Origin of the sequence: Calidifontimicrobium sp. SYSU G02091 (assembly GCF_022631395.1) — a bacterium.
Lineage (GTDB): Bacteria > Pseudomonadota > Gammaproteobacteria > Burkholderiales > Burkholderiaceae_C > Calidifontimicrobium > Calidifontimicrobium sediminis.
This window is the reverse complement of the sequence record NZ_JALBGB010000004.1, coordinates 1-56,003: the sequence shown is the minus strand read 5'-3', so window position 1 is coordinate 56,003 and position 56,003 is coordinate 1. Positions and strand designations below refer to the sequence as shown.

The following is a 56,003-nucleotide window of genomic DNA, read 5'->3' as shown; positions in this document are numbered from 1 at the left end:
CGCAGCGCCTCCTCGATCGCGCCCTTGACGGCGTGGTTCGCTTCCGGCGCCGGCACGATGCCCTCGGCGCGCGCGAATGCGACGCCGGCGGCGAAGCACTCGGTCTGCGTGTACGCAGTGGCCTCGAGCAGGCCGAGCTCCTTGAGGTGCGACACCAGCGGCGCCATGCCGTGGTAGCGCAGTCCGCCGGCGTGGAACGGCGGCGGCGTGAACGTGCTGCCGAGCGTGTGCATCTTCGTCAGCGGCGTCATGTGGCCGGTGTCGCCGAAGTCGTACGCGTACTTGCCGCGCGTCAGCGACGGGCACGCCGCCGGCTCGACGGCGACGATGCGCGGCTTGGCGCCGCCCCTGAGGCCATGGCCGATGAACGGGAACGCGATGCCGGCGAAGTTGCTGCCGCCGCCGGTGGCGCCGACGATCACGTCGGGCCACGCGTCGGCCATGCGCATCTGCTCCATCGCCTCGAGCCCGATGACGGTCTGGTGCATCAGCACGTGGTTGAGCACCGAGCCGAGCGCGTACTTGGTGTCGTCGCGCTGCGCGGCCACCTCCACCGCCTCGCTGATCGCGATGCCGAGGCTGCCCGGGTGGTCGGGCTGCTTGGCGAGCACCGCGCGGCCGTAGGCCGTCTCGGTCGACGGCGACGGCAGGCAGCGCGCGCCGTAGGTCTGCATCACGGCGCGGCGGTACGGCTTCTGGTCGTAGCTCACGCGCACCTGGAACACGAGCACCTCGAGCCCGAACACGCTGCCAGCGAACGCCAGCGACGTGCCCCACTGCCCGGCGCCGGTCTCGGTGGTGAGCTTCTTGACGCCGGCTTGCTGGTTGTAGAACGCCTGCGGCACCGCGGTGTTGGGCTTGTGGCTGCCCGCGGGGCTGACGCCCTCGTACTTGTAGAAGATGCGCGCCGGCGTGCCGAGCGCCTTCTCGAGGCGGTGCGCGCGGTACAGCGGGCTCGGGCGCCACAGGCGGAACACGTCGCGCACCGGCTCGGGAATCTCGATCTCGCGCTCGGTCGAGACCTCCTGCGCGATCAGCGCCATCGGGAACAGCGGCGCGAGGTCGTCGGGGCCGATCGGCTTGAGCGTACCCGGGTGCAGCACCGGCGGCAGCGGCTTGGGCAGGTCGGCCTGGATGTTGTACCAGTACTTCGGCATCTGGTGCTCTTCGAGCAGGAACTTGGTCTGCATGCGCGTCTCCTCGCTGGTGGAACCGCCGCAGTGTCGCCGCTGCCGTCGCTGCACAACAGCGGGCTGACCCGGGGCCGGCGCCACGACAATCGCCCGATGGCCCGCGACTCTGCCCCGGCCCTGGCGGCTGCCCTCGCGCGCGAACTCGGCGGCGGCTGGACGCTGCGCACGCTGGGCGCGAGCGGCTTCTGCGCGACGTGGCAGGCGCAGTGCGGCGACGTGCGGCTGTTCGTCAAGTCGATGCCCGCCGACGCGGCCGCGCCGCTGCACGCCGAGGCCGATGGGCTGCGCTCGCTCGCCGCGACGCGCACGGTTCGCGTGCCGGCGGTGGCCACCCTCGCCGACGCCGGCGACGCGACGCTGCTCGCGCTCGAGTGGCTCGACCTGCGTGCCCCCGACGCCGGGTTCGGTGCGCGCTTCGGCCGTGCGCTGGCGGCGCTGCACGCGCAGCCGGTGCACCCGCCGCGCTACGGCTGGCCGCACGACAACGTGATCGGCGCGACGCCGCAGCGCAACCGCCCGACGGCCGGTGACGGCGTCGACGACTGGATCGGCTTCTTCGCGCGCGAACGGCTCGGCGCGATGCGCGAGAGGCTCGACACCCGCCGCGACGGCACGCTGATCGGCGCGGTCGACGACGTGATCGCCGCGCTGCCGGCCTTCTTCGCCGACGGCCACGTGCCGCGGCCGAGCCTGATCCACGGCGACCTGTGGAGCGGCAACTGGGGCATGCTCGCCGACGGCACGCCGGTGATCTTCGACCCCGCCGTGTCGTGGTCCGACGCCGAAGCCGAGCTCGCGATGATGGAACTGTTCGGCAGCCCGCCACCCGGCTTCTGGGCCGCGTACCGCGAGGCCATCGGCGTCCACGCGGGCTACGCACGCCGGCGTGCGCTGTACCAGCTGTACCACCTGCTGAACCACGTCGTGCTGTTCGGCGGTGCGTACCGGCAGCAGGCGCTCGGTGCTGCGCGGGCCTGCGTGCGTGGCTGACGCCGAGTCGGACCCGATCGGAAGCGGCGCCGCCCATCGGGCCGGACGATGACCGGCGGCGAGCCGGTCGGACGACGCGCCGCGGCCGCACGCCGTGGCGGGGCACCGCACTCACATCGGGCCGCGCGAGGGCCGCGACCGCCCGGGAATTGACGGACGCCGGGGGTGGACATGCGCTCCCGTCATGCGCATACCGGCCTTGGTACGGCATCATCCAACGGCGTCCAGCCCGACGGCGCACGGTGGCGGACGTCGCAGCAGCCGCGGCGACGTCAGCGGCTGCCGTCCTGCCTGACCTGCGAGCCCCATGATCGCCATGACGACTGCCGCCCGCCTGCACGTCGAATCGCTGTTCGACGACGCCACGTCGACGTTCAGCCACATCGTGCTCGACCGCGCGACGATGCAGTGCGCGATCGTCGACAGCGTGCTCGACTACGACCCCGCGTCGGGCCGCACCTCGACCGCCAGCGCCGAGCGCCTGATCGCGCGCGTGCGCGAGCTCGGCGCGAGCGTGCAATGGCTGCTCGAAACGCACGCCCACGCCGACCACCTGTCGGCCGCCCCGGTGCTGCAGCGCGCGCTCGGCGGCCAGCTGGCGATCGGCCGCCACATCACGATAGTGCAGGAGACCTTCGGCAGGCTGTTCAACGCCGGCACCGAGTTCGCGCGCGACGGAAGCCAGTTCGACCGCCTGTTCGACGACGGCGACGCGTTCGCGATCGGCAGCCTGCAGGCCACCGCGCTGCACACGCCGGGCCACACGCCGGCGTGCATGACCTACGTCGTGCGCGACGGCGGCGAGACGGTCGCCTTCGTCGGCGACACGCTGTTCAGGCCCGACTACGGCACCGCGCGCTGCGACTTCCCCGGCGGCGACGCCGCGACGCTGTACCGCTCGATCCGCAGGGTGCTCGCGCTGCCGCCGCAGACGCGGCTGTACCTGTGCCACGACTACCCGCGCGAAGGCCACGCGCCGCAGCCGGTGACGACGGTGGCCGAGCAGCGCGCGGCCAACGTGCACGTGCACGACGGCGTCGCCGAAGCCGACTTCGTCGCGATGCGCCGCGCGCGCGACGCGACGCTGAAGATGCCGACGCTGATGCTGCCGTCGGTGCAGGTCAACATGCGCGCCGGCCACCTGCCGCCCGCAGAGGACAACGGCGTGCGCTACCTGAAGATCCCGCTCGACGTGCTCTGAGCCGGGCGCGCCGCCGTCGCCGCGCTGCACGGATGGCGGCCGTTGACGTCGGTCGCGGCGTGCGACCTCGCGCTGACGGCCTGCGGCTCAACCCTGCAGCTGCGCCCAGGCCTTCTCGAGCCGCTTGACGCTCACCGGCTGCGGCGTGCGCAGCTCCTGCGCGAACAGGCTCACGCGCAGCTCCTCGAGCAGCCAGCGGAATTCGTCGAGACGCGCGTCGCGACGGCCCTTCAGCTCGGCGACGCGCTTGAGCCAGCGCTGCTCGAGCGGGCGCAGCTCGGCGAGCCGCTGCGCGTCGCGCGCCGGGTCGGCGCGCCACTTGTCCAGCCGCAGCACGATCGCCTTCAGGTAGCGCGGCAGGTGCTGCAGCTGCGCCCACGGCGTCTCGACGAGGAAGCGCTTGGGCACCAGCCGCTGCAGCTGCGCGGCGATGTCGTCGGCCACTTCCTTCGGCACGCGGCTGTCCTTGAGCTTGCGGCTCGCGGCCGCGTACTCGGCGAGGATCGCACCGGCCTGCCGCGCGACTTCGTGCGCGATCAGGTTCAGCCGCGCGCGGCCTTCGTCGATGCGCGCCCTGAAGCTGCGCTCGTCGGCGGGCAGCGGCTCGGCGAGGAAGGCGCGGTCGAGCGCGACGTCGACGATCTGCGCGCGCAGCTCCTCGAGCGTGCCCAGGCTCATGTACTGCGCCGCCATCGCCTGCAGGTCGGGGATGTGCTTCTCGAGGACCTTCAGCGGCTCGCGGATCTGCAGAGCGACGAGCCGGCGCAGCCCGACGCGATGCTTCGCCGCCGCGACCTCGGGTTCGTCGAAGACCTCGATCTCGACGTGCGTGCCGCAGTCGACGAGCGCCGGGAAGCCGACCAGCGTCTGGGCGCCCTTGCGGATCTCCATCAGCTCGGGCAGCTCGCCGAAGGTCCACGCGGTGTAGCGCGTGGCCGGGACCTCGGCCGGCGGTGCGCGGCGCTCGACGGTGGCCACCACGCCCCGCGACGGCGCGGCCGCGGCTGCCGGTGCCGGAGGCGGTGACACGGCGGCACCGAGCTTCAGCGCCGCGAGCGCCTGGAACGCGCTGCGCGCCTGGCCGCCGAGCTCGGCCTTCAGCGTCGGCAGGTGGCGGCCCATGCCGAGCTGGCGGCCATGCTCGTCGACGACGCGCAGGTTCATCAGCAGGTGCGGGCTGAGCTGCTCGAGCTTGAAGTCGGCGCGCTGCACCGGCAGCTGCGTGCGCTCGCGCACCGCGGCGAGCAGCCGCTCCAGCAGCGAGCCGTCGCCGAACGGCATCGCGTCGACGAAGGCCTGCGCGAACTCGGGCAGCGGCAGCAGGCGCGAGCGCGGCTTGCCGGGCAGCGTCTTCAGCAGCGCGACGACTTTTTCCTTCAGCATGCCGGGCACGAGCCACTCGCAGCGCTCGTCGCTGACCTGGTTCAGCGCATAGATCGGCACCGTCACCGTCAGGCCGTCCTTCGCGTCGCCGGGCGCGTGCAGGTAGCTCGCCGCGCAGTCGACGCCGCCCAGGCGCACGACTTTCGGGAACGCCGCCGTCGTGACGCCGGCGGCCTCGTGGCGCATCAGCTCGTCGCGCGTGAGCTGCAGCAGGTCCGGGCGGCGCTTGACCTCGTCGCGGTACCACTTCTCGAGCGCCGCGCCGCCGGTGACGTCGGCCGGGATCTGCGCGTCGTAGAAGGCGTAGATCAGCTCGTCGTCGACGAGCACGTCCTGCCGCCGCGACTTGTGCTCGAGCTCCTGCACCTGGCGGATCAGCTTGCGGTTGTGCGCGAAGAACGGCAGCCTGGTGTCCCAGGTGTCGTCGGTGAGTCCCGCGACGAGCGCCTCGCGGATGAAGATCTCGCGCGCCCCGGCCGGGTCGAGCTTCGCATAGCTGACGCGGCGGTCGTTGTAGAGCACGAGGCCGTACAGCGTCGCGCGCTCGAGCGCGACCACTTCGCCGGCCTTCTTCTCCCAGTGCGGCTCGAGCAGCTGCTTCTTCAGCAGGTGGCCGGCCAGCGCCTCGATCCACTTCGGCTCGATCGTCGCGATGCCGCGCGCGTACAGCCGCGTCGTCTCGACCAGCTCGGCGGCGACGATCCAGCGCCCGGGCTTCTTCGACAGGTGCGCGCCGGGGTGGCGCCAGAACCGGATGCCGCGCGCGCCGAGGTAGTGCTCGTCGTCCTCGCGACCCTGCCGGCCCCCCACCCCCCGAGGGGGCGGGCCGACTTGGGGCGGCCCGGCGTCGGCCCTAACGCCGACGTTGCCGAGCAGCCCGGCGAGCAGCGAGCAGTGGATCTGCTCGTAGGTGGCCGGCGCCGTGTTCAGCCGCCAGCCGTGCTCGGCGACCACGGTGTGCAGTTGCGCGTGGATGTCGCGCCACTCGCGCACGCGCCGCGGGCTGATGAAGTGTTCGCGCAGGCGCTGTTCCTGCTGGCGGTGGCTGAGCTTGTGCGTGTCGGTGCTCGCGCCGGCGTGGCCGTGCACGCCGCGCCCGGCCTCGATCCACCGCCACAGCTTCAGCGTGCCGATGAACTCCGACTTCTCGTCGTCGAAGGCCTTGTGCTTCTCGTCGGCGGCCTGCTGCTGGTCGAGCGGGCGGTCGCGCACGTCCTGGCCGCTGAGCGCGCTGGCGATCACGAGCACCTCGGCGAGCGCCTGGCGCTGCCGCGCTTCGAGGATCATGCGGCCCACGCGCGGGTCCAGCGGCAGCCGCGCGAGCTCGCGGCCGATCGCGGTCAGTTCGTTGGCGTCGTCGACCGCGCCGAGTTCCGCGAGCAGTGCGTAGCCGTCGGCGATCGCCTTGCCCGGCGGGCGCTCGAGGAACGGGAAGTCCTCGACGGCGCCGAGACCCAGCGACTTCATCCGCAGGATCACGCCGGCCAACGACGAGCGCAGGATCTCGGGGTCGGTGAAGCGCGGCCGCGCGGCGAACGACGCCTCGTCGTACAGCCGGATGCAGATGCCGTCGGCCACCCGCCCGCAGCGCCCGGCGCGCTGGTTCGCCGCGGCCTGGCTGATCGGCTCGACCTGCAGCTGCTCGACCTTGTGGCGGTAGCTGTAGCGCTTGACGCGCGCCAGGCCCGAATCGATCACGTAGCGGATGCCGGGCACGGTCAGCGACGTCTCGGCGACGTTGGTCGCGAGCACGATGCGCCGGCCGTTGCCGGGCGTGAACACGCGGTCCTGCTCGGCCTGCGACAGCCGCGCGAACAGCGGCAGGATCTCCGCGGGCGGCCCGCCGCGGTGCTGGCTGGCCAGGTGCTTGCGCAGGTGGTCGGCCGCGTCGCGGATCTCGCGCTCGCCGGGCAGGAACACGAGGATGTCGCCCGGCCCCTCGCGCCACAGCTCGTCGACGGCGTCGGCGATCGCATCGTCGAGGCCGTAATCCTTCCTGTCGTCGAAGGGCCGCCAGCGCTGCTCGACCGGGTACAGCCGGCCGCTGACCTGCACCACCGGCGCCGGGCCGCGGGCGCTCGCGAAGTGGTTCGCGAAGCGCTCGGCGTCGATCGTCGCCGAGGTCACGATGACTTTCAGGTCGGGGCGGCGCGGCAGGATGTGCAGCAGGTGCCCGAGCAGGAAGTCGATGTTCAGGCTGCGCTCGTGCGCCTCATCGACGATGATCGTGTCGTACTGGCGCAGCAGCGGGTCGCTCTGCGTCTCGGCGAGCAGGATGCCGTCGGTCATCAGCTTGACGCTGGCGCCGGGCTGCAGGCGGTCGTGGAAGCGCACCTTGTAGCCGACGACTTCGCCGAGCGGCGTGTTCAGCTCCTCGGCGATGCGCTTGGCCACGCTCGACGCGGCGATGCGCCGCGGCTGCGTGTGGCCGATCAGCCCGCTCCCTCCCGCGCCGAGGCCGCGGCCGAGCTCGAGCGCGATCTTCGGCAGCTGCGTCGTCTTGCCCGAGCCCGTCTCGCCGCAGACGATGACCACCGGATGCTCGCGCAGCGCGCGCGCGATCTCGTCGCGCCGCGCCGAGACCGGCAGCGCTTCGGGGTACGTGATCGGCGGGACGGGGTTCGCGCGCGGCGGCGGCATCGGGGCGCGGATTATCCGGGGGCATGAAGCCGTGCGTCGCAGGGGGCTGCGGCACAATGCGCGCCGTCATGAGCCTGGTCTTTCCGCACACCTTCGTGCCGTGGTTCCGCGCCGTCGCGCCGTACATCCACGCCTACCGCGGCAAGACCTTCGTCGTCGGCCTGACCGGCGAGGGCATCGCCGCCGGCAAGCTCAACAACGTCGTGCAGGACCTCGCAATCCTGCACGCGATCGGCATCAAGCTCGTGCTCGTGCACGGCTTTCGGCCGCAGGTCGACGAGCAGCTGCGGGCCAAGGGGCACGAGTCGCGCTTCGTGCACGGCCTGCGGGTGACCGATGCGGTGGCGCTCGACGCCGCGCAGGAGGCCGCCGGGCAGCTGCGCTTCGAGATCGAGGCCGCGTTCTCGCAGGGGCTGCCGAACACGCCGATGGCCAACGCCACCGTGCGTGTCGTCTCGGGCAACTTCCTGATCGCGCGCCCGGTGGGCATCGTCGACGGCGTCGACTACATGCACAGCGGTGTCGTGCGCCGCGTCGACGGCGCGGCGATCCGCCGCGCGATCGACATCGGCGCGCTCGTGCTGCTGTCGCCGTTCGGCTTCTCGCCCACTGGCGAAGCGTTCAACCTGACGATGGAAGACGTCGCGACGAAGACGGCGATCGCGCTGAAAGCCGACAAGCTGCTGTTCCTGACCGAGCTGCCCGGCATCCGCGAGCGGCTCGACGACCCCGACAGCGACATCGACACCGAGATGGCGCTCGCCGACGCGAAGCGGCTGCTCGCGAGCCTGCCGCCGCCTGCCAAGCCGACCGACGCCGCGTTCTACCTGCGCCACTGCGTCGCCGCGTGCGAGGGCGGCGTCGAACGCTCGCACATCCTGCCGTTCGCCGTCGACGGCGCGATCCTGCAGGAGGTGTTCACGCACGACGGCATCGGCACGATGGTCGTCGACGAGAAGCTCGAAAGCCTGCGCGAAGCCACGCCCGACGACGTCGGCGGCATCCTGCAGCTGATCGAGCCGTTCGAGCGCGACGGCACGCTGGTGCGCCGCGAGCGGCACGAGATCGAGCGCGACATCGCGAACTACACCGTCATCGAGCACGACGGCATCATCTTCGGCTGCGCGGCGCTGTACCCCTACCCCGAGGCCAAAACCGGCGAGATGGCCGCGCTGACCGTCGCACCCGACTCGCAGGGCCAGGGCGACGGCGAGCGCATGCTCAAGCGCATCGAGCAGCGCGCGCGTGCACTCGGCCTCGAGAGCATCTTCGTGCTGACGACGCGCACGATGCACTGGTTCCTCAAGCGCGGCTTCCACCCGGTCGACCCGGACTGGCTGCCCGAGGCGCGCAAGCGCAAGTACAACTGGGACCGGCGCTCGCAGGTGCTGGTCAAGAAACTGGTCTGAGCAAGGAGATCCCGATGGCCCGCATGGTGCAGTGCGTCTACCTGAAGAAGGAAGCCGAGGGGCTGGACTTCCCGCCCTACCCCGGCGAGCTCGGCAAGCGCATCTACGACAACGTCAGCAAGGAGGCGTTCGAGATGTGGAAGCGCCACCAGACGATGCTCGTCAACGAGAACCGCCTGAACCTCGCCGACGCGCGCGCGCGCCAGTACTTGGCGCGGCAGATGGAGCAGTTCTTCTTCGGCGCCGGCGCCGACAAGCCGGCCGGCTACGTGCCGCCGTCGAACTGACGTCACGCGCCGCGACGCGCGCCGCCCGACGGCGGCGCGCCGCCGTCGTCATTTGAAGCCGACGCGGTCCAGCATCATCTGGACTTGGGGCGTGTTGGCACCGACCTTGGCGATCGGCACCGTCTCCGACTTGAATCGGCCGAGCGCGGCCAGTGCCGGATTCTCGGTCTGCACGCCCGGCACCGTCGGATATTCGTTGTTGCCGTCGGCGAGGTAACGCTGCGCGCTGTCGCTGGCGAGGTATTCGAGGAACTTGACCGCCGCGTCGCGGTTCTTGGCGTGGCGCGCCACCGCGCCGCCCGAGATATTGACGTGCGTGCCCCAGCTCGACTGGTTCGGGAACATCACGCGCGTACGGTCGACGACGGCCTTGTCGGCCGGATTCGTCGAGCGCATCAGCCGGGCGTAGTAATAGCTGTTGGTGATCGCGACGCCGCATTCGCCGGCGGCCACCGCGCGAATCTGGTCGGTATCGCCGCCCTTCGGGTCGCGCGCGAGGTTGGCCGCGACGCCCTTCAGCCAGGCCTCGGCCTGTTCGGCACCGAGGTGCTCGATCACCGACGCGAACAGGCTCAGGTTGTACGGGTGCGAGCCCGAGCGGCTGCAGATCAGCCCCTTCATCGCCGGCGCTGCGAGCTTTTCGTAGCTGTCGATGTCGGTGGGCTTCACGCGGGTCGGGTCGTAGACGAGCACGCGCGCGCGCGTCGAGAAGCCGAACCACTGCGACCCCTGGCCGGTGTCGGCGCCGCGGAACTGCGCCGGGATGCGCTGTTCGAGCACTGCCGAGCGCACCGGCTGGAACAGGCCGTCCTGTTCGGCCCGCCACAGCCGCGCGGCGTCGACGAGCAGGATCACGTCGGCCGGGCTCGCGCTGCCCTCGGCCTTCAGCCGCGCGAGGATGCCGGCGTCGTCGGCATCGACGCGGTTGATGCGGATGCCGGTGGTCTTCGTGAAATCGGCGTACAGCCGCTCGTCGGTCTGGTAGTGGCGCGCCGAGTACAGGTTCAGCACCTGCTGCTGCGCCAGCGCAGGCACCGTGGCGGCGACGCTGGCGGCGGTCAGCGCGAGCGTGGCGAGGGTGCGGCGCAGACGCCGAAACGAAACGTGTGGCATCGGGAAGGGCTCCGGGTGGGTTCTCTGTCGGAAGCTCAATGTAAACGCAAACGGTTTGCATTTGCAACCAATCCCGAGTCCGGCATGTGGGTGCGGGCGGCCGACGGATCGGCGGCGCGGATGGGCGCCGCGCGATCGCCGCGGCCAAGCCCCGACCGCTGCGTGCACCGCGCCCGGCGCGCGCGACCGATTCGGGCGGGTCGATTCCTCGCCAAAACCCGCCGGACCGTTGGTGAACCGCACGCCTGAAACCCTGTCGCCCCCGAGCGCGCGAGTTTCGGGGAGGGATGTCACAGGCCAACCCTGCCCGCACGGGGCATTTCTCAGCGACGGCACCACCGCCGCGCTGAAACCCGCGCGGCAAACGCCCTGGCAAATCCGCCCGCTGCGGCGATCCCCGAGTCGCCATGTCGCGCGTTCTGCGCTACGATTGCCCCGCATCAAATCGACGGAGATTCCGACATGCCCACCCTGCAGGAATTGCTGGCCCAGAAGGCGGAAATCGAAAAACAGATCATCGAAACCCAGCGTGCCGAGCGCGCCGAAGCGATCGCGAAAGTCAAGGCGCTGATGGCCGAATACGGATTGACGCTGGCCGACCTGTCGGCGCGCGCGCCCGCCGCGCCGAAAGCCGCGAAGACCGCGGCCGGCCGCAAGGCGCCGGTCAAGTACCGCAACCCAGCCACCGGCGACACCTGGAGCGGCCGCGGCCTGCAGCCGAAGTGGCTGCGCGCCGAGCTGGCCGCCGGCCGTCAGCTGTCGGATTTCGCCGTCTGACCGCGCGCGAAGCGACCGCCCGCGGCGCCCCGGCCACAGCCGGCGCCGCCCTGCGAACGAAGGCCGCCCGCGGGCGGCCTTCGCCGTTGTGGCAGCCCGCGGCCGGCGTGCCGTGAGCGACGACCCCGCCCGCTAGACTGGCTGCATGATCCCCGCCGGGTTCGTCCAGGAACTGCTCGCACGCGTCGACATCGTCGACGTCATCGGCCGCCACGTGCAGCTGCGCAAGACGGGCGCCAACCTCGTCGGGCTGTGCCCGTTCCACGCCGAGAAGTCGCCGAGCTTCACCGTCAGCCCAACGAAGCAGTTCTATCACTGCTTCGGCTGTGGCGCGAGCGGCGACGCGATCCGCTTCCTGACCGAGCACCTCGGCCTGGGCTTCGTCGAGGCGGTGCACGAGCTCGCACAGCAGGTCGGGCTGCAGGTGCCGCAGGACGACGCGAGCCCGCAGCAGCGCGAACAGGCGCAGCGCCGGCGCGAGCACGACGCCACGCTCGCCAGCGTGCTCAAGACCGCCGCCGACCACTACCGCCAGCAGCTCAAGGCCAGCCCGCGTGCGATCGAGTACCTCAAGCGCCGCGGCCTGACCGGCGAGATCGCGCGCGCCTTCGCGCTCGGCTACGCCCCCGACAGCTGGCGCGGGCTGGCCAGCGTGTTCCCGCGCTACGACGACCCGCTGCTGGCCGAGGCCGGCCTCGTCGTCGTGCACGACGACGGCGGCGAGACGAAGCGCTACGACCGCTTCCGCGACCGCATCATGTTCCCGATCCGCAACGTCAAGGGCGACGTGATCGGCTTCGGCGCGCGCGTGATCGACCGCGGCGAGCCCAAGTACCTCAACTCGCCCGAGACGCCGCTGTTCCACAAGGGCCGCGAGCTGTACGGCCTGTTCGAGGCGCGCACCGCGCTGCGCGAGCGCGGCGTCGCACTCGTCGTCGAGGGCTACATGGACGTCGTCGCGCTCGCGCAGCTCGGCCTGCCGAACGCGGTGGCCACGCTGGGCACCGCGTGCACGCCCGAGCACGTGGCCAAGCTGCTGCGCTTCACCGACCGCGTCGTCTTCAGCTTCGACGGCGACGCCGCCGGCCGCCGCGCCGCGGTGCGCGCGCTCGAGGCCGCGCTGCCGCACGCGAGCGACACGCGCAGCTTCCGCTTCCTGTTCCTGCCGCCCGAGCACGACCCCGACAGCTACGTGCGCGCGCACGGCCGCGAGGCCTTCGAGCGCCTGATGGCGCAGGCCACGCCGCTGTCGCGCCTGCTCGTCGACGTCGCGCAGGCCGACTGCGACCTCGCGACCGCCGAGGGCCGCGCGCGCATGCTCGCGCAGGCGCAGCCGCTGTGGTCGCAGCTGCCCGACGGCGCGCTGCGCCGCCAGCTGCTCGGCGAACTGGCACGCCTGGGGGGGCTCGGTGTCGACGAGCTGGCGAGCCTGTGGCGCGTCGGCGCGTCGCCAACCCCCGCCACGCGCATCGTCGACGCGCGGCCGGCGCCCGCCGCGCCGCGCCGCGGCGGCGTACTGACGCGCCAGCCGCCGCGCCGGCCCGAGGACCGCGCGCTGCAGCTGCTGCTCGCGCACGCCGACTGGTGGGACCGGCTCAGCGCCGAGGCGCACGAGCTGCTGCACGCGCTGCCGCCGCCGCACGGCGCGCTGGTGGCCTGGCTCGAGCGCGAGCTGGCCGAGCACGGTGCGCGCCCGTGGGCCGTGCTGCGCCGCGCGCTCGCCGACGACGCGGCGCTCGCCGACGCCGGCGTCGACACCGCGGCCTGGCTCGACGATGTCGACGCCGCCGACGCCCAGCCCGACGACCTGCAGCGCGCCGTCGACCACCTGCTCGAGCGGCAGCTCAAGACGCAGCTCGACGCCGCGGCACTCGACGCCCAGCGCGACCCGCAGCTGCTGCCGCGCTACCGCGACCTGCTCGCCCGCATGGCGCAGGTCAAGAAGCGGCTGGCCGGGCAGCCGGCCTGATCCCCCGCGTCGGCGCTCGGGCACCGGTGGCACCGCCACAATGGCCGCGCGCCCGCCGTGGGTGCGTTGCCGCCGCCGTCATGCACCCCACCCTGCCGCTGCTCGCCGCCACCGACTTCCCGCCGCTCGCGCGCGAGCGCCTCGACACCCTGCAGGTCAATCTGGGCTACCGCTGCAACCAGAGCTGCGTGCACTGCCACGTCGGCGCGAGCCCGCAGCGCACCGAACAGATGGACGGCGACACCGCCGACCTCGTGCTGCAGGTGCTCGCCAAGCGGCGCATCGGCACGCTGGACCTCACTGGCGGCGCCCCCGAGCTCAACGCGCACTTCCGCCGCCTCGTCGCTGGCGCTCGCGCGCTCGGCGTGCGCGTGATCGACCGCTGCAACCTGACGATCCTGTTCGAGCCCGGGCAGGAAGACCTCGCCGAGTTCCTCGCTGTGCAAGGCGTCGAGGTCACGGCATCGCTGCCGTGCTATTCGCCGGCCAACGTCGACCGCCAGCGCGGCGACGGCGTCTTCGACAAGAGCATCGCCGCGCTGCAGCGGCTCAACGCGCTCGGCTACGGCCGCGGCAGCGGCCTCGTGCTCAACCTCGTCTACAACCCGCAGGGCCCGAGCCTGCCGCCGCCGCAGACGGCGCTCGAGGCCGACTACAAGCGCGAGCTGAAGGCGCATTTCGGCATCGAGTTCGACCACCTGTTCGCGCTCACGAACATGCCGATCCAGCGCTTCGGCAGCACGCTCGTCAGCAAGGGCCAGTTCGCCGGCTACATGGCGCTGCTGAAGCGCTCGTTTCGCGCCGACAACCTCGCCACCGTGATGTGCCGCTCGCTCGTCAGCGTCGACCACGAGGGCTGGCTGTACGACTGCGACTTCAACCAGATGCTCGGCCTGCCGGCGCAGATCGACGGCGCAGCGCGCCTGCACCTGCGCGACCTGCTGGCCGGCGCGTGGCCGCGCGCGATCCGCGTGGCCGACCACTGCTACGGCTGCACCGCCGGCCAGGGCAGCAGCTGCGGCGGCGCGCTGGCCGACGGCGCCAGGGCTGCGGCGAAGGCGGCGTGACGCGGCGCGTGTCGATCGTCGTGCCGGCGCTGAACGAGGCCGCCGGCATCGCCGCCACGCTCGGCGTGCTCGCCCCTTGGCGTGCCGCCGGGCACGAGGTGATCGTCGTCGACGGCGGCAGCACCGACGCGACGGCGCGACTCGCCACCGCCTGGGCCGACCGCGTGCTCGCCGCCCCGCGCGGGCGCGCGCGGCAGATGAACGCGGGCGCCGCGGCAGCGCGCCACGGCGTGCTGCTGTTCCTGCACGCCGACACGCGCTTGCCGCCCGGTGCGCTCGCCGCCGTCGAGCGCGCGCTGCAGCGTGGCGCCGCGTGGGGCCGCTTCGACGTGCGCATCGACGGGCGCTCGCGCGGGCTCGCCGTCGTCGCCGCGCTGATGAACCTGCGCTCGCGCGCCACCGGCATCGCCACCGGCGACCAGGCGATCTTCGTGCGCCGCGACGCGTTCGACGCCGTCGGCGGTTTTCCCGACCAGCCGCTGATGGAAGACGTCGAGCTGTCGCGCCGACTCAAGCGCAGCGCCGGCCGCCCGGCGTGCCTGCGCGAGCGCGTCGTGACGTCGGGCCGGCGCTGGGACGAGCATGGCGTGTGGCGCACCGTCTGGCTGATGTGGACGCTGCGCTGGCGCTACTGGCGCGGCACGCCGGCCGAGGTGCTCGCGCAGGCTTACCACTGACACCGCGCCGATGCCTGCACCCTGCCGTGTGATCGTGATGGCCAAGGCCCCGCGCGCCGGCTTCGCGAAGACGCGGCTCACGCCGGCGCTGGGCGCCGAAGGCGCCGCGCGCCTCGCGCACCGGCTGCTCGACCACGCGCTGGCCCAGGCGCTGGCTGCCGGACTCGGGCCGGTCGAGCTGTGCGCCGCACCCACCGCCGCCGACGTGACGTTCGACGCCTGGCGCCACCTGCCGCTGCAATGGAGCGACCAGGGCGACGGCGACCTCGGCGCGCGCATGGCGCGCGCGCTCGGCCGCGCCGTCGCCACCGATGGCTGCGCGCTGCTGATCGGCACCGACGCGCCGGCGCTCGACGCCGCGATGCTGCGCGCTGCCGCCGAGGCGCTCGCGACCCACGACGCCGTCTTCGTGCCGGCGTTCGACGGCGGCTACGCGCTCGTCGGCGTCAGGCGCGCCGCCGGCGCGCTGTTCGACGGCATCGCCTGGAGCACACCGCACGTGATGGCCGCCACCCGCGCGCGGCTGCGCGCGCTCGGCTGGACGCACGCCGAACTGCCGCCGGTGGCCGACGTCGACGAGCCCACCGACCTCGCGCACCTGCCGCCGGCGTGGCTCGCCGAAGGTGCCGACGTCGCGGGTGCGACGCGGCCATGGAGCGACGGTGAGGCCACGGCGAGGCAGCGATGAGGCACCTGCTGCTGGTGGGCGCCGGCCACGCGCACGCGCAGGTGCTGCTCGAATGGGCACGCGCACCGCTGGCGGGCGTCGAGGTCACCGTCGTCAGCCCCGGCGCGTTCGCGCCGTACTCGGGCATGGTGCCAGGCTGGCTTGCCGGCGTGTACCGCTTCGACGAGATCGGCATCGACTTCGCCGCGCTTGCGCGTGCGGCCGGTGCGCGCTTCGTTGCCGGCGAGGTCGTGGCGCTCGACGCCGCGCGCCGCGAAGTGACGCTGGCCGACGGCGCCCGCCTCGGCTACGACGTGCTGTCGCTGAACATCGGCTCGACGCTGCAACCGCCGCCGATCGACGGCGCCATCGTGCTGCCGCTGCGGCCGCTGGCGAGGCTGCGCGAGGGCTACGACGCCGTGCTCGCCGAGCTTGCCACCGCCGACTGGCCGCTGGCGGTCACGGCGGTCGGTGGCGGCGCCGCCGGCGTCGAATCGGTGCTGGCCGTCGTCGCACGGCTGCGTGCCCTGCGGCCGCACCGGCCGATCAAGGCGCGCCTCGTCACGCGCAGCACCGACCTGTTGCCCGGCATGGCCCCGGGCGCCGCGCGGCGCGTGCGCGCCGCGCTAGAGCATGCCGGTGTGCGCATCAAGTGCGGCACGGCCTTCGACCCGGCCACCGTCGTGCCCGGCGAGCTGGTGCTGTGGGCCACCGGCGCACTGGCGCATGCCTGGCCCGCGGCCAGCGCGCTGGCCTGCGATGCCGCCGGGTTCGTGCGCATCGACCACCACCTGCGTTCGGTATCGCACCCGGAGGTGCATGCGGTCGGTGACTGCGCCGCCTGGGTGCCTGCACTGCCCAAGGCCGGGGTCTACGCGGTGCGGATGGGCCCCATCCTGGTGCACAACCTGCGGGCGGCCCTGGGCGCCGGCGGGCCGCGCAGCTACGTGCCGCAGCGCCGCCACCTCGCGCTGCTGGCCACCGCCGACGGCCGCGCGGTGGCCGCCTGGGGCCGCTGGAGTGCCGAAGGCGCTTGGGCTTGGCGCTGGAAAGACCGCATCGACCGCCGCTTCGTGCGCCGCTTCGCTCACGCTGCCGGCACGTGATCAGGGGCACACCTCTGGCGGCATGTCCCTTGCTTGAGCGAACGCCGCCATCACGGCCGTTGTCGTTGCATCCGCGCAACGAATTGGAACTGGGGGGTCACGAATGACGAAACCGTGACGGTAGACTCGCCCCCCGTCTTTAACCCTGATCGGAGTATCCCGAATGAAGAAAACCCTGATTTCGGCCGCCGCGCTGATGGCGATGGCCGGTGCCGCGCAAGCGCAAGTGTCGCTGTACGGCCTGATCGACCTGAGCTACGGCAAGAGCCTCGCTGCAGACCTCGATGACCAAGACGCCGACTTCCACTCGGGCGGCGACAACGGTTCGAGCGAAGGCAACTCGACCAGCCGTGTCGGCCTCAAGGGCTCGATGGACGTCGGCGGCGGCACGAAGGTCAACTTCCGCCTCGAGACCTCGGGCATCCAGAGCGACGGCGACCTGAACGGCGCATTCTTCGGCCGTCAGATGTGGGCCGGCTTCTCGGGCAGCTGGGGTGAGGTCCGCCTGGGCCGCCAGGACTCGGTGCCGTTCCAGACGATGATCGACTTCGACTTCAACGGTGCGTCGAACGGCGTGTCGTCGGGCGCGTATTCGGCCATCGGCGCATTCAACCGCGGCCGCGTTGACCGCTCGCTGCAGTACATCACGCCGAACATGGGCGGCTTCACCGCGCAAATCGGCTTCACTCCGGAGAACGGCGGTTCGGTCGGTTCTGGCTTTAACAATGACCAGGCCTTCTTCGGCCTGGGTCTGAAGTATGTGGCCGGTCCGCTGGCCGTGGCCGCCGCCTACGAACAGTCGCGCGTCGATGGCGGCGAAAACTTCTGGTCGGTGGCCGGGAGCTGGGACTTTGGGGTCGCCAAGGCGATGGTGAGCTACGCCAACGCAGGCGATGTTGATAACGACGGTGCCGGAAAGGGCTGGGGCATCGGTGCCGTCGCACCGATCGGCAAAGTCAACGTTGGCGCGATCTTCCACAAGAACCAGGATCTGCTTGGCGGCATCACGTCGTGGGAAGTGTTCGCGAACACGGAGATCTTCAAGGGCACGTACCTGTACGCCGAGTACGGCAAGTGGAACTCGGATCAGCCGATCCCCTTGACCACGAAAGACAGTGCGACGGGCTTCGCCGCCGGCGTGATCTTCACGTTCTGACCCTTATGAACACGGCAGCGGCCTTGGGTCGCTGTCTGTGTGATCTATGTGATAACAAAGAGCCACGCGACATTTGTCGCGTGGCTTTTTTTGAGTCCGCCGGTAGCGTCCAAGAAGGCTATCCAGAGGGTCACGTGCCCAGCGCGTCGTCGAATAGCCTCGCGCGCCCGCCCGGTGCGGGTGCGCTGTACTTCACCGATCCCCGTCCGGCAGTCCTGATGGAAGACCTCCCGCTCGACAGCGCGAAGCCGGACGCACCGGCGTCGCGCAAGCTGATCCGTGTCCAGCAGCGCGACCTGCAACTCGTGATCTTCCCGAGCTGGCTCGAGCACGGCGTCGACGAGTGCGAGTGCGACGAACGCATCAGCATCGCGTCCAACGTGCAACCCGTGATGGCCAGGCCGTGACGGCGTCCTGAACCGCCCCACGCGCGGCCAGAATCGGGGCATGCGCACCCCCGGCGTGCATCTGCAGTACAGCTTCGAGTCGCGCGGCCAGCGCGGCGCCGAGATCGAGAACCCGCTGTTCGACCTGCTCGGCGCGGTGCACGCGCACGGCTCGATCCGGCACGCGGCCACCGCGCTCGGCGCGTCGTACCGCCACGTGTGGGGTGCGCTCAAGCACTGGGAGGACGTGCTCGGCCAGCCGCTCGTCCACTGGGCCAAGGGACAGCCGGCGCGGCTGACGCCGTTCGCGCTGCGGCTGCTGGCGGCCGAGCGCGCCGCGCGCGTGCGCATGACGCCGCACATCGAGGCGCTGCGCGCCGAGCTCGAGCGCGTGCGCGCGCTCGCGCTCGACGAGCGCCAGCTCGTGCTCGAGGTGTTCGCGAGCCACGACCTCGCGCTGCCGGTGCTGCGCGAGCTGTGTGCGGCGTGCGGCCTGCACCTGGGGCTGCGCTTCGCCGGCAGCGTCGATGCGCTGCGCGCGCTCGCACATGGGCGCTGCACGGTCGCGGGCTTCCACGTGCCGGCGCTGCCCGGCGGCTCGCCGGTGTTCGCCGCCGCGCTGAAACCGCTGCTCCAGCCCGGGCGGCACAAGCTGATCGGCGCGCTGCGCCGCACGCAGGGGCTGATGATGCGCCCGGGCCTGACTCCCAAGCCCGCATCGCTGGCCGACGTCGCGGCGCAGCGCTGGCGCTTCGTCAACCGCCAGCCCGGCTCGGGCACGCGGCTGCTGATGGACCACCTGCTGCACGACGCCGGCCTCGACGCGGCGACGATCACCGGCTACGGCGGCCGCTGCGAAGACACGCACGTCGCGGTGGCCGCCGCGATCGCGCACGGCGAGGCCGACGTCGGCCCCGGCGTCGAGGCGGCCGCGCGCGCCGCCGGGCTCGACTTCGTGCCGCTCGCCGACGAGGACTACCACCTCGTGTGTCTGGCCGACGCGCTCGACTCGCCTGCGGTGCGCGCGCTGCGCGACGTGCTCGCCTCCCCCGGCTGGGCGCAGGCGCTGGCGGCGCTGCCCGGCTACGCACCGTCGCCGCAGGCCGGGCAGGTGCTGTCGCTGACGCAGGCGCTGCCGTGGTGGCGCTACCGCACGTCGCGGCGCAGTGCGGCGGGCGGCACCGGCTGAGCGCGGCCGACGCTCACGGGCTGGCGTTCGGGAAGAACACGGGCTCGCCGCCGATGCGGTAGCTCGCGATCGCGGCCTGTCCGGCCGGCGACACCAGCCAGTCGGCGAAGGCCTGCGCGAGGTCCTTTCTGACGTGCGGGTGCTTCGCCGGGTTGACGACGATGACGCCGTACGGGTTCAGCAGCCGCCGGTCGCCTTCGACGAGGATCGCGAGGTCGGCACGGTTGCGGAAGTTCAGCCAGGTGCCGCGGTCGGCCAGCACGTAGGCGCTGCTCGACGCGGCGATGTTCAGCGCCGGTCCCATCCCGCAGCCGCATTCCCGGTAGCCGGCGGGCTTCCTCGCGTCGAGGTCGACGCCGGCGGCCTGCCAGTAGCGCCGCTCGGCCGCGTGCGTGCCGCTGCGGTCACCCCGCGAGACGAACGGCGCGCCCGCTGCCGCAACGCGCGCCAGCGCCGCCGCGACGTCGCCGCCGCGCGCGCCGGCCGGATCGGCCTTCGGGCCGACGAGCATGAAGTCGTTGAACATCACCGCCCGACGCGGCAGGCCGTGGCCTTCGGCGACGAAGCGCTCCTCGGCCTCGACGTCGTGCACGAGCACCGCGTCGGCGTCGCCGCGGCGTGCAACGTCGAGTGCCTGTCCGGTGCCGAGTGCGACGACGCGCACGCCGATGCCGGTGGCGCGCGTGAACTGCGGCAGCAGGTGCGCGAACAGCCCCGACTGCTCGGTCGACGTCGTCGACGCGAGCACGATGAAGCGCGGCTGGGCACCGGCGTGCAGCGCCATGGCTGCGAGTGCGGCGAGCAGCGCGCGTCGAACCCCACGACTGCAACTCACGGCAACTCGCCCTGCAGGAACAGCGCCGCCTCGTCGGGCAGCGGGTCGTCGAAGAAACCGGCGGTGGGCCGGTCGACGACGAGCCGCCCCTGCTCGAGGTAGATCACGCGGCTGGCCAGCCGCCGGACCTGGCCGAGGTGGTGGCTGCTCATCACCACCGTCATGCCTTCGGCGGCGAACTCGGCCACCAGCGCCTCGATGTCGCGCCGGGCGTGCGGGTCCAGGCTCGCGGTGGGTTCGTCGAGGAACAGCACCTGCGGGCGCACCGCCCACGCGCGCGCGAGCGCGACGCGCTGCTGCTGGCCGCCCGAGAGCACGCGCGCCGGGCGGTCGGCCTCGGCGCGCAGCCCGACGCGCGCGAGCGCCGCCAGCGCGCGCTCGCGCCGCTCGCCGCCGCGCACGCCGACCAGCCACAGCGCGAGCTCGACGTTGCGGCGTACCGACAGGCGCAGCAGGAACGGGCGCTGGAACAGCATCGCCTGCCGAGGCTCGTGGCCGTCGGCGCCGCGCGCGGTGCGGCGCACGCCGCTGGCCAGGTGCGGCTGCAGCTGGCCGTGCAGCAGCCGCAGCAGCGTCGTCTTGCCGCTGCCGTTGGCGCCCACCAGCGCGATGCGCTCGCCGGCACGCACCGCCAGCGTCACGTCGTGCAGCGCGACGCGCGTGCCGAAGCGCACCGTCGCGTGCTCGAGCTCAATCAGCGGTGCGCCCGTCATGCGGCCCGCCCTTCCTGCGCGAGCTGCACGCGCCGCACGCCGGCGATGCCGAGGTTGACGAGTGCGACGACCCCCAGCAGCACCAGCCCGAGCGCCAGCGCCAGCGGCAAGTCACCCTTGCTCGTCTCGAGCGCGATCGTCGTCGTCATCACGCGCGTGACGCCGGCGATGTTGCCGCCGACGATCATCACCGCGCCGACCTCGCTGATCGCGCGCCCGAACGCGGTGAGCACGATCGTCAGCAGCGCCGCGCGCTCGTGCACCAGCAGCAGCGCCGCGCTCGCGAACGGTCCGGCGCCCATCGAGCGCAGCTGCTCGCCGTTGCCGCGCATCGCGTCGGCCACCAGCTGGCGCGCCAGCGCCGCCACCAGCGGCAGCACGAGGATCGTCTGCGCGATGACCATCGCGGTCGGTGTGAACAGAAGCCCGAGCGAACCGAGTGGCCCCGCACGCGACAGCAGCAGGTACACCGTCAGCCCCACCACCACCGGCGGCAGCGCGAGCAGCGTATTCAGCGCGAGCACGACCGCGCGCTGGCCGGGGAAGCGCGCCACCGCGAGCCACGCGCCGGCGACCAGCCCGATCGCCGCACCAAGCAGGCTGGCCGCACCGCTGACCTGCAGCGACAGCACGACGATCTCGCGCAGCGACTCGTCGGCGCCGGCGATCAGCGCCGCTGCGGTGCGCAGGCTGTCGGTGAAGGCACTCAAGAACCGGGACGCGAGTCGTGGCGCAAGGCGCGCATTCTGGCCACGGCGCGCGCGCGCCGCGATATGTCGGCCGCTGCATAGGGGCCGCACCGCAGGCGCGACGCGCTACAGCGCGCAGGAGCGGAAGCCGCAGAAGCCCTGGTCGCGCGCCGGGTCGGCGAAGCGGCGCGCCTTCGGATGGCGCAGCGCCGGCGCGGTGAGCCACGACGCGCCGCGCAGCACGGCCTGCGCGGCCGCCGGTTGCGGCCGCGCCAGCGCGCCCGGCGCGTAGCCGGGGTACGGCTGCGCGCGGTCGGCGACCCACTCCCACACGTCGCCCCACGCAAAGCCGCGCGACGCGGCCGCGCACGCCGCATGCTCCCACTCGGCCTCGGTCGGCAGCCGGCGCCCGGCCCAGCGGCACCAGGCCTGCGCCTCGTGGAAGGTCACGTGGCGCACCGGCTGCGTGGCCGCGGCGTGCACGACGCGCCCGCGGTCGCGCAGCAGCACGCCGCGGCGTATCTGCTCGACGTAGCGCGGCAGGCGCGGGCCGTGCTCGTGCACGTGCGCGTGCAGCCAGGCCCAGCCGGCGTCGCTCCACCAGCGCCGCTCGTCGTAGCCGCCGTCGTCGACGAACTCGGCGTACTGCGCCCAGCTCACCGGCTGCGCGTCGATCTCGGTGGCGGGCAGCGCCACATCGTGCGCCCACTTCTCGAGCTCGGGCACGAAGCCGCCGCGGCCGCTGCCCAGCGTCCAGCGCCGCGCCGGCAGCGCGACCGCTGCGCGCGCCGCGCGCTGTGGCGGCTCGGGCCACAGCTCGCCGAGCACGGCAGGCGTCAGGTCGAGCGCCTGCGCGAGCTCGGCAAAGGCTTCGTCCAGCGTGTGCTCGTGCCACAGCGCGGCGCGGAACACGAACAGCGCGTCGTCGCCGTCGGGGGTCTGCGCGAGCAGGTCGAGCGTCGTCTCGAAGGTGGCCATCAGCCACGCGCGCAGCGCCTCGTCGAGCGGCAGGTCCATCGCCCAGCGCTCGGCGCGGGTGCTGGCCTGCGGGTGCCACCAGCGGTCGGCGTCGGGCTCGATCGACGCCAGCCGCAGCGACTGCGCGTCGGCAGCGTCACCGCGACCGCGCTGCACGTGGCGCGCGATCCACCACTCCTGGAACCAGCCGGCGTGGCCGGCCAGCCACGCCGGCGGACTGAAGCGGTCGACCTCGACGAGGCGCAACGCGCCGGCGTCCTCGAACGCCGCGAGCCACTGCAGCGTGCGGTTGCGCGCGCGCATCAGCGCGAGCGACAGCGCCTCCGCGCTGCCGTGGCGCAGCACGGTGACGGGGTCGTCGGCACCCGGGGCGGCCATCGGCGCAGCATAGCGACAACGCGCCCGGCGCCGGGCACTGTCGCGACGCCGACAGCCGCCGGCGAACGGGCGTGCTAAAACGCCGGCTGCCATCGCCGCGAGGAGACCGCATGGACCTGAACTTCACCGCCGAAGAGCAGGCCTTCCGCCAGGAAGTCCGGCAGTGGGTGCGCGAGAACCTGCCGCCCGACATCAGCCACAAGGTGCACCACGCGCTGCGCCTGACGCGCGACGACATGCAGCGCTGGGCCAAGATCCTCGGCAAGAAGGGCTGGCTCGGCTGGGGCTGGCCGAAGGAGTTCGGCGGCCCGGGGTGGAACGCGGTGCAGCGCCACCTGTTCGAGGAGGAATGCGCGCTCGCAGGGGCGCCGCGCGTCGTGCCGTTCGGGCCGGTGATGGTCGCGCCGGTCATCATGGCGTTCGGCACTCCCGAGCAGCAGAAGCGCTTCCTGCCCGGCATCGCCAGCGGCGAGGTCTGGTGGAGCCAGGGCTACAGCGAGCCGGGCGCGGGCAGCGACCTCGCGAGCCTGAAGACGCGCGCCGAGCGGCGCGGCGACAAGTACATCGTCAACGGCCAGAAGACGTGGACCACGCTCGGCCAGTACGGCGAGTGGATCTTCTGCCTCGTGCGCACGTCGACCGAGGGCAAGCCGCAGACGGGCATCAGCTTCCTGCTGATCGACATGAAGAGCCCGGGCATCACGGTCAAGCCGATCGTGCTGCTCGACGGCGAGCCCGAGGTCAACGAGGTGTTCTTCGACAACGTCGAGGTCCCGGTCGAGAACCTCGTCGGCGAGGAGAACAAGGGCTGGACCTACGCCAAGTACCTGCTCGCGCACGAGCGCACCAACATCGCCGACGTCAACCGTGCCAAGCGCGAACTCGAGCGCCTCAAGCGCATCGCGAAGGCCGAGGGGCTGTGGGACGACGTGCGCTTTCGCGACCAGGTCGCGCTGCTCGAAGTCGACATCGTCGCCCTCGAGATGCTGGTGCTGCGCGTGCTCAGCGCCGAGAAGAGCGGCAAGCAGAGCCTGGACATCGCCGGGCTGCTGAAGATCCGCGGCAGCGAGATCCAGCAGCGCTACACCGAGCTGATGATGCTCGCTGGCGGGCCGTACGCGGTGCCCTTCATCCGCGAGGCGATGGACGCCGGCTGGCAGGGCGACCACGCGCTCGGCGGCCTGTGGCCGGGCGGTGCGGCGCACTGCGCGCCATTGACGGCGATGTACTTCAACTACCGCAAGACGACGATCTACGGCGGCAGCAACGAGGTGCAGCGCAACATCGTCGCCCAGACCGTGCTCGGGAGCTGACCATGGACTTCGACTTCACCGACGAGCAGAACTCGCTGCGCGACGCGGTCGCGCGCTGGGTGCAGCGCGACTTCACGTTCGAGCGCCGCCACGCGCTGGCCAAGGCCGGCGGCTTCGCGCGCGACGTCTGGGCCGAGCTCGCCGGGCTCGGCCTGACGGGTCTCGCGGTCGACGAGGGCCACGGCGGCATGGGCTTCGGCCCGGTCGAAGCGATGGTCGTGATGGAGGAGCTCGGCCGCGGCCTCGTGCATGCACCGTACGCACAGGGCGCGCTGATGGCGCCGGCGCTGCTCGCGCACGCGCACGCCGACGTGAAGGCCCAGTGGCTGCCCAGGATCGCCGACGGCTCGGCGCTCGTCGTGCTCGCGCACCAGGAGCGCGGCGCGCGCTACCGGCTCGACCAGATCGGCACGCGCGCCGTCGCGGTCGGCGGCGGGTGGACGGTGTCGGGCACCAAGAGCGTCGTGCCCGCCGGCGACGAGGCCGACGCCTTCGTCGTGCCGGCGCACAGCGCCAGCGGCATCCACCTGTTCCTCGTGCCGAAGGACGCGCCGGGCGTGACGCTGCGCGGCTACCCGACGCAAGACGGCGCACGCGCCGCCGAGCTGACGCTGGCCGACACGCCGGCCGCGCTCGTGGCACACGACGGCGCCGCGATGCTCGAGCGCGCGGTCGACGTCGGCATCGCGGCGGCGTGCGCCGAAGGCGTCGGGCTGATGGACCGGCTGGTGGCCGTCACCGTCGAGTACATGAACACGCGCAGGCAGTTCGGCGTGCCGATCGCGAGCTTCCAGGCGCTGCGCCACCGCATCGCCGACGTCAAGATGCAGCTCGAGCTCGCGCGCTCGATGAGTTACTACGCGACGCTCAAGCTCGGCGAGGAGCCCCCCGCGCGCCGCCGCGCGCTGTCGCAGGCCAAGGTGCAGCTCGGGCAGAGCATGCGCTTCGTCGGCCAGCAGTGCATCCAGCTGCACGGCGGCATCGGCGTGACCGACGAGTACGTCGCGAGCCACTACTTCAAGCGGCTGACGGTGCTCGAGATGACGTTCGGCGACACGCTGCACCACCTCGGCGAGGTCAGTGCGCGCATGACCGACACCGCCGGCGTCTTCGCCTGAGCGCCGCGGCCCCCGGGCCGACCCCCGGTGTGCGGCGCTGCGCGGCGCCGCACAATCGGTGCCCAGGCCGTGGCCTCGCGCGAGGCCGCCGCGCATCCCGATGACGTCGTCCGACCCCGCCCACGAACGCGTGCCGATCGACCAGCTGCGCGACCTGATCCAGCTCGGCGCGGTGCTGCCGTTTCGCCTGCTCGACGCCCAGGGGCGCCTGCTGCTCGGCGAGGGCCAGGTGGTGGCGACCGAGCGCCAGTTCGAGCAGCTGCACGAGCGCGGCGCGTGGGCCGAGCGTGAGCGCGTCGAGGCCGTGCGCGCGGCAAACGCGGCGCCGGCAGCCGCGCCGCCGACGCTGTTCCACCGCTGGGAGCGGCTGGTGTGGGACCTCGACGCGACGCTGCAGCGGCTGGCCGGCCAGCTGGCGGCGCCGCACGACGTCGTCGACCTGTGGCGCCGCGCGCAGGCGCTGCTCGACCGCGACCCCGACGTCGCGCTGTTCATGGCGGTGCGCCAGGACGACCGCCGCTTCGCGCTGTACGCACTGACGCACTCGCTGCACACGGCGTCGCTCGCGGCGCTGGCCGCGCGGCAGCTTGGCTGGGACGACGCGCGCGTGCAGTCGCTCGCGTGTGCGGCGCTGACGATGAACGTGGCCATCGTGCGCCTGCAGGCGCAGCTGGCCGAGCAGCGCGACCCGCCCAACCTGCGCCAGCGCGAGGCGATCGAGCGGCACCCGCTGGCCGGCGCCCAGCTGCTGCGCACGATCGGCGTGGCCGACGACGAGTGGCTCGCCGCCGTCGAGCAGCACCACGAGGAGCTCGGCGGCGGCGGATACCCGCGCAAGGTCGCGGCGCCGTGCGAGGCCGCGCAGCTGCTGCGGCTGGCCGACATGCTGATGGCCAAGCTCACGCCGCGCGCGCACCGGCCAGCGATGGCGCCGAGGCTGGCCACGCGCGACGTCTTCCTCGCCGACCCCGACAAGCGGCTGTCGACCGCGATCGTGCGCGTGCTCGGTGTCTACCCGCCGGGCAGCGTCGTGCAGCTCAAGACCGGCGAGACCGGCGTCGTGACGCGCCGCGCCAGCGGCGGCCAGGGGCCGTGGGTGCGCGTGCTGGCCGGCGGCAGCGTCGGCCGCACTGTCGACACCTCGGCAGCGGCCGACGCGATCGTGCAGGGGGTGCCGATGCCCGCCGGCGTCGCGCGCGTGTACCCGGAGCAGGTCTACGGCCTGATCCTCGTCGAGTGAACGCCATGCGCGACGCGATCACCGACGTCGCCGGCATCCGGGTCGGCCACTTCACGCACCCGCAGCGCCCCACCGGCTGCACCGTCGTGCTGTGCGAGGCCGGCGCGACCTGCGGGGTCGACGTGCGCGGCGCCGCGCCCGGCACGCGCGAGACCGACCTGCTGCGCCCCGAGAACCTCGTCGAGCAGGTGCACGCCGTGCTGCTGGCCGGCGGCAGCGCGTACGGTCTGGACGCCGCCAGCGGCGTGATGCGCTGGCTCGACGAGCGCGGCCACGGCTTCGTGCTCGGCACGGCGCGGGTGCCGATCGTGCCGGCGGCGGTGCTGTTCGACCTGTGGATCGGCGACGCGCGCATCCGCCCCGACGCGCAGGCCGGCTACGACGCGTGCCAGGCGGCCAGCACGCAGCCGCCGGCGCAGGGCAACGTCGGCGCGGGCGCCGGCGCCAGCGTCGGCAAGCTCTGGGGCATGGCGCGTGCGATGAAGGGCGGCATCGGCACGGCATCGGTCGCGGCCGGCGGCTTCACGGTCGGCGCGCTGGTGGCGGTCAACGCGATCGGCGACGTCGTCGACCCCGCCACCGGCGAGCCGGTGGCCGGCGCGCGCACCGCCGACGGCCGCCACCTGCTGCGCAGTGCCGACGCGCTGCGCCGCGGCGACTGGCCCGCGCCACCGCAGCCGGGGCTCGCGACGACGATCGGCGTCGTCGCCACCGACGCGGTGCTGACGAAGGCGCAGGCGCAGCGGCTGGCGACGATGGCGCACGACGGGCTGGCGCGCTGCATCCAGCCGTGCCACACGACGACCGACGGCGACACGCTGTTCGCGCTGGCCACCGGCGCCGCGGGCCGCAGCGCGCCGGTCGCGCTGCTCGGCGCGCTGGCCGCCGACGCCGTCGCGCAGGCCGTGCTCAACGCGGTGCGCCACGCCGTCGGGCTGCCGGGGCTGCCGGCCGAGCGCGACCTCGGCGGGCCGCTGTAGCGGCACCCGAAACGACGAAGGGCCCCGCAGGGCCCTTCACACGCAGGCGACCTGCGCTCAGTTCGTCTGCGACAGCTGCTCGAGGATCGCGGGGTTCTCGAGCGTCGAGGTGTCCTGCGTGATCGCCTCGCCGCGCGCGATGCTGCGCAGCAGCCGGCGCATGATCTTGCCCGAGCGGGTCTTCGGCAGGTTGTCGCCGAAGCGGATGTCCTTCGGCTTGGCGATCGGGCCGATCTCCTTGGCCACCCAGTTGCGCAGCTCGTTGGCGATCTTCTTCGCTTCCTCGCCGGTCGGGCGCGGGCGCTTGAGCACGACGAAGGCGCAGATCGCTTCGCCGGTGGTCTCGTCGGGGCGGCCGACGACGGCCGCTTCGGCGACCAGATCGGTGCAGCTGACCAGCGCCGACTCGATCTCCATCGTGCCCATGCGGTGGCCGGACACGTTCAGCACGTCGTCGATGCGGCCGGTGATCGTGAAGTAGCCGGTGTCCTTGTCGCGGATCGCGCCGTCGCCGGCCAGGTAGTACTGGCCCTTGAAGTCGTCGGGGTAGTAGCTCTTCTTGAAGCGCTCGGGGTCGCCCCAGATCGTGCGGATCATGCTCGGCCACGGCTTGCGGATCACGAGGATGCCGCCCTGCCCGTTGGGCACCTCCTTGCCGGTCTCGTCGACCACCGCGGCGTCGATGCCCGGGAACGGCAGCGTGCACGAGCCCGGCACCAGCGGCGTGGCGCCCGGCAGCGGCGTGATCATGTGGCCGCCGGTCTCGGTCTGCCAGAACGTGTCGACGATCGGGCAGCGCCCGCCGCCGACGTTGGCGTGGTACCACTCCCACGCCGCCGGGTTGATCGGCTCGCCGACCGAGCCGAGGATGCGCAGGCTCGACAGGTCGTAGCGCTTCGGGTGCACGGCCTCGTTGGCCTCGGCGGCCTTGATCAGCGAGCGGATCGCCGTGGGCGCGGTGTAGAAGATCGTGACCTTGTGGTCCTGGATCATCTTCCAGAAGCGGCCGGCGTCCGGGTACGTCGGCACGCCTTCGAAGACGATCTCGGTGCCGCCGAGCGCCAGCGGCCCGTAGGTGATGTAGGTGTGGCCGGTCACCCAGCCGATGTCGGCGGTGCACCAGAAGATGTCGTGGGGCTTGAGGTCGAAGGTCCACTTCGTCGTCAGCGCCGCGTGCACGAGGTAGCCGCCGGTCGAGTGCTGCACGCCCTTGGGCTTGCCGGTCGACCCCGACGTGTAGAGCAGGAACAACGGGTGCTCGGCCTCGACCCACTCGGGCTCGCACTGGTCGCTCGCGTTGGCCAGCTCGTCGTGCAGCCACAGGTCGCGGCCGTCCTTCCACGCGATCGCGCCGCCGGTGCGCCTGTAGACGATCACGTGGCGGATCGTCTCGCAGCCGCCCATGCCCAGCGCCTCGTCGACGATGGCCTTCAGCGGCAGCGCCTTGCCGCCGCGCTTCTGCTCGTCGGCGGTGATCACCATCACCGCGCCGGCGTCCTGGATGCGGTCGCGCAGGCTCTGCGCCGAGAAGCCGCCGAAGACGACCGAGTGCGTCGCGCCGATGCGCGCGCAGGCCTGCATCGCGGCCACACCCTCGACCGACATCGGCATGTAGATCACGACGCGGTCGCCCTTCTTGACACCGCGCGCCTTCAGCGCGTTGGCGAAGCGGCTGACCAGCGCGAGCAGCTCGCGGTACGTGACCTTCGTGACCTCGCCGCCGTCGGCCTCGAAGATGATCGCGACCTTGTCGCCGAGGCCGCGCTCGACGTTGCGGTCGAGGCAGTTGTACGACGCGTTGAGCGTGCCGTCGGCGAACCACTTGAAGAACGGGCGGTTGCTCTCGTCGAGCACCTGCGTGAACGGCTTCTTCCAGCTGATCAGTTCACGGGCCAGACCCGCCCAGTAGCCCTCGTAGTCGGCCTCAGCCTGCTGGACCAGCTTTCGGTAGCCGTCCATGCCGCTGACATAGGCGGCCTTCACGAGGTCCGCAGGCGGTTCGTAGAGCTTGGTGGTGCTGTCGCTCATCGTTGTCTCCCGGGTTGCCGAATCCGTGTCCGAATGCGTGTCGCGTTGGCGACGACTGGCGCGAAATGTCACCGCCAGCGCTGACGAAGTCCTTACTCTAAGGCCCGCCGCGGGGCCTGCGCATCGGGGAAGGACCGCGGCGCGCCAGCCGGTTCCCCCGGCTGCCGCGGCCGCGGCGCCGCGCCGGCACAATCGCGCCGCGTCACCGCCCCTGCATCCCCCTACCACCCTGCCTGCCGTGGACACCGCCGCCCCGCCCCCGCTGCGCCACCGCGTCGCCGCGTTCCTCGACCGCCGCGCGGTGCAGCACACGATCCTCGCGCTGATCATCGCGAATGCCGTCGTGCTCGGCCTGGAGACCTCGGCGACGGTGACGGTGGCCTGGGGCGACGTGCTGTCGGCGCTCGACCGCGCGATGCTCGCCGTCTTCGTCGCCGAGATCGCCGCGCGCGTGTATGCGCACCGGGCGGCCTTCTTCCGCGACCCGTGGAGCGTGTTCGACTTCGCCGTCGTCGCGATCGCGCTGGTGCCGGCCAGCGGCCCGTTCGCGGTGCTGCGCGCGCTGCGCGTGCTGCGCGTGCTGCGTGTGCTGACGATCGTGCCGTCGATGCGCCGCGTCGTCGGCGGGCTGCTGGCGGCCATCCCCGGACTCGGCTCGATCGCCGCGGTGCTCGGGCTGATCTTCTACGTGTTCGGTGTCATCGCGACCAAGCTCTTCGGCGCGTCGTTCCCCGACTGGTTCGGCACGCTCGGGCGCTCGCTGTACACGCTGTTCCAGGTGATGACGCTCGAGAGCTGGTCGATGGGCATCTCGCGCCCGGTGATGGAGACCTACCCGTACGCGTGGCTGTTCTTCATCCCGTTCATCCTGGTGGCGACGTTCACGATGCTGAACCTGTTCATCGGCATCATCGTCAGCGCGATGCAGAACTTCACCGAGGACGAGAAGGCGACGACCGTCGCGGCGGTCGACCGGGCACGCGAGCACATCGAGGCCGACCTGCATGCCGAAGTGCGTGCGCTGCGCGCCGAGATCGCGGAACTCCGGACCCTACTGCAGGATCAAGCGACGTCGGGTTCGGGGAGGTCCGGTTGATCCACATCCTGATGTTCGTCGGTGGCCTGGTCGCGCTCGTCGCGGGCGCGCAGGCGCTCGTGCACGGCGCGTCCCGGCTCGCGCTCGCGCTCGGCATCTCGCCGCTCGTCGTCGGGCTGACGATCGTCGCGTTCGGCACCAGCGCGCCCGAGATGGCCGTCTCGGTCGGCGCCGTGCTCGGCGGCACGACGGACCTCGCGCTCGGCAACGCGGTGGGCAGCAACACGTTCAACGTGCTGTTCATCCTCGGGCTGGCGGCGCTGATCACGCCGCTGGCGGTGCACGTGCAGGTGATCCGCCAGGAGGCGCCGATCATGATCGGCGGTGCGGTGCTGCTGCTCGTGCTCGCGCTCGACGGCACCCTCGGTCTGTTCGACAGCGCCTTGCTGTTCGCGCTGCTGATGGCCTACACCGTGTTCCTGATCCGCCAGTCGCGCGCCGAGGGCGCGACGCGCACCGACGACTACGCCGCCGAGCTGAAGCCGGCCGCCGCCGGCTGGGACGCCCGGCCATCGGTGCAGGTGGCGCTGGTCGTCGTCGGGCTGGCGCTGCTGGTCGGCGGCTCGCAGGCGCTCGTCTCGGCCGCCGTCGTGTTCGCCAAGGCGCTGGGCGTCAGCGACACCGTCGTCGGGCTGACGATCGTCGCCGCCGGCACCTCGCTGCCCGAGGTCGCCGCGTCGACGCTGGCGGCGATCAAGGGCGAACGCGACATCGCGGTGGGCAACGTCGTCGGCAGCTGCGTGTTCAACATCTTCGGCGTCATCGGGCTGGCCGGGCTGGCGGCCGGGTTTGCCGGCTTCGGCGGCCTCGCCGTGCCCGACGCGGTGCGCCACTTCGACCTGTGGGTCATGCTCGCGGCGCTCGTCGCGTGCCTGCCGGTGTTCCTGTCGGGGCGCGAGATCGCGCGCTGGGAGGGCGCGCTGTTCCTCGGCTACTACGCCGCCTACACCGCCTACCTCGTGCTCGCGGCGCAGCACCACGCGGCGCTGGGCGCGTTCTCGAACGTGATGCTCGGCTTCGCGATCCCGCTGACGATCGTCACGCTGGTGGTCGCGATGTTCCGCCCGGCGAAGGCCGCCTGAGCGATGGCCGGCACCGCGACCCTCGCCCTGCCCGGTACCGCGATGAGCGTGCCGGCGCGGCTCGCCTTCGCGCTCGTGCCGGCGTCGGCGCTCGCGCTGCTGCTGTGGCTGCTCGCCACGTTCGACCTGCCGATCGTGTGGCAGGCGGCGTGGGTGCCGGCACTGGGCATCGCCTTCGCGCTGCACGTCGACGGGCTGGCGGTGCTGATGCTGCTGATGATCACCGGCGTCGGCACCGCGGTGTTCGTCTACGCCGGCGGCTACCTCGCCGGCCACCCGCAGCAGCGGCGGCTGTACGTGCTGCTGACGCTGTTCATGGTCGCGATGATCGGCTGCGTCACGGCCGACCACCTGATCGTGCTGTTCCTGTTCTGGGAAGCCACCAGCCTGATCTCGTTCCTGCTCGTCGGCTTCGACCACGAGAAGCCCGACAGCCGCAAGTCGGCGCAGCAGGCGCTGATGGTCACCGGCACCGGCGGGCTCGCGCTGCTGGCCGGCTTCATCGTGCTCGCGCAGGCCGCGGGCACGGCGTCGATCCGCGAGATCGTCGCGTGGCTGCCCACGGCGCAGGCGACGCCGGCGCTGACCGCCGCGCTGCTGCTGATCCTGGTCGGCGCGTTCACGAAGAGCGCGCAGTTCCCGTTCCACTTCTGGCTGCCCAACGCGATGTCGGCGCCGACGCCGGTGTCGGCCTACCTGCACTCGGCGACGATGGTCAAGCTGGGCGTGTACCTGCTCGCGCGTCTGGACCCCGGCTTCGGCGACTGGGACCTGTGGGAACTGCTGCTCAAGGCCGCCGGCTCGATCACCGCGGCGTGGGGCATGGTGCTCGCGCTGCGCGAGCGCGACTTGAAGCGCATCCTCGCGTGGTCGACGGTCGCCACGCTCGGCACGCTCGTCATGCTGGTCGGCCTGAAGGGCGACGGCGCGACGGTCGCGGTGGGCGCGCTGCTGCTGGCGCATGCGCTGTACAAGGCGCCGCTGTTCTTCGTCGCCGGCAACGTCGACCACGGCACCGGCACGCGCGTGATCGACCGCCTGGGCAACCTGCGCCACGCGATGCCGTTCACCGCCGCCGCCGCGCTGCTGGCCGGTGCGTCGATGGCCGGCATGCCACTGTCGTTCGGCTACGTCGCGAAGGACATCATCCTCGAGGCCAAGAGCGCCGGCGACGTGTTCGCGTTCGCAAAGGCCGCCAACACCGTGTTCGGCGCGATCGCGGTCGCAGTGGCCGGCGTCGCGGCGATCCGCGTGTTCTGGCGCCACCCCGGCACCAACGAGACGCCCGACGCGCACGAGGGCGGCCCGGCGCTCGTGATCCCGCCGCTGGCGCTGGCGCTGGTGGGCATCGTGCTGGGGATCTTCCCGTTCGTCGTGCAGGACCTGATCGCGCAGGCGTCGCTGTCGATGACGCCGTCGACCGAGGCGCTGGCCGTGAGCCTGTCGCTGCAGATCGGTCCGGCTCTAACGTCACTGGCGGTGACGCTGGCGATCGGCGCCGCCGTCTACGCGTTCTGGGACCCGCTGCACCGCCTGTTCGAGGCTGCGGCGCAGCGCATCGGCCGCATCGGCATGGCCTCGCTGTACGAGCGCTCGCTGCTGTGGATCCCGCGCGTGGCCGCGGCCGCCACGCGCGCACTGCAGGACGGGCGCCTGCCCACCTACACGGGCCTCGTCGTCGCCAGCGTCACGCTGGCGATGGCGGCGGCGCTGGTGGCCGGCGCGGGCGCGCTCGCGTGGCCCGCGTTCGAGGCGCCGAGCCTCGGCGTCGGCGCCGCGGTCGTGCTGATCGTGCTCGGCGCGCTGTTCGCCGCCGTGCTGCGCGACCGGCTCACGCTGCTGCTGGCCACCGGGCTCGTGGGCTACGGCAGCGCGGTGCTGTTCCTCTACACCGGCGCGCCCGACGTCGCGTTCACGCAGTTCACCGTCGAAACCGTGTTCGTGATCGTCGTCGCGGCGGTGCTGCTCAAGCTGAAAAGGCTCGGCCGCGCGGCGAGCCTGGCCGAACCGCGCGTGCGACCGCTGGCGCTGGCGGTGGCCGCCGGTTTCGCGAGCGTCGTCACCGCGCTGCTGCTGGTGGCCGCCGCCGGCCCGTTCGACGCGACGCTGTCGCGCTTCTTCGCCCAGGCCAGCGTGCCCGAGGCCTTCGGGCGCAACGTCGTCAACGTGATCCTCGTCGACTTCCGCGCGCTCGACACGCTGGGCGAAATCACCGTCGTGATGCTGTCGCTGCTGGCCGCGCTGCCGCTGCTGCAGGCGCTGCGCCGGCGCACGCAGGGAGACACGCCGTGAACCGCCGGCTCGTGATCCTCGAGGCCGCCGCCGGGCCGCTGTACGGGCTGATCCTGGCTGCGTCGGTGTGGGTGCTGCTGCGCGGCCACAACGAGCCCGGTGGCGGCTTCATCGGCGGGCTGGTCGCCGCCAGCGCGTCGATCCTGTGGGCCGTGGCGCACGGCAGCGAGGCCGCGGCGAAGCGGCTGCCCTCGGGCTCGCCGGTGACGCTGGCGGCGGTCGGCGTCGGGCTGGCCGCGCTGTCGGGGCTGCCGGCGCTCGTCGTCGGCGACGCCTTCCTGACCCACTGGTGGGGCACGCTGCCGCTGGTGGGCGTCAAGGTGTCGACGGTGCTGGTGTTCGACCTCGGCGTGTACCTGTGCGTGTGGGGTGCGCTCGCCGGCTACGCGCTGGCGCTGCTGGCGATCGACGACGACGAACTGGCGGCGGACGAGCCGGAGGCGCCGCGATGATCTGGGCCTTCGCGCTCGTCGTGTGGGTCACCGTGACGGCGGGCCTGTACCTCGCGATGTCGCGCGACGTGCTGCGCGTCGTGCTCGGGCTGGCGGTGCTGGGCAGCGGCGTCAACCTGCTGCTGTTCGCGTCGGGCCGCGTCGGCTCGGCGCTGCCGGCCGTCGTGCCGCTGGGCGGCGAGGTGCTGTCCCTTGAGGCCGCCAACCCGCTGCCGCAGGCGCTGGTGCTCACCGCGATCGTGATCGGCTTCGCGCTGGTGTGCTTCAGCCTCGTGCTGGTGCTGCGCCTGATCCGCGACGCCGGCACCGACGACGCGCTCGAACTGCGCCACGCCGAGCCGCACCCGACCGACCCGGTCAAGCCGCCGCTGCCGGCGCCGGGCACCGAGCCCGAGGTCGAGCCCGCCACGGCCGAGGCGATGGGGGCGGACCGGCCATGAGCGCACTCGTGGTGACCCCGGTGCTGGTGCCACTCGCGACCGTCGTCGCGACGACGCTCGCGAGCCGCCGGCCCGCCGCGCAGCAGGCGCTGAGCTTCACCGGCGTCGTGGTGTTCCTCGCCTGCGCGATCGCGCTCGTCGCGCTGGCCGGCGCCGACCGCCCGGCCGACGCCGCGTTCGGCGGCTGGGCCGCGCCGTACGGCATCCAGTTCCACGTCGACCGCACCGGTGCCGCGCTGGTGCTGATCACCGCGCTGATGGGCGCGGCGTCGCTGCTGTTCCTGGCCAGCGACGCCGACACGCAGCCGCGCCACCCGCTGCTGCTGCCGTTGGTGCACGGCGTGCTGGCCGGGGTCGGCGGCGCGTTCGCGACGGCGGATCTGTTCAACCTCTACGTGTGGTTCGAGGTGATGCTGATCTGCGCGCTGGGCCTGTTCGCGATCGGCGCGCGGCTCGACCAGCTCGACGCCACCTTCAAGTACCTGGCGCTGAACCTGTTCGGCACGATGCTGCTGCTCGCCGCGGTGGGCGCCGTGTATGCCGCCACCGGGCACCTGAACTACGGCGCGCTCGCGCAGGCCGCCGACACGCTGACGCCGGCACTGGCCACCGCGGTGCTGGCGACGCTGACGCTGGCCTTCCTCGTCAAGGCCGGCGCGTTCCCGCTCTTTGCGTGGCTGCCGGCGAGCTACCACACGCTGCCGGCGCCGGTGCTGGCGCTGTTCGCCGGGCTGCTGACCAAGGTCGGCGTCTACGCGGTGCTGCGCACGCTGGGCGACGTGTTCGCGCCGGCGCCGGCGCTGCTGTACGAAGTGCTCGGCTGGATCGCCGCTGCGACGATGCTGTTCGGCGTGCTCGGCGCGGCCTACCACTGGGACATGCGGCGCATCCTGGCCTTCCACATCGTCAGCCAGATCGGCTACATCCTGCTCGGCATCGCGCTGGCCAGCGAGGCCGGCAACGCGGCGACGCTGTTCTACACGGTGCACCACATCGTCGTGAAGGCCAACCTGTTCCTGATCGCCGCCATCGTCTGGCGCCTGACAGGCAGCTACGACCTGCGCCGCGTCGGCGGCCTGTACGCGCTGCGCCCCGGGCTCGCGGTGCTGTTCCTGATCCCGGCGCTGTCGCTGGTGGGCATCCCGCCGCTGTCGGGCTTCTGGGCCAAGCTGCTCGTGCTGCAGGAGGCCATCGCACAGGGCCGCGTCGTGTGGACCGTCATCGCGCTGCTGGTCAGCGTGCTGACGCTGTACTCGATGATGAAGATCTGGATGGAGGCGTTCTGGAAGCCGCACCCCGACAAGACCTGGCGCGCGCCGCGCCACGTGCGCCTGGCGCCCGCGTGGGCTGCGACGGTGGGCCTGGCCGCCGTCACGGTGTCGATCAGCCTGAACCCGCAGCCGCTGGTGGCCTACGCGCAGGCCGCCGCGGCCACGCTGGGAGCACGCTGAGATGAAAAAGCCCATCGCCGCCCTCGTGCTGCTGCTGCGCTTCCTGCGCGCCGTCGTCGTCTCGGGCCTGCAGACGGTGCGCGTGATCCTGGCCAGCGGCCGGCCCGGCGGCACGCCGCCGCCGGTGGCGCTGCTGCGCGTGGGCTTCGCGCCGATGAGCGCGCAAGGCGCCGCGCTGCTGGGCTGCATGGTGTCGCTGACGCCGGGCACGACGACGATCGACATCGACATGGACCGGCGCGAGCTGCTGCTGCACGTGCTCGACGCGTCGGACACCGACGCGCTGGTGCAGGGCATCCGCCGCGAATTCGAGCCCGGGCTGGTGGCGCTGTTCGGCACGCCGGCGGCGGAGGCACGGCGATAATGGCGGTGGCCGTGGGCCTGCTCGTCGTGCTGGCGCTCGCCGCGTCGGTGCTGGCCACCGTGCGCATCGTCGCCGGGCCGACGAACGCCGACCGCGTCGTGGCGCTCGACATCTTCCTGGCCGCCGGCATCGCGCTGGCGATCGCCGCGTCGCTGGCCACCGGGCGCACCGTGTTCCTCGACGTCGCGATCGGGCTGGCGCTGGTCGGCTTCGTCGCGACGATCGGCTGGGCGCGCCTCGTCGAGCGCGCGCCGCGGCGCGACGCACCCACGACGCACGAGGAGGCCCCGCGATGAGCGTGCTCGCCGCCGTGCTGATCGCCGCTGGCGCGCTGCTGCTCGTGATCGCCGCCTGGGGCGTGATCACGCTGCCCGACGCGCTGGCGCGTCAGCACGCCGCCACCAAGGCCGGCACGCTGGCGCTGGCCCTGGTCTGCGCGGGCGCCGCCGCCGCCGTGCCGCAGGCCGACTGGGCCTGGCGCCTGGCGCTGATCGTCGGCTTCCTGCTCGCGACGCTGCCGGTGGCGTCGCACCTGCTCGCACGCGCAGCGGTGCGCGAGGCGGCGCTGGAAGAGCAGGTGGCGCGCGCACCGCGCGTGGGCGATGCAGCCGACGTCACGCGCGCCGCCGAGTGACGGTGCCCAGAACGAAACGGGAGGAATCGCGATGCGCTATGTCTACCTGGCGATCGTCGTGCTGGCGTTGGCTGCGCTCGTCACGTTCAAGCTGCAGAACCTTCAGTCGGTGACGATCACCTTCCTCACCGCCTCGCTGACGTTGCCCGCGTCGGTGCTCGTGGCCGTCGTCTACGTCCTCGGCATGCTCACCGGCGGTTCGCTGCTGGCGCTGCTGCGCGGCGCGGTCCGCAAGGCGTCGCAACAGGCGCCTGCGGATGCCGATGCAGCGCCCAAGCCCTAGGACGGTGCCCACCGTCTCGGCCGGCAAGACGCCCGCTGAATGACGGCCGCCGATCTGGCGGCGCCCGGGGGTGCCTTCGCGCGCAGGCAAGGCGGCACGTTGCGCGCCGTGGTGCTGGCGCGAGCTTTCAGGGATGCGGCTGCCCCGGCGGCACCGCCGCCTTCGACGGTGCGCGCAGGTGCAGCGCGGCCTTGGCCATCAGGTTGGCCGACACCGGCGCGGTGATGAACAGGAACAGCGTGATCAGCAGCTCGTGCAGGCCGTGGTTGCCCTGCGACCAGTTGGCCGCCATGCTCGCGATGAGCACGCCTCCCACGCCGAGCGTCGTTGCCTTGGTCGGCGCGTGCAGGCGCATGTAGAAGTCCGCAAAGCGCAGCATGCCGACGGCGCCGACGAGCGCGAAGACGCCGCCCACCACCAGCATCGCCGCGATCGCCACGGCCCAGGCCCAATGCAGTTGCTCGATCATCGCCGGCCCTCCCTCACTCGATGACGTCGCCGCGGCTCAGGTAGCGCGACAGCGCCACCGTCGACACGAAGCCCAGCAGCGCGATCAGCAGCGCCGCCTCGAAGAACAGCCCGGTGCCGAAGCGCACGCCGAACAGGATCACCAGCGCGACGACGTTGATGTACATCGTGTCCAGCGCCAGCACGCGGTCGGGCGCCTCGGGGCCACGCAGCAGGCGCACCGCGCTGACCAGCAGCGCGAGCCCGACGGTGACGAACGCGAAGTCCAGCGCCCAGGCGACGAGTTCGGTCGGCGTCATCCGAAGATCTCCATCAGCGGTCGTTCGTAGCGCTGCTTGATCTGCGCGGCCATCTCGGCCGGGTCGTCGCAGTCGAGCGCGTGCACGAGGATCTGGCCGTGCGCGTCGTCGACGACGCACGACACGGTGCCCGGCGTCGTCGTGATGATGGTGGCCAGCAGTGTGATCGCGGTGGGGTGCCGAGTGTCCAGCGGCACCGGCACCCAGGCCGGCCTCGGGTCCGACGCCGGGTTCAGCACGATGCGCGCGACCGTGACGTTGGACACCACGATGTCCCACAGCACGACGAACGTGAAGCGCAGCGCGGTGCCCAGCGCGCGCGGGTTCGCCGCCGGCCCGATGAAGCAGTGCGCGAGCCTGGGCACGACGAGGCCGAGCACGGCGGCGGCGATCAGGTCGGCCGGCTCGATGCTCTGGCGCAGCAGCAGCCACACCACCGCGAGCAGCACCGACAGCGCCGGGTGCGCGAGCCAGCCGCCGTCGTCCCGGGGGTCGTGGCGCGGCGTCATCGCGGGGTCTCCGGCGCCGGCGCGCCGCGGCGCGGCTCGAAGCGATAGGGCTTGGTGGTGTCCAGCGCCTCGCTGCCGAGCACGGCGCGCGCGTAGGCGGCGCGGTCGACGAGCTGCTGCGCGGCGGCGTCGGTGTAGCGCTGCAGCGGCGCGGCGAACACGCTCATCGCCACCGTGGCGCCGAACAGCGCCATCGTCGCGCCGACAAGCTTGGGGCTCGCTCCCGCCGGGCCGGCGGCCGGCAGCTCGGGGCGCACGTGCCAGAACAACACGCTGCCGGCGCGCGCCAGCCCCACCAGCGTTAGGAAGCCGACGCCGAGCACGACGACCCACACCGTGACCTGCCAGGCGTGCGCCGCCGAGGCCTCCAGGATCATCAGCTTGCCGATGAAGCCCGGCAGCGGCGGCAGCGCCGCGGCCGACGCGGCGGCCAGCAGCATCATCAGCCCGAGCAGCGTGGGCTGCGCGACCGGCGACGCCGGCTCGAGCCGGTCGGCCACGTCGCCGCGCTGCGCGGCCACCAGCTCGGCGAGCAGGAACAGCCCGGCCACCACCAGCGTGCTGTTGGCCATGTAGTACAGCGCCGCCGACCACGCCTGCGGCGTGAACAGGCCGAGTGCGGCGAGCACCGTGCCCACCGAGGCCACCGTCAGCCACGCGACGAGCCGCCCGAGCGTGCGCGCCGCCAGCGCGCCCAGCACGCCGACGACGCTGGTGGCCAGCGCCAGCGGCAGCAGCAGCGGCGCCACCGTGAGCGCCGAGTCGCCGGCCCCGGCGCCGAACACCACGCCGTGCACGCGCACGATGGCGTAGACGCCGACCTTGGTCATGATCGCGAACAGCGCCGCCACCGGCGCGCTGGCCGCCACATAGGTCGCCGGCAGCCACATCGCCAGCGGCATCAGCGCCGCCTTGAAGCCGAACACCACCAGCAGCAGCAGCGCCGCGGCCTGCACGACGACCGACTCGGGCGCCGTGACCTCGGGCACGCGCAGCGCGAGGTCGGCCAGGTTCAGCGTGCCCGTCTTCGCGTACAGCAGCGCGACGCCGATCAGGAACAGCGCCGACGCCGTCAGGTTCAGCACCACGTAGTGCACGCCGACGCGCATGCGCTCGGCACCCTGCCCGTGCAGCATCAGCACGTACGAGGCGATCAGCAGCACCTCGAAGAAGACGAACAGGTTGAACAGGTCGCCGGTGACGAAGGCGCCGCCCAGCCCCATCAGCTGGAACTGGAAGATGGCGTGGAAGTGGCGCCCGTGCGCGTCCCAGCCGCCGGTGGCGTACCACAGCACCGGCAGCGCGACGACGGCGGTGAGCAGCAGCATCAGCGCGCCGAGGCGGTCGATCACGAGCACGATGCCGTACGGCGCCGGCCAGTCGCCGACGCGGTAGGCGCGCACGTCGCCGCCCGCCGCCTCGACGGCCAGGCGCGCCGCGACGACGAGGAACAGCAGCGTCGACGCCAGCGCGATGCGCCGCGCCCACAGCAGCTTGTGGTGGCCGTGGCCGCCGTGCGCGTCGCCGCCGTGATCGCCGAGCAGCAGCAGCACGATGGCCGTCACCGACGGCAGCAGCACCGGCAGGATCGGCAGGTGGTCGGCGAACCAGCTCATCGGCCGCCCTCCTGGCCGTGCTGCGGGTCGGCCTGCGGGCGGTCGGGCTGCGCGTCGACGTGGTCGCTGCCGTTGTCGTGCCGGCTGCGCAGCGCGAGCTCGATCACGAAGCCGGTGGTCGCGAAGCCGATCACGATCGCGGTCAGCACCAGCGCCTGCGGCAGCGGGTCGGCGAAGGAAGCGGCCTCGGGCGAGAGGATCGGCGGCGCGCCGGCCCACAGGCGCCCCATCGCGAAGATGAACACGTTGACGGCGTAGCCGATCAGCGACAGGCCCAGCACGACCGGGAACGTGCGCCCGCGCAGCAGCAGGTAGATGCCCACCGCGACGACCCAGCCGATCCCGGTGGCGACCAGGAACTCCATCGTCATCGCGGCGCCCTCCCCGGCAGCGGCGGCTTCGGCGGTTCCTTGCTCGCGGCACCCAGCACCGACAGCATCAGCATCGTCGCGCCGACCACGGTGACGTAGACGCCGAGGTCGAACAGCGCCGCGCTGGCCAGCGGCAGTTCGCCCAGCAGCGGCACGTGCGGGTGGCCGTGCGCGCTGGTCATGAACGGCTTGCCGAAGAAGAACGCGCCCGCGCCGGTCAGCCATGCGATGCCCAGGCCCAGGCCGATCCAGCGCGTGAAGCGCCGCCCGCCCGCGGCGTGCAGCACCGCCTCGGCGCGCTCCTGGCCCTGCGCCATGTACTGCAGCACCAGCGCCACCGACGTCACCAGCCCGGCGATGAAGCCGCCGCCGGGCAGGTTGTGGCCGCGCCAGAAGATGAACGCGCTGACGACGAGCGCCATCGGCAGCACGACGCGCGCGGCCATGCGCAGCATCAGCGGCTCCTGGCCGTAGCTCCACGCGCGGCCGGCCGGGTCGTGGTCGGGGCGGCGCACACGGAAACCGTCGAGCAGCGCGAGCACGCCGACGCCGGCGATGCCCAGCACCGTGATCTCGCCGAACGTGTCGTAGCCTCGGAAGTCGACCAGGATCACGTTGACCATGTTGGCGCCGCCGCCGCCGGGCAGCGACTGGTCGAGGAAGTACCAGCTGATCGACTCGTGGTCGCGCGTGAGCATCAGCCACGTCAGCCACGCGATGCCGCCGCCGCCTGCTGCGGCCAGCCCGATGTCGCGCCAGCGCCGCGGCGCGCTCGACTCCTTCGGCGAGAACTGCGGCAGCAGCGCCAGCCCCATCAGCAGCATCACGGTCGAGACGACGTCGACCGACAGCTGCGTCATCGCGAGATCCGGCGCCGACAGCGCGACGAAGGCGAGCGACGCCACCAGCCCGACGCCACCGGTCAGCACGACGGCGACGTAGCGCTGGCGGTGCTGCACCAGCAGCAGTGCGCCGATGACCAACAGCAGACCCCACACGCCCACCGCGACGGGAGGTGCCGGCAGCAGCGCACGCGCGTGCGCGCCCAGCCCTTCGCCCGGCGCGGTCCAGAACGGCCACGCGGCGAAGACGACCGAGGTGGCCACCATCCACGCCGCGTAGCGCTGCAGCGAGCCGTTCTCGAGCGCGCGCGTGAAGCGACCGGCGGCGCCGAACATCGCGTCGACGGCGGCGATGAAGATCGCCTTGCCGCCGCGCCCGCTGGGCACGTAGCGGTGCAGCAGCCCGTCCTTCTGCAGCCCGAAATACATCGCCGCGCCGCCGGCCACCGCGATCGCGCTCATCGCCAGCGGCCAGTTCAGGCCGTGCCACAGCGCGAGGTGGAACTCGGGCGCCGGCGCGCCGAGCACGGCCGACGCGGTCACGCGCACCAGCGGCTCGGCGAGGAAGGGCATCAGGCCGACCGCGATGCACGCGGCCACCAGCAGCACGACGGGCGCCTTCATGCCCCACGGCGGCTCGTGCGGGTGCGCCACCGGCAGGTCGCGCGGCGGGCCGTTGAAGAAGGTGTCGTGCACGAGGCGCAGCGAGTACGCCATCGAGAACAGCCCGCCCGCGGTCGCGAGCACCGGCACCGCCCAGCCGAAGGAGCCCCACATCGCGGCGCCGTGCAGCGCCTCGCCCAGCATCATCTCCTTGCTGACGAAGCCGTTGAGGGGCGGCAAACCGGCCATCGCGGCGCCGGCGACGAGCACCAGCGTGCCCATCACCGGCATCATCGCCATCAGGCCGCCCAAGCGGCGCATGTCGCGCGTGTGCGTCTCGTGGTCGACGATGCCGGCGCTCATGAAGAGCGCCGCCTTGAAGCTCGCGTGGTTCAGGATGTGGAACACCGCGACCACCGCCGACATCGGCGAGCCCAGCCCGATCAGGAACGTGATCAGCCCGAGGTGGCTGACGGTGCTGTACGCGAGCAGGCCCTTGAGGTCGTGCTTGAAGGTCGCGACGAAGGCGGCGAAAACCATCGTCGCGAGGCCGACGCTGGCGACGATGCCCTCGAACAGCGCCGTGCCGCCGAGCACCGGGTACAGGCGCATCAGCATGAACAGCCCGGCCTTGACCATCGTCGCCGAGTGCAGGTAGGCCGACACCGGCGTCGGCGCGGCCATCGCCTCGGGCAGCCAGAAGTGGAACGGCAGCTGCGCGCTCTTCGTGAAGCAGCCGACCAGCATGAGCCCGAGCGCGACCGGGTACAGCGGGTGGGCCTGGATCTCGGCGCCGCGGCCGAGCATGCCCGACAGGTCGTAGGTGCCGGCGATCTGGCCGAGCACGACGATGCCGGCCAGCATCACCAGCCCGCCGCCGCCGGTGATCGCCAGCGCCATGCGCGCGCCGGTGCGGCTTTCCTCGCGGTCGCCCCAGTAGCCGATCAGCAGGAACGAGCTGATGCTCGTCAGCTCCCAGAACACCAGCAGCAGCAGCAGGTTGTCCGCGAGCACGATGCCCAGCATCGCGGCCATGAACAACATCAGCGTCGCGAAGAACTTGCCGGCCGGGTCGCCATCGGGCCCGGGGTGCAGGTAGTACGCGGCGTAGATGACGATCAGCAGCCCGATGCCGCTGATCAGCGACGCGAACATCCAGCCCAGCGCGTCGAGGCGGAAGTTCGCGTTCAGCCCGATCGCCGGCACCCACTCGGCGTGGTGCAGCAGCACCTCGCCCGCGAACACGCCGGGCGCGAGCGACATCAGCAGCGCGAACGCCGTCGCCGCGACGGCACCGGCGACGACGGCGGTCGCACGCCGGCGCGCCGGCGTCTCGACGCGGCCGACGGCATGGCACAGCACGGTGCCTGCGACCAGCGGCAGCAGGACGATCAGGGCGAGCAGGTTCATCGTGGGCACGCGGCAGGGCCGCGGTCCCTCACCGCCGCGCTCCCCCCGCAAAAGCCGCGCGATTGTAGGGACGCCGGCTGAGCGGCGACTTGCAGGCGGCGCGACGACAGCCTCGCCACAGGTGCGCTGGCTACACTTTCGGCGTTCCCGCACTGCCGAAGGCACCGTCATGCCCACCACGATCCGCCACGCCGACCTCGTCGACACCGTCGCCGCCGCGCTGCAGTACATCAGCTACTACCACCCGGCCGACTACATCGCGCACCTCGCGCGCGCCTACGAGCGCGAGCAGAGCCCCGCGGCGAAGGACGCGATCGCGCAGATCCTCACCAACAGCCGCATGTGTGCCGAGGGCCACCGCCCGATCTGCCAGGACACCGGCATCGTCAACGTGTTCCTGAAGATCGGCATGGACGTGCGCTTCGAGGGCTTCCCGGGCTCGATCGAGGACGCCGTCAATGAGGGCGTGCGCCGCGCCTACCTGCACCCCGACAACAAGCTGCGCGCCAGCGTGCTCGCCGACCCGATCTTCGAGCGCAAGAACACGAAGGACAACACGCCGGCGGTGATCCACATGACGGTCGTGCCCGGCGACAAGCTCGACGTGACGGTGGCGGCCAAGGGCGGCGGCAGCGAGAACAAGAGCAAGTTCAAGATGATGAACCCGAGCGACGACCTCGTCGCGTGGGTGCTCGAGACGGTGCCGACGATGGGCGCCGGCTGGTGCCCGCCGGGGATGCTCGGCATCGGCGTGGGCGGCACCGCCGAGAAGGCGATGCTGCTGGCCAAGGAAGCGCTGATGGAGCCGATCGACATGTATGAGCTGCTGCAGCGCGGGCCCGCGAACAAGCTCGAGGAGCTGCGCATCGAGCTGTACGAGAAGGTCAACGCGCTGGGCATCGGCGCGCAGGGCCTGGGAGGCCTGACCACCGTGCTCGACGTCAAGATCGCGACGTACCCGACGCACGCGGCGAGCAAGCCGGTGGCGATGATCCCGAACTGCGCGGCCACGCGCCACGCACACGTCGTGATGGACGGCTCGGGGCCGGCCTACCTCGAGCCGCCGAGCCTGGACCTGTGGCCCGACGTGCACTGGGCGCCCGACTACAACAAGAGCACGCGCGTCGACCTGAACACGCTCACGCGCGAGCAGGTCGCGAGCTGGAAGCCGGGGCAGACGCTGCTGCTGTCGGGCAAGATGCTCACCGGCCGCGATGCCGCGCACAAGCGCATCGTCGACATGCTCGCCCGCGGCGAGAAGCTGCCGGTGGACTTCACGAACCGGGTGATCTACTACGTCGGCCCGGTGGACCCGGTGCGTGACGAAGTCGTCGGCCCCGCCGGCCCGACGACGGCCACGCGGATGGACAAGTTCACCGAGACGATGCTCGCCAAGACGGGCCTGATCGCGATGATCGGCAAGGCCGAACGCGGCCCGGCGGCGATCGAGGCGATCCGCAAGCACCGCAGCGCCTACCTGATGGCCGTCGGCGGCGCCGCGTACCTCGTCGCGAAGGCGATCAAGGCGGCCAAAGTCGTCGGCTTCGAAGACCTCGGCATGGAGGCGATCTACGAGTTCGAGGTCAAGGACATGCCGGTCACGGTGGCCGTCGACAGCCAGGGCACGAGCGTGCACCAGACCGGCCCGCGCGAGTGGCAGGCGCGGATCGGCAAGATCCCGGTCACGGTCGCCTGAGGCCGGCAGGCGCGGTTGGAACTCGTCGCGCTGCTCAAGTCGCTGGCGCTGGTGCCGGTGACGCTGCTGCCGATCATCAACCCGCTGACGGCGGCGCCGGTGTTCGTCGCCACCGCGGGGCACAACCGCGCGGTCGCGAAGCGCCTGGCACGCCAGGTGGCGATCAACGCGTGGTTCGTGCTCGTCGCGTCGCTGCTGGTGGGCAACGTCGTGCTCGAGTTCTTCGGCATCTCGCTGCCGATCGTGCGCATCGGCGGCGGCCTGCTGGTGGCCGCCACCGCGTGGCGCATGCTGTCGAGCCAGGCCGGCGACGAGGTGCAGACCGCGACGGCCGAGAGCGCGAGCGCGCTGTCCGACGTCGAGGTGATGCGCCGCAGCTTCTTCCCGATCACGTTCCCGCTGACGACCGGGCCGGGCACGATCGCCGCGTCGATCGCGCTCGGCGCGCAGCTGCCCAGCGCCCCGGTGATGTGGGTGGCCGGTGCCGGCGTGGCCATCCTGGGCGCGGCGGTGACGGCGCTCGTGCTGTACCTCGTGTTCGCCAACTCGGCGCGCGTGCTCGGCAAGCTCGGGCCGATCGGCACGCTGGTGATGATGCGGCTGCTCGCGTTCATCCTGCTGTGCATCGGCATCCAGTTCATCTGGGACGGGTGGGCGCAGCTCAACGGCCTGGCCCGCTGAGCACGGCGCGCTGCCGCTCGACGGGCTGTAACGGTGCTACGCTGGCTTCATGGACGCTGACGACTTCCCCCTGCACCCGGGCCGCCGGGCCGGCACCGCCGCGCTGATCGCGCTCGTCGCCGCACTCGCCGGCTGCGCCGCCGGCCCCGCGGTGCGCACCACCGCACTGCCCGAGGCGAGCGCGTGCCGCAGCCTGGGCTGGATGCCGCCGCAGGCCAACGCGCCGGCCGCGACGATCGCCGACCAGAAGATCCGAAGCGCGATCCAGCGCACGCTCGACGCCGCCGGCCGCGCGCCGACCGCCGCGGCACCGGCGTGCTGGGTCACGTTCTCGACCTCGCGCAGCGGTGGTGCGTCGAGCGGCTCGGGAATGAGCGTCGGCGTCGGCGCCGGCGGCGTCTCGGGCGGGTCGGTCGGCGTTGGGCTCGGCGTCGGGTTCTCGATCCCGATTGCCGGCGGCCCGGTGCGCGACACGCGGCTGACGATCGACCTCGTCGATGCGCAGCGCCGCCAGCAGGTGTGGAGCGGCAGCGTCGACGACGCCTATGCGTCGGCGGCGCCGGCCGACGACGACATCGAGCGCGCGGTGCAGGCCATCCTGGCCAAGCTGCCGCCGGCGCGCTGATTCGCGACCGGCGTCAGGACGCCGGTCGCGCCAGCTGCGCGCCCGCGGGCAGGTGCAGCACGCGCTGCGGGAACGGGATCTCGATGCCCATCTCGCCGAGCGTGCGCAGGACCGCGAGGTTGACCTCGGAGCGCACGTTGGCCTGCCCGTTCTCGGGGTCGGCGATCCAGAAGAACAGCGTCAGCTCGAGGCCGTCGGCGGCGAAGTTGGTCAGCCGCACCGAAGGCGCCGGGTCGGCCAGCACGCGCGGCACCGCCCGCACGACGTCGGCGAGCCGCGCCATCACCGGCTCGACGTCGGTGCCGTACGGCACCTGCACGACGGTGTTGAGCAGCACGTTGCGGTCGGCCAGCGACAGGTTCTCGATGCGCGACGTGATCAGCATCTCGTTGGGCACGATCGACTCGCGCCCGCCGAGCGAGCGGATCACGGTGTAGCGCGTCGTGATGTCGGTGATCTGACCCTCGAAGTTGTCGACCCGCACGAGGTCGCCGATGCGCAGGCTGCGCTCGGCGAGGATCACGAAGCCGCTGACGTAGTTGGCCGCCAGCTTCTGCAGCCCGAAGCCGATGCCCACGCCGATCGCGCCGCCGAGCACGCCCAGCGCGCCGAGCGGGATGCCCGCGGCCGACAGCGCGATCAGCAGGCCGACCAGCAGCAGCAGCGCGCGCGTCGCGTTGGCGGCGATCTTGCGCAGCGACAGCTCGTCGGCCGCGCGCCCTTCGACGGCGAGCAGCCGCGACTCGATCGCCGCCGAGACCCACAGCGCGAACACGAGCACGACGATGGCCGTCAGCGCACCCTCGACGAGCGCGCGCACCGACACCTGCGTGCCCCCCATCGTCCAGCGGATCTGGTCGAGCTCGGCGACGATCAGCGGCAGCAGCCCCGTGAGCCACAGCACGAGACCGACCCACACGAACCACGACAGCGTGCGCTCGAGCGCGCGCACCAGCGCCGAGGTCGGGAACGCGACGTGCAGCACGCGCACGCCGACGCGGATGATGACCAGCGACGACAGGATCGGCACCGCGAGCCGGAACACCGCCACCGGCACCGCGTCGCGGATCAGCCAGCGCACCAGCAGCGCCGCGCCGAGCGCGAGCACCGGGAACAGCACGCCGTCGACGATGCGGTCGCCGAACCAGATGCTGCCGGGGCGCGCCGTGGCCCCGCGGATCAGCCGCACCGCGAGCCACGCGCCGCCCAGGCACGCCGCCAGCAGCGCGAGTTCGGCCAGCGCCGACGCGCTGAACAGCTTGGCGACGAAGGCGTCGAGTTCCGGCCCGGGCCGCAGTGACAGTTCGCCGACGTTCATGCCGCGACGCCGGCCAGCACGCGCAGGTGCGCCGCCACGCTGCGCGCCAGCGCCGACAGGTTGTAGCCGCCTTCCAGGCACGAGACGATGCGCCCGCCGGCGTGGCGGTCGGCCACGTCCTTGATGCGGCGCGTGATCCACTCGTAGTCGGCCTCGACGAGACCGAGCTGGCCGAGGTCGTCCTCGCGGTGCGCGTCGAAGCCGGCCGAGACGAAGACCATCTGCGGGCGGAACTCGTTCAGCCGCGGCATCCACATCTGCTCGATCAGCTCGCGGATCTCGGCGCCGCGCGTGTACGGCGGGATCGGCACGTTGACCATGTTGGTGCCCATCGGCACCGCGCCGGTGCCCGGGTACAGCGGGTGCTGGAAGAAGCTGGCCATCAGCACGCGCTCGTCGCCGGCGACGATGTCCTCGGTGCCGTTGCCGTGGTGCACGTCGAAGTCGACGATGGCCACGCGCTCGAGGCCGTGCACGTCGAGCGCGTGGCGCGCCGCGACCGCGACGTTGTTGAAGAAGCAGAAGCCCATCGTCTGGTCACGCGTCGCGTGGTGGCCCGGCGGGCGCACCGCGCAGAACGCGTTGTCGACGCGGCCGGCGAGCACGGCGTCGGTGGCGGCCACCGCGGCGCCGGCCGCGCGCAGCGCCGCGCGCCAGGTGTGCGGGTTGGCGATCGTGTCGGGGTCCAGCGCCTTCGTCGTGCCCTCGTCGCGCACGCGCTCCAGCAGGTCCTTGAGCTCCATGACGTACTGCACGCTGTGCGCGCGCTGCAATTGCTCCAGCGTCGCCAGCGGAGGCTCGTGATGCTCCAATGCGATGTCCAGCCCCGTGGCGAGCAGGTGGTCGGCGATCGCATCGAGCCGCTGCGGGCACTCCGGGTGGCCGGCACCCATGTCGTGGGCATGGCAATCCGGGTGGCTGAAGAAAGCGGTACTCATGAAGCTTGTCTCGCTCGAAGGTGTGATGCGGCCGACATCGCCGCTGTCGTCGCAGCTCGCCCGGCTGGTCGATCAGATTAGCACGATCATCGTCGGCAAACGCCGCCAGATCGAGGACTGCGTGGCGTGCCTGCTCGCAGGCGGCCACCTGCTGATCGAGGACGTGCCGGGCGTCGGCAAGACGACGCTGGCGCACGCGCTGGCGCGCTCGCTCGGGCTGGCGTTCAACCGCGTGCAGTTCACCGCCGACCTGATGCCCAGCGACCTGACCGGCGTGTCGGTCTACGAGCGCAGCAAGGAGGCTTTCGTGTTCCACCCCGGCCCGCTGTTCACGCAGGTGCTGCTGGCCGACGAGATCAACCGCGCGGGCCCGAAGACGCAAAGCGCGCTGCTCGAGGCGATGGAGGAGCAGCAGGTCACGGTCGAGAACGACACACGCGCGCTGCCGCGGCCGTTCTTCGTCATCGCGACGCAGAACCCGAGCGACCAGCTCGGCACCTACCCGCTGCCCGAGAGCCAGCTCGACCGCTTCCTGATGTGCCTCACGCTCGGCTACCCCGACCGCGCGAGCGAGCGCGCGCTGCTCGCCGGCGAGGACCGCCGCGATGCGGTGCAGCGGCTCGCACCGGTGATGAGCGCCGACGAGCTGCTCGCCGCGCAGCGGCAGGTGCTGCGCGTGCACGCGTCGGAGGCGCTGCTCGACTACGTGCAGGCGCTGATCGCGGCCACGCGCAGCGGGCAGTGGTTCGTCGAGGGACTGAGCCCGCGCGCCGGCATCGCGCTGCTGCGCGCGGCCAAGGCGCGCGCGCTGCTCGACGGGCGCGACTACGCCGCCCCCGACGACGTGCAGGCCGTGCTCGTGCAGTGCATCGCGCACCGGCTGGTGCCCGCCGCCGGTGCCGGCCGCGGGCGCGCCGAGCAGGTGCGCGCGATGATGGAAGCGATCGACCTGCCCTGACGGCCTGCGGTGAGCGTGGCCGCACCCGCCGAGCGACTCGCGCCCGACGCCGCCCGCCGCGGCTGGCGCGCCCGCGCGCGTCGCTGGTGGCTCGCGCGGCTGCCGCGCACCGACCGCTGGACGCTGACGCAGCGCAACGTCTACATCCTGCCCACGCGCGCCGGCGCGCTGTTCGCGTTCACGCTGCTGCTGATGCTCGTGGCGTCGATCAACTACCAGCTCAACCTCGGCTACGTGCTGACCTTCCTGCTCGCCGGCGCCGGGCTCGTGTCGATGCACCTGACGCACGGCACGCTGCGCGGGCTGACGCTGCAGCTGCGCACGCCGGCGCCGGGCTTCGCCGGCGAGCCGGTCACGGTCGAGGTGCTGATCTCGAGCCCGTCGCGCGAGCGGCACGGCATCGGCGTCGCGTTCGACGCGCCGCCGGCGCAGCGCCAGACCGCCTGGGTCGACGTGCCGGCGCAGGGTCAGGCCGTCGCGCGGCTGGCCTTCGTGCCGCGGCGGCGCGGCACGCACGCGGTGCCGGCGCTGCACGTCGAGACGCGGTTTCCGTTCGGGCTGTTTCGCGCCTGGTCGCTGTGGCGCCCGCAGGCCGAGGTGCTGGCGTGGCCGGTGCCCGAGCAGCCGCCGGCGCCGCTGCCCGCGGCCGAGCCGCGCGCCGGCGAGCGGCCGGGTGTGCGCGCCGCGCGCGGCGAGTTCGACGGCGTGCGCGCCTACCAGCGCGGCGACGCGCTGCGCCAGGTGGTGTGGAAGAAGGCCGCGCGCACCGGCGAGCTCGTCAGCCGCGAGACGCGGCGGCCCGCGGCGCACGAGCTGTGGCTCGAGTGGGCCGCCACCGCCGGGCGTGGCGACGTCGAGGCACGGCTGTCGCGGCTGGCGGGCTGGGTGATGGCCGCCGAGCGCGCCGACGTGCACCACGGGCTGCGCCTGCCCGGCGTCGAGATCGCGCCAGGCCACGGCGACGCGCACCGACGCCGCGCGCTCGACGCGCTGGCACTGTTCACCGGCGGGGGGGCGGCGTGAACCACCGCGCGATCGACGCCCTCGACAAGGGCTTCGCGGTGTCGACCTGGTGGCCCGGCTGGGCGCACCTGCCGCGCGACACGCGCGACGCACTGTTCCTGCTCGGGGTCATCGCCTGGACCGTGCTGCCGCACACCGGCCACCTGCCGGCGTGGTGCATCGCGATGACGGCGGCGGTGCTGCTGTGGCGCGCGCGGCTGGCGCTGCTGCAGCAGCCGCTGCCGGGGCGCTGGGCGGTGGCCGGCGTGCTCGTCGCCGCCGCGGCGCTGACGGGGTGGAGCCACGGCACGCTGCTGGGCAAGGACGCCGGCGTCACGCTGCTCGTCGTGCTGATGGTGCTCAAGACGCTCGAGCTGCGCGCGCGGCGCGACGCGCTCGTCGTGTTCTTCCTCGGCTTCTTCCTCGTGCTGACGAACTTCCTGTACTCGCAGTCGCTCGCGGTCGCGGCGGCGATGCTGATCGCGGTGTGGGGGCTGCTGACGGCACTCGTGCTCGCGCACATGCCGGTCGGGCGGCCGTGGCTGCGCCAGGCGATGGGGATCGCCGCGCGCGCGGCGCTGCTCGGTGCGCCGATCATGGTCGTGCTGTTCGTGCTGTTCCCGCGCTTCGGGCCGCTGTGGGGCCTGCCGCACGACGCGACGGCGCGCACCGGACTGTCGGGCACGCTGACGATGGGCGGCATGGCCGACCTCGTCGCCGACGACACGGTCGCGTTTCGCGTGCGCTTCGACGGCCCGCCGCCGCCGCCCGAGGCGCTGTACTGGCGCGGGCCCGTGCTCGCGCAGTTCGACGGCCGCGACTGGCGGCGCCTGTCGCCGACCTTCCCCGCCGCGCTGCAGCCCGGTGCCGAGCTGCGCACGCGCGGCGACGGCATCGGCTACGAGATCGTCGTCGAGCCGTCGCGGCTGCCGACGCTGCCGCTGCTCGAGGCCACGCCCGACAGCGGACCCGACGCGCCGCGCATCGACGGCATGCGCCTGACGTTCACGCCCGACCTGCAGTGGCTCGCCGACCGCCCGCTGACGGACCGCGTGCAGCTGCGCGCGCGTGTCTACACGGACTTCGCGCACGGCCCGGCGCGCAACGTGCTCGGGCTGCAGGACTACCTCGAGCTGCCTTCGGGCTACAACCCGCGCACGCTCGAGTGGGCCGCGGCGCTGCGGCGCCAGAGCGCCTACGCGCAGGCCGACGCGCCGACGCTGGTGCAGGCGGTGCTCGCGCACATCCGGCGCGAGAACTTCAGCTACACGCTGTCGCCCGGCACCTACGGCGACGAGCGCGGCCGCCACGCCGTCGACGAGTTCTGGCTCGACCGCCGCGCCGGCTTCTGCGAGCACTTCGCCACCGCCTTCGTCGTCGTGATGCGCGCGCTCGACGTGCCGGCGCGCGTCGTCACCGGCTACCAGGGCGCCGACCCGGTGCTGCAAGACGGCTGGGTCGTCGTGCGCAACAGCCACGCGCACGCGTGGGCCGAGGTCTGGATGGCCGGGCGCGGCTGGGTGCGCGTCGATCCCACCGCGGCGGTCGCGCCCGAGCGCATCCAGCGCAGCCTCGCGCTGCGCCCGCCGCCCGGGCTCGTCGCCGGCGCGCTCGGCGACGTCCACCCCGAGCTGCTGGCCGCGCTGCGCCGCGGCTGGGAGACCCTGAACCACCAGTGGAACCGGTGGGTGCTGAACTATTCGCGCGGGCAACAGTTCGACCTGCTGCGCGCGCTGGGCTTCAGCGCGCCGGACTGGGCCGACCTCGGCGTGCTGCTCGTCGCGATCCTGAGCGCCGCCGCGCTCGGTGGCGCCGCCTGGGCCGCGTGGGACCGCTGGCGGCAGGACCCGTGGAAGCGGCTGCACCGCCGCCTGCGCGAGCGGCTCGGCGACCTCGGCGTCGCGGCCGGCGCCCACGAGGCGCCGCGCACGCTGGCCGCACGTGTCGACGCGGCGCTCGGCGCCGCGGGCGCGCCGGTGGCCGAGCAGCTGCGCCGGCTCGACCGCCTGCGCTACGCCGAAGGCGGTGCGCCGCTGCGACCGGGGGCGTGGTGGCGCGGCTTCGACCGCGCGGTGCGCGTCGCGCGCCGCCAAAGGGCGTGACGCGGCGGCCCGGATAATCACCCCGTGTCCCTGCGCCGCCCGCCGTCCGTGCCGTCCGTGCTGACGGTTCTCGCCGCGACGCTCGCCTTGGCGGCGGCCGCCGCAGCGGCGACCGCCGCCGACGGGCGCCCGGCACGCACGGCCGACGCGACGACACGCGCCGCGCCGCGCACGCCGGCGCCACCCCCCTACACCGAGCGCGCCGACGTACGGCGCTTCGTCGTCGAGGTCGCGGCCGCGCACGGCCTCGACGCCGAATGGGTCGCGCGCCAGCTTCGCCAGGCGCGCCACGTCGGCGCCGTCACGCGGCTGATCATGCCGCCGCCGGCCGGCGTGCCCAAGAACTGGGCCGCCTACCGCGCGCGCTTCATCGAGCCGCAGCGCGTGCGCGCCGGCACCGCGTTCTGGCAGGCGAACCAGGCCGTGCTCGCGCGCGCCGAGGCGCAGTACGGCGTGCCGGCGGCGCTGATCGTCGGCATCATCGGTGTGGAGACTTTCTACGGCCGCTTCACCGGCGGGTTCCGCACGCTCGACGCGCTGGCCACGCTGGCCTTCGACTTCCCCGCCGGCCGCAGCGACCGCAGCGCGTTCTTCCGCGACGAGCTCGGCCACCTGCTCGCGTGGACCGCTGCCGAGTCGATCGACCCGGCCAGCGTGCGCGGCTCGTATGCCGGCGCGATCGGGCTGCCGCAGTTCATGCCCAGCAGCATCCGCCGCTGGGCCGTCGACTACGACGGCGACGGCCACATCGACCTGCGGCGCAGCGCCGCCGACGCGATCGGCAGCGTCGCGCACTACCTCGCCGCGTTCGGCTGGCAGCGCGACGTGCCGACGCACTTCGCCGTGACACCGCCGCCCGAAGGCCCCGCGCGCGACGAACTGCTCGCCCCCGACATCGTGCCCAGCTTCACCGCCGCGCAGTTCGCCGAGCGCGGCGCGGTGCTCGACGACGCCGGGCGGACACACGACGGGCTGCTCGCGCTCGTCGAAGTCGAGAACGGCGACGCGCCGCGCAGCCACGTCGCCGGCACGGCGAACTTCTTCGTCGTCACGCGCTACAACCGCTCGAGCTACTACGCGCTGGCGGTCATCGAGCTCGGCGAGGCAGTCGCGCATGAACGCGACCGTGCACGCTGACCGTGGTCGAGGCCGCACGGTGACGATGACGGACGCGCCGACGTCCCCCGGCCCACGTCGCTCGATCGTGATCGGTGCGCCCGGACATGGCACGCCACGGGGTCCTGCTTCGAACACCCCGACGCCGGCACTGCGCGACGGGCATCGCACCCGCCGACGACCCCTCGAGACTGTCGAAGGTCTCGGGGCGGACGCCGACGACCCGCATGAACGCCAGCTTCGTGAACGACGGCCGACTGGCCGCCATCACCGCCGGCCCCGGCGCCCATGGTGACGATGCCATCCGGTCCCGGGCTGCCGGTGCGCGGCCGGCCGGCACGTCATGCCGACCTGGAGGAGTGCCGTGCCCTGCTGCCGGGTTGGCTGGCGATGGACGAGCAGGTGCGCGACGCGCTGCCGGCCGTGTGGACGCGCCTGCTCGGGCAGCCCGGCTTCAGCGCCGAAGTCATCGAGGACCTGTCGCGCCCGCCGGGTCGGCGCCTGGTGGGCCTGGGCATGACGGTGGCGCTGGAGCCGGCCTGGCAGGAGCGCTTGCGAACGCAACCACCGCCGCACGCGGGCGCCTGCTGGTATCGCGACCATCTGGACGGCCGCACCGCGCCGCTGGACGACCGCGCGCTCGGCCGCGCGAATGCCGCCGGCGAGGTCGGCATGCTGGTGCTGCACTACGCGCAGCAGGCGATCGACCCGTCGCGCCCCGACGTGCAGCAGGTGCTGCTGGCGGCCATGCAGCTGTTTCGCCACGCGCACGGCGGGCTGCACCTGCGCGAGGTCTGGCAGGAGGCGTTCGGCGAGGGCGGCGACTACCTGCGCGGCATGGGATTTCGGCGCCGCACCGAGCGTGGTCCGGGGCAGCCCGACCTGTATGGACTGAGCCGCGACGAGGCGGCGCGCATGTTGCCGGGGCAGCCGGTGCGCGACGTCTTCCAGTTCGTGCCGCCGGTGCTGGGCTTCAGCGCCGCCGAGCGGCGCGCCCTGCGGCTGGCGGTGGCCGACTTCACCGACGACGAAATCGCCGACGAACTCGGGGTCACCGCCCACGCGCTGAAGAAGGTGTGGCGCAGCGCGTTCGAGCGCGCCGGTGACCGCCTGCCGACCCTGTTCGTCCACGCGCAGGCGGAGCCTGCCGGCGGCACGCGCGGGCCCGAGAAGCGGCGTCACCTCTTGCAGTACCTGCGGCAGCACCCGGAAGAACTGCGCCCCTGGGGCTGAGCGGCGACCACGCTGCGTGGCGCGTGCGCCGCCTGCGTCGGGTCCACGACGCTGCGCTCGGCGCCGAGCCGGCCGCCTGCCAGGCGGATGCAATGCCTGACGAGGCGCATCGGCGGGAGCGCCGCGGCGACGGGCCATCGAGGCACCCCCTGGACCGGTGTCCTACCCTTTTTCAGTCTGGCCGCCGACGGTGTGGGTTCGAAGAATGCGCCGCCATCGCATTCCCCCGCTTCCACCACCGTCATGTTCCCTTCCTCGGCCCGCCCGGACGCTCGGGTTTCCCCTTCAGAGTTGCCGCCCACCGCCACTGGTGCTACTGCGCTTCGACCCGATCACGAACGTGCTCGTCGAGGTCGGTGGCTGCCCCGACTTCCACGCGCCCGACGCCCGCGCCCCGCGGGCCCCTCGAAGCCCGGGCTTCGGACCCGACCCGCGCGGTTCGTCGCCCGCCTGCTGTCGACCGCGTGCGGGCTGGCGGCGGCATGGCTGCCCGTCGCCGGGGCGCACGCCGCGGTCTACGGCACGACGCAGGCGAGCTACGGCGGCGGCCAGGGCGTGCAGCTGTGGACGCTCGACCTCGGCGCCGGCCCCGGCGGCTCGCAGGCCAACTTCTACGCCTCGCTCGCGAATCCGGCGGCCA

General features: G+C 72.8%; 51 protein-coding genes and 1 pseudogene (1 of these 52 running past the window's edge). 36 read left to right on the top strand and 16 right to left on the bottom strand.

The annotated features are described in order from the left end of the window. Positions 1-1,190 carry the 5' portion of a TrpB-like pyridoxal phosphate-dependent enzyme gene (locus MOJ79_RS04085; RefSeq protein ID WP_119287704.1) on the bottom strand. The gene continues 175 nt to the left of window position 1, outside the view, so 1,190 of the gene's 1,365 nt are visible here — the first part of the coding sequence; it begins with the start codon at positions 1,188-1,190; its stop codon lies off the left edge, out of view. 96 nt (positions 1,191-1,286) lie between these two features. Between MOJ79_RS04085 and MOJ79_RS04080 the strand changes: the two genes are divergently transcribed. Both MOJ79_RS04080 and MOJ79_RS04075 read left to right on the top strand, forming a co-directional pair. Beyond that, entirely contained in the window at positions 1,287-2,183 is an 897-nt protein-coding gene (locus MOJ79_RS04080) for a fructosamine kinase family protein (protein ID WP_241922980.1), read from the top strand. Between the two features lie 316 nt (positions 2,184-2,499). After that, on the top strand, positions 2,500-3,384 hold the full coding sequence (locus tag MOJ79_RS04075; RefSeq protein WP_241922979.1) for an MBL fold metallo-hydrolase: 885 nt from the start codon (positions 2,500-2,502) through the stop codon (positions 3,382-3,384). 87 nt (positions 3,385-3,471) lie between these two features. Here the strand turns inward: MOJ79_RS04075 and hrpA are convergent, their stop codons facing one another. Beyond that, complete coding sequence (gene hrpA / locus MOJ79_RS04070; protein ID WP_241922978.1) at positions 3,472-7,407, bottom strand: ATP-dependent RNA helicase HrpA; 3,936 nt, start codon at positions 7,405-7,407, stop codon at positions 3,472-3,474. 68 nt (positions 7,408-7,475) lie between these two features. On the opposite strand from hrpA, the gene argA reads away from it, so the two are divergent. Both argA and MOJ79_RS04060 read left to right on the top strand, forming a co-directional pair. Continuing rightward, the gene (gene argA, locus MOJ79_RS04065; protein ID WP_119354274.1) at positions 7,476-8,816 is read left to right on the top strand and encodes an amino-acid N-acetyltransferase; all 1,341 of its coding nucleotides are present in this window, start codon (positions 7,476-7,478) and stop codon (positions 8,814-8,816) included. 14 nt (positions 8,817-8,830) lie between these two features. Continuing rightward, on the top strand, positions 8,831-9,103 hold the full coding sequence (locus tag MOJ79_RS04060) for an oxidative damage protection protein (protein WP_119287715.1): 273 nt from the start codon (positions 8,831-8,833) through the stop codon (positions 9,101-9,103). Between the two features lie 48 nt (positions 9,104-9,151). Here the strand turns inward: MOJ79_RS04060 and MOJ79_RS04055 are convergent, their stop codons facing one another. Then, positions 9,152-10,216: a Fe(3+) ABC transporter substrate-binding protein gene (locus tag MOJ79_RS04055; RefSeq protein ID WP_241922977.1), complete on the bottom strand. Its 1,065-nt coding sequence runs from the start codon at positions 10,214-10,216 to the stop codon at positions 9,152-9,154. A 462-nt stretch (positions 10,217-10,678) separates the two neighbouring features. Here MOJ79_RS04055 and MOJ79_RS04050 point away from each other — a divergent pair, with 462 nt between their 5' ends. The 9 genes from MOJ79_RS04050 to MOJ79_RS04010 all read left to right on the top strand — a co-directional run bounded on the left by MOJ79_RS04050 (position 10,679) and on the right by MOJ79_RS04010 (position 19,210). Next, positions 10,679-10,993, top strand: coding sequence for an H-NS histone family protein (locus MOJ79_RS04050; protein ID WP_241922976.1), 315 nt, complete (start codon positions 10,679-10,681; stop codon positions 10,991-10,993). 145 nt (positions 10,994-11,138) lie between these two features. Then, on the top strand, positions 11,139-12,962 hold the full coding sequence (gene dnaG / locus MOJ79_RS04045; protein WP_241922975.1) for a DNA primase: 1,824 nt from the start codon (positions 11,139-11,141) through the stop codon (positions 12,960-12,962). An 80-nt stretch (positions 12,963-13,042) separates the two neighbouring features. Further along, positions 13,043-14,029 carry an arsenosugar biosynthesis radical SAM (seleno)protein ArsS gene (gene arsS / locus MOJ79_RS04040; protein ID WP_241922974.1) on the top strand — a complete coding sequence of 329 codons (987 nt, stop codon included), beginning with the start codon at positions 13,043-13,045 and terminating at the stop codon, positions 14,027-14,029. Further along, positions 14,026-14,706, top strand: coding sequence for a TIGR04283 family arsenosugar biosynthesis glycosyltransferase (locus tag MOJ79_RS04035; RefSeq protein WP_241922973.1), 681 nt, complete (start codon positions 14,026-14,028; stop codon positions 14,704-14,706). Before arsS ends, MOJ79_RS04035 begins: the two co-directional genes overlap by 4 nt. A 10-nt stretch (positions 14,707-14,716) precedes the next feature. Then, entirely contained in the window at positions 14,717-15,394 is a 678-nt protein-coding gene (locus MOJ79_RS04030) for a TIGR04282 family arsenosugar biosynthesis glycosyltransferase (RefSeq protein ID WP_241922972.1), read from the top strand. Further along, entirely contained in the window at positions 15,391-16,479 is a 1,089-nt protein-coding gene (locus MOJ79_RS04025) for an FAD-dependent oxidoreductase (protein ID WP_241922971.1), read from the top strand. The genes MOJ79_RS04030 and MOJ79_RS04025 overlap by 4 nt, the downstream gene beginning before the upstream one ends. Before the next feature lie 163 nt (positions 16,480-16,642). After that, positions 16,643-17,635, top strand: coding sequence for a porin (locus MOJ79_RS04020; protein WP_241922970.1), 993 nt, complete (start codon positions 16,643-16,645; stop codon positions 17,633-17,635). Between the two features lie 5 nt (positions 17,636-17,640). Continuing rightward, on the top strand, positions 17,641-18,042 hold the full coding sequence (locus MOJ79_RS18940; protein ID WP_259374314.1) for a 2OG-Fe(II) oxygenase family protein: 402 nt from the start codon (positions 17,641-17,643) through the stop codon (positions 18,040-18,042). Between the two features lie 40 nt (positions 18,043-18,082). After that, the gene (locus tag MOJ79_RS04010; RefSeq protein WP_241922968.1) at positions 18,083-19,210 is read left to right on the top strand and encodes a substrate-binding domain-containing protein; all 1,128 of its coding nucleotides are present in this window, start codon (positions 18,083-18,085) and stop codon (positions 19,208-19,210) included. Between the two features lie 13 nt (positions 19,211-19,223). Here the strand turns inward: MOJ79_RS04010 and MOJ79_RS04005 are convergent, their stop codons facing one another. The 4 genes from MOJ79_RS04005 to MOJ79_RS03990 all read right to left on the bottom strand — a co-directional run bounded on the left by MOJ79_RS04005 (position 19,224) and on the right by MOJ79_RS03990 (position 22,803). Beyond that, positions 19,224-19,994 (bottom strand): substrate-binding domain-containing protein, encoded by a 771-nt coding sequence (locus MOJ79_RS04005; protein WP_241922967.1) that lies wholly within the window; start codon positions 19,992-19,994, stop codon positions 19,224-19,226. A gap of 47 nt (positions 19,995-20,041) precedes the next feature. Then, positions 20,042-20,758: an ATP-binding cassette domain-containing protein gene (locus MOJ79_RS04000; protein ID WP_241922966.1), complete on the bottom strand. Its 717-nt coding sequence runs from the start codon at positions 20,756-20,758 to the stop codon at positions 20,042-20,044. Next, complete coding sequence (locus MOJ79_RS03995) at positions 20,755-21,468, bottom strand: ABC transporter permease (protein WP_241922965.1); 714 nt, start codon at positions 21,466-21,468, stop codon at positions 20,755-20,757. Before MOJ79_RS03995 ends, MOJ79_RS04000 begins: the two co-directional genes overlap by 4 nt. A 105-nt stretch (positions 21,469-21,573) precedes the next feature. Further along, a complete protein-coding gene (locus MOJ79_RS03990; RefSeq protein WP_241922964.1) occupies positions 21,574-22,803 on the bottom strand; it encodes an SUMF1/EgtB/PvdO family nonheme iron enzyme in 1,230 nt (409 codons plus the stop codon). A 110-nt stretch (positions 22,804-22,913) separates the two neighbouring features. Here MOJ79_RS03990 and MOJ79_RS03985 point away from each other — a divergent pair, with 110 nt between their 5' ends. The 4 genes from MOJ79_RS03985 (at position 22,914) to MOJ79_RS03970 (ending at position 27,454) form a co-directional block, all read left to right on the top strand. Continuing rightward, positions 22,914-24,116, top strand: coding sequence for an acyl-CoA dehydrogenase family protein (locus MOJ79_RS03985; protein WP_241922963.1), 1,203 nt, complete (start codon positions 22,914-22,916; stop codon positions 24,114-24,116). A 2-nt stretch (positions 24,117-24,118) separates the two neighbouring features. After that, positions 24,119-25,234, top strand: a complete 1,116-nt coding sequence (locus tag MOJ79_RS03980; RefSeq protein ID WP_241922962.1) for an acyl-CoA dehydrogenase family protein — start codon at positions 24,119-24,121, stop codon at positions 25,232-25,234. 100 nt (positions 25,235-25,334) lie between these two features. Then, positions 25,335-26,474, top strand: coding sequence for an HD-GYP domain-containing protein (locus tag MOJ79_RS03975; protein WP_241922961.1), 1,140 nt, complete (start codon positions 25,335-25,337; stop codon positions 26,472-26,474). Between the two features lie 5 nt (positions 26,475-26,479). Beyond that, complete coding sequence (locus tag MOJ79_RS03970) at positions 26,480-27,454, top strand: P1 family peptidase (protein ID WP_241922960.1); 975 nt, start codon at positions 26,480-26,482, stop codon at positions 27,452-27,454. 57 nt (positions 27,455-27,511) lie between these two features. Here the strand turns inward: MOJ79_RS03970 and acs are convergent, their stop codons facing one another. Next, entirely contained in the window at positions 27,512-29,482 is a 1,971-nt protein-coding gene (gene acs / locus MOJ79_RS03965) for an acetate--CoA ligase (RefSeq protein ID WP_241922959.1), read from the bottom strand. A 238-nt stretch (positions 29,483-29,720) separates the two neighbouring features. On the opposite strand from acs, the gene MOJ79_RS03960 reads away from it, so the two are divergent. The 10 genes from MOJ79_RS03960 to MOJ79_RS03915 are packed head-to-tail and all read left to right on the top strand — an operon-like array spanning position 29,721 to position 37,576. Beyond that, entirely contained in the window at positions 29,721-30,578 is an 858-nt protein-coding gene (locus MOJ79_RS03960; RefSeq protein ID WP_241922958.1) for an ion transporter, read from the top strand. Beyond that, positions 30,575-31,660, top strand: a complete 1,086-nt coding sequence (locus MOJ79_RS03955) for a calcium/sodium antiporter (protein ID WP_241922957.1) — start codon at positions 30,575-30,577, stop codon at positions 31,658-31,660. Before MOJ79_RS03960 ends, MOJ79_RS03955 begins: the two co-directional genes overlap by 4 nt. Before the next feature lie 3 nt (positions 31,661-31,663). Continuing rightward, complete coding sequence (gene mbhE, locus MOJ79_RS03950) at positions 31,664-33,952, top strand: hydrogen gas-evolving membrane-bound hydrogenase subunit E (protein ID WP_241922956.1); 2,289 nt, start codon at positions 31,664-31,666, stop codon at positions 33,950-33,952. Next, positions 33,949-34,404 (top strand): MnhB domain-containing protein, encoded by a 456-nt coding sequence (locus MOJ79_RS03945; protein ID WP_241922955.1) that lies wholly within the window; start codon positions 33,949-33,951, stop codon positions 34,402-34,404. Before mbhE ends, MOJ79_RS03945 begins: the two co-directional genes overlap by 4 nt. Further along, the gene (locus MOJ79_RS03940) at positions 34,401-34,844 is read left to right on the top strand and encodes an NADH-quinone oxidoreductase subunit K (RefSeq protein ID WP_241922954.1); all 444 of its coding nucleotides are present in this window, start codon (positions 34,401-34,403) and stop codon (positions 34,842-34,844) included. The genes MOJ79_RS03945 and MOJ79_RS03940 overlap by 4 nt, the downstream gene beginning before the upstream one ends. Beyond that, a complete protein-coding gene (locus MOJ79_RS03935) occupies positions 34,841-36,295 on the top strand; it encodes a complex I subunit 5 family protein (RefSeq protein ID WP_241922953.1) in 1,455 nt (484 codons plus the stop codon). Before MOJ79_RS03940 ends, MOJ79_RS03935 begins: the two co-directional genes overlap by 4 nt. Position 36,296: 1 nt before the next feature. Then, on the top strand, positions 36,297-36,659 hold the full coding sequence (locus MOJ79_RS03930; RefSeq protein ID WP_241922952.1) for a Na+/H+ antiporter subunit E: 363 nt from the start codon (positions 36,297-36,299) through the stop codon (positions 36,657-36,659). Continuing rightward, complete coding sequence (locus tag MOJ79_RS03925) at positions 36,659-36,955, top strand: monovalent cation/H+ antiporter complex subunit F (protein WP_241922951.1); 297 nt, start codon at positions 36,659-36,661, stop codon at positions 36,953-36,955. The genes MOJ79_RS03930 and MOJ79_RS03925 overlap by 1 nt, the downstream gene beginning before the upstream one ends. Next, on the top strand, positions 36,952-37,293 hold the full coding sequence (locus tag MOJ79_RS03920) for a cation:proton antiporter (RefSeq protein WP_241922950.1): 342 nt from the start codon (positions 36,952-36,954) through the stop codon (positions 37,291-37,293). Before MOJ79_RS03925 ends, MOJ79_RS03920 begins: the two co-directional genes overlap by 4 nt. Before the next feature lie 31 nt (positions 37,294-37,324). Further along, the gene (locus MOJ79_RS03915) at positions 37,325-37,576 is read left to right on the top strand and encodes a DUF1049 domain-containing protein (protein WP_241922949.1); all 252 of its coding nucleotides are present in this window, start codon (positions 37,325-37,327) and stop codon (positions 37,574-37,576) included. 127 nt (positions 37,577-37,703) lie between these two features. On the opposite strand, the gene MOJ79_RS03910 is transcribed toward MOJ79_RS03915, so the two are convergent. From MOJ79_RS03910 to MOJ79_RS03885, 6 genes are read right to left on the bottom strand one after another with little or no spacing between them, the layout of a single operon-like run. Further along, positions 37,704-38,045, bottom strand: coding sequence for a Na+/H+ antiporter subunit G (locus MOJ79_RS03910; protein WP_241922948.1), 342 nt, complete (start codon positions 38,043-38,045; stop codon positions 37,704-37,706). Between the two features lie 13 nt (positions 38,046-38,058). Beyond that, positions 38,059-38,343, bottom strand: a complete 285-nt coding sequence (locus tag MOJ79_RS03905; RefSeq protein ID WP_241922947.1) for a K+/H+ antiporter subunit F — start codon at positions 38,341-38,343, stop codon at positions 38,059-38,061. Continuing rightward, positions 38,340-38,852: a Na+/H+ antiporter subunit E gene (locus MOJ79_RS03900; protein WP_241922946.1), complete on the bottom strand. Its 513-nt coding sequence runs from the start codon at positions 38,850-38,852 to the stop codon at positions 38,340-38,342. The genes MOJ79_RS03905 and MOJ79_RS03900 overlap by 4 nt, the downstream gene beginning before the upstream one ends. After that, positions 38,849-40,468, bottom strand: a complete 1,620-nt coding sequence (locus MOJ79_RS03895) for a monovalent cation/H+ antiporter subunit D (RefSeq protein WP_241922945.1) — start codon at positions 40,466-40,468, stop codon at positions 38,849-38,851. The genes MOJ79_RS03900 and MOJ79_RS03895 overlap by 4 nt, the downstream gene beginning before the upstream one ends. After that, positions 40,465-40,833 carry a Na+/H+ antiporter subunit C gene (locus tag MOJ79_RS03890; protein ID WP_241923075.1) on the bottom strand — a complete coding sequence of 123 codons (369 nt, stop codon included), beginning with the start codon at positions 40,831-40,833 and terminating at the stop codon, positions 40,465-40,467. Before MOJ79_RS03890 ends, MOJ79_RS03895 begins: the two co-directional genes overlap by 4 nt. 2 nt (positions 40,834-40,835) lie before the next feature. Beyond that, a complete protein-coding gene (locus MOJ79_RS03885) occupies positions 40,836-43,694 on the bottom strand; it encodes a monovalent cation/H+ antiporter subunit A (RefSeq protein ID WP_241922944.1) in 2,859 nt (952 codons plus the stop codon). A gap of 169 nt (positions 43,695-43,863) precedes the next feature. On the opposite strand from MOJ79_RS03885, the gene MOJ79_RS03880 reads away from it, so the two are divergent. The 3 genes from MOJ79_RS03880 to MOJ79_RS03870 are packed head-to-tail and all read left to right on the top strand — an operon-like array spanning position 43,864 to position 46,696. Beyond that, on the top strand, positions 43,864-45,390 hold the full coding sequence (locus MOJ79_RS03880) for a fumarate hydratase (RefSeq protein ID WP_241922943.1): 1,527 nt from the start codon (positions 43,864-43,866) through the stop codon (positions 45,388-45,390). A 15-nt stretch (positions 45,391-45,405) separates the two neighbouring features. Continuing rightward, complete coding sequence (locus tag MOJ79_RS03875) at positions 45,406-46,071, top strand: MarC family protein (protein ID WP_119353798.1); 666 nt, start codon at positions 45,406-45,408, stop codon at positions 46,069-46,071. A gap of 49 nt (positions 46,072-46,120) precedes the next feature. Then, positions 46,121-46,696 carry a DUF4136 domain-containing protein gene (locus MOJ79_RS03870; protein WP_241922942.1) on the top strand — a complete coding sequence of 192 codons (576 nt, stop codon included), beginning with the start codon at positions 46,121-46,123 and terminating at the stop codon, positions 46,694-46,696. A gap of 13 nt (positions 46,697-46,709) precedes the next feature. On the opposite strand, the gene MOJ79_RS03865 is transcribed toward MOJ79_RS03870, so the two are convergent. Together MOJ79_RS03865 and MOJ79_RS03860 are read right to left on the bottom strand one after the other, a co-directional pair. Continuing rightward, on the bottom strand, positions 46,710-48,014 hold the full coding sequence (locus MOJ79_RS03865) for a mechanosensitive ion channel family protein (RefSeq protein WP_241922941.1): 1,305 nt from the start codon (positions 48,012-48,014) through the stop codon (positions 46,710-46,712). Beyond that, positions 48,011-48,952, bottom strand: a complete 942-nt coding sequence (locus MOJ79_RS03860; RefSeq protein ID WP_241922940.1) for a histone deacetylase family protein — start codon at positions 48,950-48,952, stop codon at positions 48,011-48,013. Before MOJ79_RS03860 ends, MOJ79_RS03865 begins: the two co-directional genes overlap by 4 nt. Before the next feature lie 25 nt (positions 48,953-48,977). On the opposite strand from MOJ79_RS03860, the gene MOJ79_RS03855 reads away from it, so the two are divergent. The 6 genes and pseudogenes from MOJ79_RS03855 to MOJ79_RS03830 all read left to right on the top strand — a co-directional run. Then, positions 48,978-49,910 (top strand): AAA family ATPase, encoded by a 933-nt coding sequence (locus MOJ79_RS03855; protein ID WP_210760718.1) that lies wholly within the window; start codon positions 48,978-48,980, stop codon positions 49,908-49,910. Positions 49,911-49,925: 15 nt separating this feature from the next. Beyond that, entirely contained in the window at positions 49,926-50,933 is a 1,008-nt protein-coding gene (locus MOJ79_RS03850; RefSeq protein ID WP_241922939.1) for a DUF58 domain-containing protein, read from the top strand. After that, positions 50,930-53,014, top strand: coding sequence for a transglutaminase family protein (locus tag MOJ79_RS03845; RefSeq protein ID WP_241922938.1), 2,085 nt, complete (start codon positions 50,930-50,932; stop codon positions 53,012-53,014). The genes MOJ79_RS03850 and MOJ79_RS03845 overlap by 4 nt, the downstream gene beginning before the upstream one ends. Positions 53,015-53,038: 24 nt before the next feature. After that, on the top strand, positions 53,039-54,151 hold the full coding sequence (gene mltB, locus MOJ79_RS03840) for a lytic murein transglycosylase B (RefSeq protein WP_241922937.1): 1,113 nt from the start codon (positions 53,039-53,041) through the stop codon (positions 54,149-54,151). 276 nt (positions 54,152-54,427) lie between these two features. After that, entirely contained in the window at positions 54,428-55,363 is a 936-nt protein-coding gene (locus tag MOJ79_RS03835; protein ID WP_241922936.1) for a helix-turn-helix transcriptional regulator, read from the top strand. Between the two features lie 243 nt (positions 55,364-55,606). Next, positions 55,607-56,003 (top strand): annotated as a pseudogene (locus MOJ79_RS03830) (hypothetical protein); the annotation flags it as partial.

Excerpts from the sequence above, each read along its gene's own strand:
- MOJ79_RS04080 (WP_241922980.1), top strand. The coding sequence starts at position 1,287 with ATGGCCCGCGACTCTGCCCCGGCCCTGGCGGCTGCCCTCGCGCGCGAA.
- MOJ79_RS04075 (WP_241922979.1), top strand. The coding sequence starts at position 2,500 with ATGACGACTGCCGCCCGCCTGCACGTCGAATCGCTGTTCGACGACGCC.
- hrpA (WP_241922978.1), bottom strand. The coding sequence starts at position 7,407 with ATGCCGCCGCCGCGCGCGAACCCCGTCCCGCCGATCACGTACCCCGAA.
- argA (WP_119354274.1), top strand. The coding sequence starts at position 7,476 with ATGAGCCTGGTCTTTCCGCACACCTTCGTGCCGTGGTTCCGCGCCGTC.
- MOJ79_RS04060 (WP_119287715.1), top strand. The coding sequence starts at position 8,831 with ATGGCCCGCATGGTGCAGTGCGTCTACCTGAAGAAGGAAGCCGAGGGG.
- MOJ79_RS04055 (WP_241922977.1), bottom strand. The coding sequence starts at position 10,216 with ATGCCACACGTTTCGTTTCGGCGTCTGCGCCGCACCCTCGCCACGCTC.
- MOJ79_RS04050 (WP_241922976.1), top strand. The coding sequence starts at position 10,679 with ATGCCCACCCTGCAGGAATTGCTGGCCCAGAAGGCGGAAATCGAAAAA.
- dnaG (WP_241922975.1), top strand. The coding sequence starts at position 11,139 with ATGATCCCCGCCGGGTTCGTCCAGGAACTGCTCGCACGCGTCGACATC.
- arsS (WP_241922974.1), top strand. The coding sequence starts at position 13,043 with ATGCACCCCACCCTGCCGCTGCTCGCCGCCACCGACTTCCCGCCGCTC.
- MOJ79_RS04030 (WP_241922972.1), top strand. The coding sequence starts at position 14,717 with ATGCCTGCACCCTGCCGTGTGATCGTGATGGCCAAGGCCCCGCGCGCC.
- MOJ79_RS04025 (WP_241922971.1), top strand. The coding sequence starts at position 15,391 with ATGAGGCACCTGCTGCTGGTGGGCGCCGGCCACGCGCACGCGCAGGTG.
- MOJ79_RS04020 (WP_241922970.1), top strand. The coding sequence starts at position 16,643 with ATGAAGAAAACCCTGATTTCGGCCGCCGCGCTGATGGCGATGGCCGGT.
- MOJ79_RS18940 (WP_259374314.1), top strand. The coding sequence starts at position 17,641 with ATGAACACGGCAGCGGCCTTGGGTCGCTGTCTGTGTGATCTATGTGAT.
- MOJ79_RS04010 (WP_241922968.1), top strand. The coding sequence starts at position 18,083 with ATGCGCACCCCCGGCGTGCATCTGCAGTACAGCTTCGAGTCGCGCGGC.
- MOJ79_RS04005 (WP_241922967.1), bottom strand. The coding sequence starts at position 19,994 with ATGGCGCTGCACGCCGGTGCCCAGCCGCGCTTCATCGTGCTCGCGTCG.
- MOJ79_RS04000 (WP_241922966.1), bottom strand. The coding sequence starts at position 20,758 with ATGACGGGCGCACCGCTGATTGAGCTCGAGCACGCGACGGTGCGCTTC.
- MOJ79_RS03990 (WP_241922964.1), bottom strand. The coding sequence starts at position 22,803 with ATGGCCGCCCCGGGTGCCGACGACCCCGTCACCGTGCTGCGCCACGGC.
- MOJ79_RS03985 (WP_241922963.1), top strand. The coding sequence starts at position 22,914 with ATGGACCTGAACTTCACCGCCGAAGAGCAGGCCTTCCGCCAGGAAGTC.
- MOJ79_RS03980 (WP_241922962.1), top strand. The coding sequence starts at position 24,119 with ATGGACTTCGACTTCACCGACGAGCAGAACTCGCTGCGCGACGCGGTC.
- MOJ79_RS03975 (WP_241922961.1), top strand. The coding sequence starts at position 25,335 with ATGACGTCGTCCGACCCCGCCCACGAACGCGTGCCGATCGACCAGCTG.
- MOJ79_RS03970 (WP_241922960.1), top strand. The coding sequence starts at position 26,480 with ATGCGCGACGCGATCACCGACGTCGCCGGCATCCGGGTCGGCCACTTC.
- acs (WP_241922959.1), bottom strand. The coding sequence starts at position 29,482 with ATGAGCGACAGCACCACCAAGCTCTACGAACCGCCTGCGGACCTCGTG.
- mbhE (WP_241922956.1), top strand. The coding sequence starts at position 31,664 with ATGGCCGGCACCGCGACCCTCGCCCTGCCCGGTACCGCGATGAGCGTG.
- MOJ79_RS03940 (WP_241922954.1), top strand. The coding sequence starts at position 34,401 with ATGATCTGGGCCTTCGCGCTCGTCGTGTGGGTCACCGTGACGGCGGGC.
- MOJ79_RS03935 (WP_241922953.1), top strand. The coding sequence starts at position 34,841 with ATGAGCGCACTCGTGGTGACCCCGGTGCTGGTGCCACTCGCGACCGTC.
- MOJ79_RS03930 (WP_241922952.1), top strand. The coding sequence starts at position 36,297 with ATGAAAAAGCCCATCGCCGCCCTCGTGCTGCTGCTGCGCTTCCTGCGC.
- MOJ79_RS03925 (WP_241922951.1), top strand. The coding sequence starts at position 36,659 with ATGGCGGTGGCCGTGGGCCTGCTCGTCGTGCTGGCGCTCGCCGCGTCG.
- MOJ79_RS03920 (WP_241922950.1), top strand. The coding sequence starts at position 36,952 with ATGAGCGTGCTCGCCGCCGTGCTGATCGCCGCTGGCGCGCTGCTGCTC.
- MOJ79_RS03915 (WP_241922949.1), top strand. The coding sequence starts at position 37,325 with ATGCGCTATGTCTACCTGGCGATCGTCGTGCTGGCGTTGGCTGCGCTC.
- MOJ79_RS03910 (WP_241922948.1), bottom strand. The coding sequence starts at position 38,045 with ATGATCGAGCAACTGCATTGGGCCTGGGCCGTGGCGATCGCGGCGATG.
- MOJ79_RS03905 (WP_241922947.1), bottom strand. The coding sequence starts at position 38,343 with ATGACGCCGACCGAACTCGTCGCCTGGGCGCTGGACTTCGCGTTCGTC.
- MOJ79_RS03900 (WP_241922946.1), bottom strand. The coding sequence starts at position 38,852 with ATGACGCCGCGCCACGACCCCCGGGACGACGGCGGCTGGCTCGCGCAC.
- MOJ79_RS03895 (WP_241922945.1), bottom strand. The coding sequence starts at position 40,468 with ATGAGCTGGTTCGCCGACCACCTGCCGATCCTGCCGGTGCTGCTGCCG.
- MOJ79_RS03890 (WP_241923075.1), bottom strand. The coding sequence starts at position 40,833 with ATGGAGTTCCTGGTCGCCACCGGGATCGGCTGGGTCGTCGCGGTGGGC.
- MOJ79_RS03885 (WP_241922944.1), bottom strand. The coding sequence starts at position 43,694 with ATGAACCTGCTCGCCCTGATCGTCCTGCTGCCGCTGGTCGCAGGCACC.
- MOJ79_RS03880 (WP_241922943.1), top strand. The coding sequence starts at position 43,864 with ATGCCCACCACGATCCGCCACGCCGACCTCGTCGACACCGTCGCCGCC.
- MOJ79_RS03870 (WP_241922942.1), top strand. The coding sequence starts at position 46,121 with ATGGACGCTGACGACTTCCCCCTGCACCCGGGCCGCCGGGCCGGCACC.
- MOJ79_RS03865 (WP_241922941.1), bottom strand. The coding sequence starts at position 48,014 with ATGAACGTCGGCGAACTGTCACTGCGGCCCGGGCCGGAACTCGACGCC.
- MOJ79_RS03860 (WP_241922940.1), bottom strand. The coding sequence starts at position 48,952 with ATGAGTACCGCTTTCTTCAGCCACCCGGATTGCCATGCCCACGACATG.
- MOJ79_RS03855 (WP_210760718.1), top strand. The coding sequence starts at position 48,978 with ATGCGGCCGACATCGCCGCTGTCGTCGCAGCTCGCCCGGCTGGTCGAT.
- MOJ79_RS03835 (WP_241922936.1), top strand. The coding sequence starts at position 54,428 with ATGCCATCCGGTCCCGGGCTGCCGGTGCGCGGCCGGCCGGCACGTCAT.